This is a genomic window from Vibrio sp. 10N.247.310.98 (genome assembly GCF_041467395.1).
GTDB lineage: Bacteria > Pseudomonadota > Gammaproteobacteria > Enterobacterales > Vibrionaceae > Vibrio > Vibrio crassostreae_C.
Map to the genome: position 1 here is coordinate 1 of NZ_JBFSUL010000038.1, position 46,527 is coordinate 46,527.

At 45.2% G+C, this 46,527-nt stretch carries 42 protein-coding genes and 4 pseudogenes; 21 read left to right on the forward strand and 25 right to left on the reverse strand.

Annotation, left to right across the window (positions count from 1 at the left end):
- Window positions 1–126 precede the first annotated feature (126 nt).
- Both AB6E78_RS14920 and arsB read left to right on the forward strand, forming a co-directional pair.
- Entirely contained in the window at window positions 127–468 is a 342-nt protein-coding gene (locus AB6E78_RS14920) for a helix-turn-helix transcriptional regulator (RefSeq protein ID WP_017064015.1), read from the forward strand.
- Window positions 469–577: 109 nt separating this feature from the next.
- On the forward strand, window positions 578–1,633 hold the full coding sequence (gene arsB, locus AB6E78_RS14925; protein WP_102320692.1) for an ACR3 family arsenite efflux transporter: 1,056 nt from the start codon (window positions 578–580) through the stop codon (window positions 1,631–1,633).
- Window positions 1,634–1,740: 107 nt separating this feature from the next.
- Here the strand turns inward: arsB and AB6E78_RS14930 are convergent, their stop codons facing one another.
- Complete coding sequence (locus AB6E78_RS14930; protein WP_017066099.1) at window positions 1,741–2,631, reverse strand: LysR family transcriptional regulator; 891 nt, start codon at window positions 2,629–2,631, stop codon at window positions 1,741–1,743.
- 130 nt (window positions 2,632–2,761) lie between these two features.
- On the opposite strand from AB6E78_RS14930, the gene AB6E78_RS14935 reads away from it, so the two are divergent.
- From AB6E78_RS14935 to AB6E78_RS14960, 6 genes are all read left to right on the forward strand, one after another.
- Entirely contained in the window at window positions 2,762–3,193 is a 432-nt protein-coding gene (locus AB6E78_RS14935) for a PACE efflux transporter (RefSeq protein WP_372133893.1), read from the forward strand.
- Between the two features lie 448 nt (window positions 3,194–3,641).
- Window positions 3,642–4,496 (forward strand): MIP/aquaporin family protein, encoded by an 855-nt coding sequence (locus AB6E78_RS14940; protein ID WP_004732234.1) that lies wholly within the window; start codon window positions 3,642–3,644, stop codon window positions 4,494–4,496.
- A gap of 59 nt (window positions 4,497–4,555) precedes the next feature.
- A complete protein-coding gene (glpK, locus tag AB6E78_RS14945; protein WP_372133892.1) occupies window positions 4,556–6,076 on the forward strand; it encodes a glycerol kinase GlpK in 1,521 nt (506 codons plus the stop codon).
- A 292-nt stretch (window positions 6,077–6,368) separates the two neighbouring features.
- Window positions 6,369–7,154: a DeoR/GlpR family transcriptional regulator gene (locus tag AB6E78_RS14950; RefSeq protein ID WP_372133891.1), complete on the forward strand. Its 786-nt coding sequence runs from the start codon at window positions 6,369–6,371 to the stop codon at window positions 7,152–7,154.
- Between the two features lie 270 nt (window positions 7,155–7,424).
- Window positions 7,425–8,984, forward strand: a complete 1,560-nt coding sequence (gene glpD, locus AB6E78_RS14955; RefSeq protein WP_372133890.1) for a glycerol-3-phosphate dehydrogenase — start codon at window positions 7,425–7,427, stop codon at window positions 8,982–8,984.
- A 294-nt stretch (window positions 8,985–9,278) separates the two neighbouring features.
- A complete protein-coding gene (locus tag AB6E78_RS14960; RefSeq protein ID WP_372133889.1) occupies window positions 9,279–10,088 on the forward strand; it encodes an SDR family NAD(P)-dependent oxidoreductase in 810 nt (269 codons plus the stop codon).
- 101 nt (window positions 10,089–10,189) lie between these two features.
- Here AB6E78_RS14960 and AB6E78_RS14965 read toward each other — a convergent pair whose 3' ends face one another.
- From AB6E78_RS14965 to AB6E78_RS14995, 7 genes and pseudogenes are all read right to left on the reverse strand, one after another.
- Window positions 10,190–11,086 (reverse strand): LysR family transcriptional regulator, encoded by an 897-nt coding sequence (locus tag AB6E78_RS14965; RefSeq protein WP_102320698.1) that lies wholly within the window; start codon window positions 11,084–11,086, stop codon window positions 10,190–10,192.
- Window positions 11,087–11,279: 193 nt separating this feature from the next.
- Entirely contained in the window at window positions 11,280–11,516 is a 237-nt protein-coding gene (locus tag AB6E78_RS14970) for a YdcH family protein (RefSeq protein ID WP_017067743.1), read from the reverse strand.
- 267 nt (window positions 11,517–11,783) lie between these two features.
- Window positions 11,784–12,657: pseudogene (locus AB6E78_RS14975) on the reverse strand (radical SAM protein).
- A gap of 199 nt (window positions 12,658–12,856) precedes the next feature.
- A complete protein-coding gene (locus AB6E78_RS14980) occupies window positions 12,857–12,979 on the reverse strand; it encodes a hypothetical protein (RefSeq protein ID WP_258182976.1) in 123 nt (40 codons plus the stop codon).
- Window positions 12,980–13,202: 223 nt separating this feature from the next.
- The gene (locus AB6E78_RS14985) at window positions 13,203–13,898 is read right to left on the reverse strand and encodes an aspartate/glutamate racemase family protein (protein ID WP_372133888.1); all 696 of its coding nucleotides are present in this window, start codon (window positions 13,896–13,898) and stop codon (window positions 13,203–13,205) included.
- 206 nt (window positions 13,899–14,104) lie between these two features.
- On the reverse strand, window positions 14,105–15,088 hold the full coding sequence (locus tag AB6E78_RS14990) for an HAD family hydrolase (RefSeq protein ID WP_372133887.1): 984 nt from the start codon (window positions 15,086–15,088) through the stop codon (window positions 14,105–14,107).
- 235 nt (window positions 15,089–15,323) lie between these two features.
- Window positions 15,324–16,567: pseudogene (locus tag AB6E78_RS14995) on the reverse strand (NADH:flavin oxidoreductase/NADH oxidase family protein).
- 279 nt (window positions 16,568–16,846) lie between these two features.
- Here AB6E78_RS14995 and nfsA point away from each other — a divergent pair.
- A pseudogene (gene nfsA, locus AB6E78_RS15000) lies at window positions 16,847–17,568 on the forward strand (oxygen-insensitive NADPH nitroreductase).
- A gap of 128 nt (window positions 17,569–17,696) precedes the next feature.
- On the opposite strand, the gene AB6E78_RS15005 reads toward nfsA, so the two are convergent.
- Window positions 17,697–19,229: a phospholipase D family protein gene (locus AB6E78_RS15005; RefSeq protein ID WP_372133886.1), complete on the reverse strand. Its 1,533-nt coding sequence runs from the start codon at window positions 19,227–19,229 to the stop codon at window positions 17,697–17,699.
- A 494-nt stretch (window positions 19,230–19,723) separates the two neighbouring features.
- Between AB6E78_RS15005 and AB6E78_RS15010 the strand changes: the two genes are divergently transcribed.
- Both AB6E78_RS15010 and AB6E78_RS15015 read left to right on the forward strand, forming a co-directional pair.
- Window positions 19,724–20,221 (forward strand): hypothetical protein, encoded by a 498-nt coding sequence (locus AB6E78_RS15010; RefSeq protein ID WP_108092185.1) that lies wholly within the window; start codon window positions 19,724–19,726, stop codon window positions 20,219–20,221.
- Between the two features lie 207 nt (window positions 20,222–20,428).
- Complete coding sequence (locus tag AB6E78_RS15015) at window positions 20,429–20,719, forward strand: putative quinol monooxygenase (RefSeq protein ID WP_017062386.1); 291 nt, start codon at window positions 20,429–20,431, stop codon at window positions 20,717–20,719.
- 120 nt (window positions 20,720–20,839) lie between these two features.
- On the opposite strand, the gene AB6E78_RS15020 is transcribed toward AB6E78_RS15015, so the two are convergent.
- Window positions 20,840–21,721 carry a LysR family transcriptional regulator gene (locus AB6E78_RS15020; protein ID WP_137002167.1) on the reverse strand — a complete coding sequence of 294 codons (882 nt, stop codon included), beginning with the start codon at window positions 21,719–21,721 and terminating at the stop codon, window positions 20,840–20,842.
- 280 nt (window positions 21,722–22,001) lie between these two features.
- On the opposite strand from AB6E78_RS15020, the gene AB6E78_RS15025 reads away from it, so the two are divergent.
- Complete coding sequence (locus tag AB6E78_RS15025) at window positions 22,002–23,189, forward strand: MFS transporter (protein ID WP_017062388.1); 1,188 nt, start codon at window positions 22,002–22,004, stop codon at window positions 23,187–23,189.
- Window positions 23,190–23,270: 81 nt separating this feature from the next.
- On the opposite strand, the gene AB6E78_RS15030 is transcribed toward AB6E78_RS15025, so the two are convergent.
- The 5 genes from AB6E78_RS15030 to AB6E78_RS15050 all read right to left on the reverse strand — a co-directional run bounded on the left by AB6E78_RS15030 (window position 23,271) and on the right by AB6E78_RS15050 (window position 27,706).
- The gene (locus tag AB6E78_RS15030) at window positions 23,271–23,831 is read right to left on the reverse strand and encodes a sugar O-acetyltransferase (RefSeq protein WP_372133885.1); all 561 of its coding nucleotides are present in this window, start codon (window positions 23,829–23,831) and stop codon (window positions 23,271–23,273) included.
- Window positions 23,832–24,033: 202 nt separating this feature from the next.
- The gene (locus AB6E78_RS15035; protein ID WP_372133884.1) at window positions 24,034–25,032 is read right to left on the reverse strand and encodes a LacI family DNA-binding transcriptional regulator; all 999 of its coding nucleotides are present in this window, start codon (window positions 25,030–25,032) and stop codon (window positions 24,034–24,036) included.
- A 99-nt stretch (window positions 25,033–25,131) separates the two neighbouring features.
- Window positions 25,132–26,571 (reverse strand): 6-phospho-beta-glucosidase, encoded by a 1,440-nt coding sequence (locus AB6E78_RS15040; RefSeq protein WP_136973619.1) that lies wholly within the window; start codon window positions 26,569–26,571, stop codon window positions 25,132–25,134.
- Between the two features lie 169 nt (window positions 26,572–26,740).
- On the reverse strand, window positions 26,741–27,265 hold the full coding sequence (locus AB6E78_RS15045; RefSeq protein WP_136973666.1) for a hypothetical protein: 525 nt from the start codon (window positions 27,263–27,265) through the stop codon (window positions 26,741–26,743).
- A 51-nt stretch (window positions 27,266–27,316) separates the two neighbouring features.
- Entirely contained in the window at window positions 27,317–27,706 is a 390-nt protein-coding gene (locus AB6E78_RS15050) for a VOC family protein (RefSeq protein WP_017064032.1), read from the reverse strand.
- A gap of 197 nt (window positions 27,707–27,903) precedes the next feature.
- Between AB6E78_RS15050 and AB6E78_RS15055 the strand changes: the two genes are divergently transcribed.
- The gene (locus tag AB6E78_RS15055; RefSeq protein WP_017059463.1) at window positions 27,904–28,803 is read left to right on the forward strand and encodes a DMT family transporter; all 900 of its coding nucleotides are present in this window, start codon (window positions 27,904–27,906) and stop codon (window positions 28,801–28,803) included.
- Here the strand turns inward: AB6E78_RS15055 and AB6E78_RS15060 are convergent.
- Window positions 28,800–29,702, reverse strand: coding sequence for a LysR family transcriptional regulator (locus AB6E78_RS15060; protein WP_004732294.1), 903 nt, complete (start codon window positions 29,700–29,702; stop codon window positions 28,800–28,802). The genes AB6E78_RS15055 and AB6E78_RS15060 overlap by 4 nt on opposite strands.
- A 188-nt stretch (window positions 29,703–29,890) precedes the next feature.
- Between AB6E78_RS15060 and AB6E78_RS15065 the strand changes: the two genes are divergently transcribed.
- Entirely contained in the window at window positions 29,891–31,963 is a 2,073-nt protein-coding gene (locus AB6E78_RS15065) for an alkyl/aryl-sulfatase (protein ID WP_372133883.1), read from the forward strand.
- Between the two features lie 127 nt (window positions 31,964–32,090).
- Here AB6E78_RS15065 and AB6E78_RS15070 read toward each other — a convergent pair whose 3' ends face one another.
- A complete protein-coding gene (locus tag AB6E78_RS15070; protein ID WP_017059460.1) occupies window positions 32,091–32,501 on the reverse strand; it encodes a LysR family transcriptional regulator in 411 nt (136 codons plus the stop codon).
- 9 nt (window positions 32,502–32,510) lie between these two features.
- Window positions 32,511–33,884 (reverse strand): MATE family efflux transporter, encoded by a 1,374-nt coding sequence (locus tag AB6E78_RS15075; RefSeq protein ID WP_372133882.1) that lies wholly within the window; start codon window positions 33,882–33,884, stop codon window positions 32,511–32,513.
- A 446-nt stretch (window positions 33,885–34,330) separates the two neighbouring features.
- On the opposite strand from AB6E78_RS15075, the pseudogene AB6E78_RS15080 reads away from it, so the two are divergent.
- From AB6E78_RS15080 to AB6E78_RS15090, 3 genes and pseudogenes are all read left to right on the forward strand, one after another.
- Window positions 34,331–34,489, forward strand: a pseudogene (locus tag AB6E78_RS15080) (enoyl-CoA hydratase/isomerase family protein); the annotation flags it as partial.
- Window positions 34,490–34,699: 210 nt separating this feature from the next.
- On the forward strand, window positions 34,700–35,521 hold the full coding sequence (locus AB6E78_RS15085; RefSeq protein WP_102320416.1) for an SDR family NAD(P)-dependent oxidoreductase: 822 nt from the start codon (window positions 34,700–34,702) through the stop codon (window positions 35,519–35,521).
- Window positions 35,522–35,738: 217 nt separating this feature from the next.
- Window positions 35,739–36,614: a radical SAM protein gene (locus AB6E78_RS15090; protein ID WP_372133881.1), complete on the forward strand. Its 876-nt coding sequence runs from the start codon at window positions 35,739–35,741 to the stop codon at window positions 36,612–36,614.
- Between the two features lie 90 nt (window positions 36,615–36,704).
- Here AB6E78_RS15090 and AB6E78_RS15095 read toward each other — a convergent pair whose 3' ends face one another.
- The 3 genes from AB6E78_RS15095 to ascF all read right to left on the reverse strand — a co-directional run bounded on the left by AB6E78_RS15095 (window position 36,705) and on the right by ascF (window position 40,334).
- Complete coding sequence (locus tag AB6E78_RS15095) at window positions 36,705–37,322, reverse strand: bifunctional 4-hydroxy-2-oxoglutarate aldolase/2-dehydro-3-deoxy-phosphogluconate aldolase (protein WP_065583747.1); 618 nt, start codon at window positions 37,320–37,322, stop codon at window positions 36,705–36,707.
- A gap of 31 nt (window positions 37,323–37,353) precedes the next feature.
- Window positions 37,354–38,784: a 6-phospho-beta-glucosidase gene (gene ascB, locus AB6E78_RS15100; protein ID WP_372133880.1), complete on the reverse strand. Its 1,431-nt coding sequence runs from the start codon at window positions 38,782–38,784 to the stop codon at window positions 37,354–37,356.
- 71 nt (window positions 38,785–38,855) lie between these two features.
- Window positions 38,856–40,334, reverse strand: a complete 1,479-nt coding sequence (gene ascF, locus AB6E78_RS15105) for a PTS cellobiose/arbutin/salicin transporter subunit IIBC (RefSeq protein ID WP_017064040.1) — start codon at window positions 40,332–40,334, stop codon at window positions 38,856–38,858.
- Window positions 40,335–40,576: 242 nt separating this feature from the next.
- Between ascF and AB6E78_RS15110 the strand changes: the two genes are divergently transcribed.
- The gene (locus tag AB6E78_RS15110) at window positions 40,577–41,101 is read left to right on the forward strand and encodes a gluconokinase (RefSeq protein ID WP_372104819.1); all 525 of its coding nucleotides are present in this window, start codon (window positions 40,577–40,579) and stop codon (window positions 41,099–41,101) included.
- Window positions 41,098–42,894 (forward strand): phosphogluconate dehydratase, encoded by a 1,797-nt coding sequence (edd, locus tag AB6E78_RS15115; protein ID WP_372133879.1) that lies wholly within the window; start codon window positions 41,098–41,100, stop codon window positions 42,892–42,894. Before AB6E78_RS15110 ends, edd begins: the two co-directional genes overlap by 4 nt.
- A gap of 73 nt (window positions 42,895–42,967) precedes the next feature.
- Here the strand turns inward: edd and AB6E78_RS15120 are convergent, their stop codons facing one another.
- Together AB6E78_RS15120 and AB6E78_RS15125 are read right to left on the reverse strand one after the other, a co-directional pair.
- The gene (locus AB6E78_RS15120) at window positions 42,968–43,975 is read right to left on the reverse strand and encodes a LacI family DNA-binding transcriptional regulator (RefSeq protein WP_050651076.1); all 1,008 of its coding nucleotides are present in this window, start codon (window positions 43,973–43,975) and stop codon (window positions 42,968–42,970) included.
- A gap of 144 nt (window positions 43,976–44,119) precedes the next feature.
- On the reverse strand, window positions 44,120–44,821 hold the full coding sequence (locus AB6E78_RS15125) for a lipoyl protein ligase domain-containing protein (RefSeq protein WP_017067567.1): 702 nt from the start codon (window positions 44,819–44,821) through the stop codon (window positions 44,120–44,122).
- Window positions 44,822–45,006: 185 nt separating this feature from the next.
- Here AB6E78_RS15125 and AB6E78_RS15130 point away from each other — a divergent pair, with 185 nt between their 5' ends.
- Both AB6E78_RS15130 and AB6E78_RS15135 read left to right on the forward strand, forming a co-directional pair.
- Window positions 45,007–45,291, forward strand: coding sequence for a hypothetical protein (locus tag AB6E78_RS15130; protein ID WP_017059448.1), 285 nt, complete (start codon window positions 45,007–45,009; stop codon window positions 45,289–45,291).
- A complete protein-coding gene (locus AB6E78_RS15135) occupies window positions 45,288–45,566 on the forward strand; it encodes a type II toxin-antitoxin system mRNA interferase toxin, RelE/StbE family (protein ID WP_017064043.1) in 279 nt (92 codons plus the stop codon). The genes AB6E78_RS15130 and AB6E78_RS15135 overlap by 4 nt, the downstream gene beginning before the upstream one ends.
- Before the next feature lie 148 nt (window positions 45,567–45,714).
- Here the strand turns inward: AB6E78_RS15135 and AB6E78_RS15140 are convergent, their stop codons facing one another.
- Together AB6E78_RS15140 and AB6E78_RS15145 are read right to left on the reverse strand one after the other, a co-directional pair.
- On the reverse strand, window positions 45,715–46,002 hold the full coding sequence (locus AB6E78_RS15140; protein WP_017064044.1) for a type II toxin-antitoxin system RelE/ParE family toxin: 288 nt from the start codon (window positions 46,000–46,002) through the stop codon (window positions 45,715–45,717).
- Window positions 45,999–46,280, reverse strand: coding sequence for a type II toxin-antitoxin system Phd/YefM family antitoxin (locus AB6E78_RS15145; protein WP_011080399.1), 282 nt, complete (start codon window positions 46,278–46,280; stop codon window positions 45,999–46,001). The genes AB6E78_RS15140 and AB6E78_RS15145 overlap by 4 nt, the downstream gene beginning before the upstream one ends.
- Between the last annotated feature and the right edge of the window lie 247 nt (window positions 46,281–46,527).

A 46,527-nucleotide genomic window follows, 5' to 3' on the forward strand; every position in this document is an offset into this window, starting at 1 on the left:
AACGCTTACCTTTCGCAAGTCCTTGCAGGGCAAGGGGCTTCGTAATCTTGCCCTGGCATTGACCCCTATTTAAAATAGGCTTATCATTAATCGTCTTTTAACGATTAATGAAAGTGAGACGTCAATATGAACTCAACTTGCTCGACATCTGGTGGCTGTTCTCTGCCCATCGAACACGGTGATGCTAAAGCAGAAAAGCAAATGGCCGCACTGGCGAAAGCACTCGCTCACCCAGCAAGAATACGTATATTGAGTATCCTTTCCACGTTAGAAAAATCGGGCGGCTGCTTGAACAGTGATCTGGTGAGTGAATTGGGTTTAGCTCAATCAACGGTATCAGAGCACTTAAGAATATTGAAAGCCTCAGGTTTTATTACGGCTGAGTCGATTCCGCCGAAGATGTGTTACCGCATCGACCGCGACAATATTCAACGCTTCGAATCGATATTTAACAGCATTTTAAAATAGAAGTTCACGCTTGAATGATCGGCTTTGATAGCCTTTACTTTTAAGCGTGTTTTTTTGCCACAACCAATCGTTTTTCGACGATTTACGATATCAACTAAGAGAGATTATCATGAAACCAAAGTTAGGTTTTCTAGATCGCTACTTAACACTGTGGATTTTTATTGCCATGGGCCTTGGTGTACTACTCGGCACCCTATTCCCACAGATCGAACAGTGGAACGATTCAATGTCTGTTGGCACCACTAACATTCCGCTTGCGGTTGGCCTTATCTTAATGATGTACCCACCTCTGGCTAAGGTTAACTACAACCTGCTAGGCACTGTGGTAAAAGATAAGAAAGCCATTAAGCTCTCTTTGATCATGAACTGGATCGTTGGTCCAATTCTGATGTTTGTATTGGCACTAACTTTCTTGGGAGACCACCCAGGTTACATGGTTGGGGTGATTCTGATTGGTCTTGCTCGTTGTGTGGCGATGGTTCTGGTTTGGAACGACATCGGCGGCGGTAACAAAGAGTACGGCGCGGCATTGGTTGCTCTAAACAGTGCATTCCAAGTGGTGAGCTACAGCTTTATGGCGTGGTTGTTCATCAGCGTTCTTCCACCAGTATTTGGTTACGAAGGCATGTTGGTTGATATCTCGATGATCGACATTGCACACAGTGTACTTATCTACCTAGGTATCCCATTCCTAGCGGGCTTCCTAAGCCGTAAGATCCTTGTGTCGATGAAAGGCGAGCAGTGGTACAACGACGTATTTATTCCACGCATCTCTCCAATCACACTGATTGCACTACTGGCGACTATCGTTCTGATGTTCAGCCTGAAAGGTGAAATGATTGTTGAACTGCCAATGGACGTTCTATTAATTGCGGTTCCACTGACTATCTACTTCACTGCGATGTTCTTCATCAGTTTCTTCATCGGTAAAAAGATGGGCATCGAGTACGACAAGAACGCATCAATTGCATTTACAGCAACAGGTAACAACTTCGAGCTAGCGATTGCCGTGGCTATCTCAGTATTCGGTATCAACTCAGACCAAGCGTTTGCAGGCGTTATCGGTCCACTGATTGAAGTCCCTGTGCTGATTTACCTTGTGAACGTGGCGCTTAAGATGAAAGACAAGTACTACAACGGTCAGACGGTTAAACCTAGCGTATAGCATCTACGTCTACACCTAGAACTAGAACTAGAACTAGAACTAGAACTAACAAAAAGCAGCATCACTTTGAACAGAAAGGCTCACACGTTAAACGGTGAGCCTTTTCTTTATTCAGTTTCGTCTAATAGGCCTTTCAATGCTTGTTCAAGCCAAAGTAATGCAGGACCTTTTGAGCGTGTTTTAGACAGAACAAGATCAACCGGAGGCGACCAAGTTTTATGGTCAAATGACACATTCACCTCTACCAAGCGCTGTTTAATAAGCTCTTCTTCAACAAGGTGTTTCGGTAAGTATGCCCAACCGATATCGCTACCAAGAATCATCTCTTTAATGACGATAAAGCTGTTTGACCACCATACCTTTCCGGCAATCAGCGGAAACTGATCCATCACCTTACCTTTGTCTCCCCTCAACATTAACTGACGATGCGGGAGTAAGTCAGAGAGTTTCGCCACACCTGTTTTTGCGAGCGCATGACTTGGATGACACACAGCAATAAACGGTAAGTGACCGATAAAGCAAGGCTCAGAACCGACATCAAAAGCCAAGTTAGTAAACATTAATCCAATGTCGGCCCTCTCTTCGATAATTAACGGATTGACCTCTGTCGTGGTACACGCAACCAGTTCCACTTCAGTCGCAGGGAATTGTTGACTGAACTGACTAAGGATCTTAGATAGATTCGGGACCAATAGTGAATCATCTAATGCAATTTTGATGAGCCCCTCTTCACCACTGCCCATCGCACTAACCGTCACATTCAGATCTTCAACCTGAAGCACGATCGCTTTCACCTGTTTAAATAACTGCTCGCCCGCTTTGGTTAGTGAAGGCTTTCGAGTCGAACGATCAAAAAGCTCAACATTAAAATCTATTTCAAGATTACTGATGCCTTGGCTCACCGCCGACTGCACCTTCCCCAAATGACGAGCACTGGCAGAAAATGACCCTAATTCAACGGCATACACAAACATTTTCAGTTGTTCAATGTTGTACATTCGGTGTCTCCCAAAACTTACTATCACTATATGTGATGCTAACTATCTTTATATTATCACTTAAGTAGATATTATTTAGCCAAGTCATTAGCCCATCGGCGGCTATTTAATCGTAAAGAGAGTTAGAAAAATGTCACATAAAGAACGCATGTTGCACATGGTGCTATTTGAATTGGTTGCTTTGGTTTTGATGACAGGGCTTGCAACCTATATTACAGGAAACGGCGCAGGTGAAATGGCAGGCTTAGCGCTCGCAATATCATTGATAGCGATGGCTTGGAACTACGTTTACAACTATGGCTACGACAAAATTTACGGAGCAGACCGAAGCAAAAGAACCACGAAAACACGTATCCTGCACGGATTAGGTTTTGAGCTTGGCTTAATGACAGTGACTCTACCTGTCTTGATGTGGGTTCTACAACTCGACTTCCTAACCGTACTGATCATGGACATCGGCCTAGTTATTTTCTTCGTACTTTACGCGATTGCGTTCAACTGGGCGTATGACTCGGTTCGATATCAATTGGTTGCGAAAGGAAAAGTGGCAGCTCTGGTTTAGAGCGGTAAGTTCGTCTCGTATAACAAGAACATACACCCAAATGAAAACTGCCAAACTACAACATAGTTGGCAGTTTATTCATTTATGCATATAAGCTCATTTGTTAACTCCCTTGTTACATAGCAAAAACATCACACAGCCCTCCCTAATTAAGTCTAATAATCCGCCACTCACGAAGTAGTATCACAAATCCAAACATAAACTCCTCGTACCAGTTGCGCATTCATTTACATATAAGTAGTTTGAGCGACTTCGCAACCTATCAATTCGAGCAATGACGTTCATGCGAGCATCTTTTCCGAGCAAAAGTGTTCGGATTAACATTTCAAGTGACTTTAATTAACAATTTTATGCTCAAACGCTCACTTTTGATGTTCGTTTATTTTCGAGTTCGCAAATATATGCACAATACACGTGCTAGATAAGCAAAACTAAAAAGGACTCGAACATGACAACAAACAAACACCCTTCTTTATTTGGGCAATGCTTGGCTGAATTTATCGGCACAGGATTACTCATATTCTTTGGCGTTGGCTGTGTGGCCGCTCTGGTATTAACTGGTGCGACATTCGGACAATGGGAAATCAGCATCATCTGGGGCTTCGGTGTTGCGATTGCAATTTACTGTACTGCCGGCGTTTCAGGCGCACACATCAACCCAGCCGTAACGATTGCACTGGCCATGTTCCATGGCTTCGATAAAGCGAAAGTGGTGCCTTACATCATTTCGCAACTGCTTGGCGCTTTCTGCTCTGCAGCATTGGTTTACAGCCTGTATAGCAACCTATTTACTGACTACGAAATCGCACATAACTTCGTTCGTAGCAGCCAAGACGCACTATCAACTGCTGGTATCTTCTCGACTTACCCACATGCTTCACTTTCTTTCTTCGGCGCTTTTGCTGTGGAATTCGTGATTACTGCAGTGTTGATGTTTGCCATTTTAGCGTTAGGTGATGAGAACAACGGCGCATCTCGCGGTGCAATGAACCCTCTACTGATCGGTATTCTTATCGCGGTTATCGGTGGTTCTTTAGGTCCACTGACTGGCTTTGCAATGAACCCTGCTCGTGACTTCGGACCAAAACTGTTCGCTTACTTTGCAGGTTGGGATTTCGCACTAAGCGGTGCTCGTGATATTCCTTACTTCATCGTTCCAATTCTTGCTCCAATTGCTGGTGCGTGTTTTGGTGGTTGGTTGTACCCTCGTGTTATCGGTGCTTACCTACCAGTAGAAGGCCAAGGCTGCACAATTCCAAACCAATGTGAAACAGAAGAAGAAGCTGAACAAGCTCAAGCTTAATCCCTAAGCGACCTTACATTTACTAAAATATAAATAACGAAAGAAAAAGGATTCTTACCATGACCGAGCAAAAATACATTGTTGCCCTAGACCAAGGCACCACAAGTTCTCGCGCTGTAATCCTCGATCACGATGCAAACATCGTTAGTTCTTCTCAACGAGAATTCACTCAGATTTACCCGAAAGCGGGTTGGGTTGAGCATGATCCAATGGAAATCTGGGCAACTCAAAGCTCTACATTGGTTGAAGCACTTGCTAAAGCAGGTATTCGCAGCGACGAGCTAGCGGGTATTGGTATCACTAACCAACGTGAAACCACCATTGTTTGGAACAAAGAAACTGGCAAACCGGTTTACAACGCAATCGTATGGCAATGTCGTCGTACTGCAGAAATTTGTGAAGAACTTAAAGAACGTGGCCTAGAAGACTACGTACGTGACAATACAGGCTTAGTCCTTGACCCGTATTTCTCAGGTACAAAAGTAAAATGGATTCTAGACAACGTTGAAGGCGCTCGCGAAGACGCTGAAGCTGGCAAACTATTGTTCGGTACCGTTGATACTTGGTTGGTTTGGAAAATGACTCAAGGACGTGTTCACGTTACGGATTACACTAACGCGTCACGTACTATGTTGTTCAACATCAACGACCTATGCTGGGACAGCAAGCTACTAGACGAGATGGGTATTCCAGCATCAATGATGCCTGAAGTGAAGCGTTCTTCTGAAGTTTACGGTCAAACGAACCTTGGTGGTAAAGGCGGTACTCGTATTCCAATCGCGGGTATTGCGGGTGACCAACAAGCTGCACTTTACGGTCAAATGTGTGTAGAAGCAGGCCAAGCTAAGAACACTTACGGCACAGGTTGTTTCCTTCTAATGAACACAGGCCAAGAGAAAGTAACATCAAAGAACGGCCTATTAACGACATTAGCATGTGGTCCTACAGGCGAACCAGCTTATGCACTGGAAGGTGCAGTATTCATGGGCGGCGCATCTATCCAATGGTTACGTGATGAAATGAAGCTACTGGCTGGCGCAGAAGACTCTGAGTACTTCGCAACCAAAGTAGATTCTTCAAACGGCGTTTACGTAGTCCCTGCGTTTACTGGTTTAGGCGCACCATACTGGGATGCTTACGCTCGCGGTACGATTGTTGGCCTGACTCGTGGTGTTAACTCTAACCACATCATCCGTGCAACCTTGGAAGGTATTGCTTACCAAACGCGTGACGTACTAGACGCGATGCAAGCGGACTCTGGCATCAAGCTAGCAAACCTACGTGTTGATGGCGGCGCAGTAGCGAACAACTTCCTAATGCAATTCCAATCAGACGTGCTTGATACTGAGGTTCACCGCCCTGAAGTAACGGAAGTAACGGCTCTTGGTGCCGCTTACCTTGCTGGCCTAGCGGTTGGTTTCTGGGACAGCATTGACGAGCTTCAAGACAAAGCCGTTCTTAACCGCACCTTCATGCCGCACCACGACGAAGAGAAACGTAACCGCCGTTACAAAGGCTGGAAGCGTGCAATCAAGTGTGCACAGGTTTGGTCTGAACTGCACGATGACGACGAAGAGTAATACTGAGTATTCAGCTCATCGTTAATCATTAATCGTTGACCTAGGAACTCGAGCAGCCTCATCGATTAGATTGCTCGAACCTCAGCAAACGAAACTAAAAAGAGCACTATTTTGTGCTCTTTTTTGCGTTTCAGGCTCAAATTCCACTTTTTGACCAGCGTTTTTGCGGTTTAGACATGATTCCTTACCATCATTACTTCTCTCTTTTCATCAATTCGAGCACAATAGCGTGAGTTTATATTTTCGATTTTGACGCGCTAGAGCCCTTTGCGCGCAGGGAGTGGTAAGTTAAGTGAAGCAGATACCAAGACACCAGCAGATTGTAGATCTGGTAAAAACACAAGGATATGTGAGCACCGAAGAGCTCGTTGAAAAGTTCGATGTCAGCCCACAAACCATCAGACGAGACCTCAATGAGCTGGCTGATAGCAACAAAATCCGTCGTTATCACGGTGGTGCAACCATTCCTCTTAGCTCAGAAAACACCTCTTACAACACGCGTAAAGCGCTTAACTTCAATGAAAAAGATGTGATTGCCGATGAGCTGGTTAAACACATTCCAGATGGTGCAACCTTGTTCGTTGATATCGGCACTACACCAGAATCCGTGGCACGCGCGCTGAACAAAAACCACAAACAACTCAGAGTCGTGACTAACAACATCAACGTTGCCAGTATCCTGCTACCAAACCCAGAGATAAAGGTTATCTTGGCAGGTGGCGAAGTGAGAAACCGCGATGGCGGTATTGTTGGCGAAGCGACACTCGACTTTGTAAAGCAGTTCCGCCTCGATTTCGGCATCTTAGGCATCAGCGGCATCGACTTTGATGGCTCACTGCTCGATTTTGATTACCACGAAGTTCGTGTAAAACAAGCCATCATCGAAAACAGTCGCAGCATCTTCTTAGCCATCGACCACAGTAAGTTTGGTCGTAACGCGATGGTTAAGCTCGGCAATATCTCTCAGGCCCACATGGTGTTTACTAATAAGCAGCCACCGGAAGAGATTCTCAACATCCTTAAAGATTCGGCAATACCATTAGAAGTGATCGATACCGCTCGTCCTATGAGCGAATAACTAAACATAAGAGCTCAGTGACGCCACTTTCTTAAATGAATCACCATTCTTTATAGAAAAGTTAATAAAGTAAAACTTGCTCGCTGTCACTGTCGCTTCTATGCTCGAATTAGTCTTATTTGAACCTCTGCTTTCATAAGCAGAGGTTTTTTTATGCCCAAATCACATAAAACGCGCATAAACGAAAATAATAAATGACCGCAAACGAAAGTTCATATAGGATTCAATTATGTTCTAAAATGCTCGTTCGCTCAGAAAGAGGTCAAAACCATGAGTGCTCAACAAACTAATTCAAACAATAGTACATCTTCAACTCTAGACTTAATCGTTATTGGCGGCGGCATCAATGGTGCGGGTATCGCGGCAGACGCTGCTGGTCGTGGTCTAAACGTTGGTTTATACGAAGCAAATGATTTCGCGTCTGCGACGTCTTCTGCTAGCTCAAAGCTTATCCACGGTGGCCTACGCTACCTTGAACATTACGAATTTCGTTTGGTTTCGGAAGCACTCGCTGAACGTGAAGTCTTGTTAAGAAAAGCGCCTCACGTTGCTCAGCCAATGCGTTTCCGTTTACCTCATCGACCATTTTTACGCCCAGCTTGGATGATTCGCTGTGGCCTATTCCTTTACGATAACTTGGGTAAGCGCACCACTCTTCCTGGAAGTAAGACAGTCAACCTAGCAAAATCAGGGCTACTGAAACCAGAAATGAAGACAGGCTTCGAATACTCAGATTGCTGGGTTGATGATGCTCGTATGGTATTGCTCAACGTGTTGGCAGCAAAAGAAAACAACGCAGAAGTACGTAACTACTGCCGTGTTGAAAAAGCGCACCGCGAAGGCGACATTTGGCATGTAACGATTCTTGATGTGATGACAAACCAACGTTTCGAGCGCAAAGCGAAAGCATTGGTCAACGCAGCTGGCCCTTGGGTGAAACAGTTCTTTGATGATGGTTTAGAGCAAACCTCACCACGTAATATTCGCCTAATCAAAGGATCACACATTGTGGTGCCGCGTGTTCATGACGAACCACAAGCGTACATTCTACAAAACAAAGATAACCGCATAGTGTTCATGATCCCTTACCTAGATAAGTTCTCGATCATCGGCACAACCGACCTTGAATACAAAGGCGATCCTCGCGAAGTGGCTATCGACGATGTAGAAGTTGATTACTTAATTGATATCGTTAACCAGCATTTTGTTAAGCAACTAGAGCGTGACGATGTGGTCTGGACATACAGTGGCGTAAGACCGCTTTGTGACGATGAATCTGACTCACCACAAGCTATCACTCGTGACTACACACTGGAGCTGGATGCAGAAATGGATCAAGCACCACTGCTATCTATCTTTGGTGGCAAGTTAACGACTTATCGTAAACTCGGTGAAGCGGCACTGAACAAGCTAGAACCTTACCTGAAACACATGGGCGCACCTTGGACAGCTAACGACACACTACCGGGTGGTAACTTCAGCTGCAGCCGCGAACAGCTTGCAGCAATGATGCACACTAAATACCCTTGGGCACCAGAAGCACTGCTACTTCGTTACGTGACCCAATTTGGTACTTACACATGGGACCTGCTTGAAGGCGCTACATGTGAGGCGGACCTTGGCATCCAGTTCTCAAGCGAAGCACACGGTGTTTACCAAGCTGAGATTGATTACTTGATCAACCAAGAGATGGCAATGACAGACGAAGACATCTTATGGCGCAGAACCAAACTTGGCTTATACATGAGCGAATCTGAGCAACAAGCATTGTCTGATTACTTAAAAGAGAAGCTACAACGTAAAGTGGTAAGCTTTTCTCAAGTAAGCTAATCCATCAGCCAACAAGCACAGTTCAACAACCTGATTAATAAACAAGCTTAGCGTCCCCCGCGCTAAGCTTTTTTTATTATTTGCCTCCACTATTTGCGTTCAACTCCTTGCACTTCAGTAGTTGTCACTCGACCAAATCGCCCTTTTACCCTCTTCTATTTTCAACAAAAGCTAAATAGTGTTTTATCAAATGGGTTAATTATCAACTTGATAAAAGGTTGCTATTCTTTATCTCAACAAAACAATTCATTCAAAACGCTCACGATGTCAGCGCTTTAATAAGGAATCTATTCCATGCAAAAAGTCATTCTGATCACAGGCTCTACCGATGGTATCGGCTTCGAAACAGCAAAAGCACTCGTTCAGCAAGGTCACCACGTTTTATTGCATGGACGTAACCCAAGCAAACTTAAAGACGTTGAGCAGCAACTTATCGCTCTCTCTACGCAAGCGAAGATCCAAAGCTACGTGGCAGACTTGTCTATTCTGGCAGATGTTGATGCGTTGGCTGACAAAGTAATTGCTGAGCGCGATAAGATTGATGTACTGATTAACAACGCAGGTGTGTTCAACACTCCGAACCCAATCACTAAAGACGGTTTAGATGTTCGTTTTGTTGTGAATACCATTTCACCATACCATCTGACTAAACGTCTGCTACCTGTACTAGATGCATCTAGCCGAGTGGTGAACCTGTCTTCAGCCGCGCAAGCAGCAGTGAACATCGAAGCGCTAGAAGGTAAGAAACCAATGTCTGATGGTGACGCTTACGCACAAAGCAAGCTTGCGATCACTATGTGGACTCGTGAGATGGCAAAAGAGTTAGGCTCTACGGGGCCAATGGTGGTTGCTGTCAACCCAGCTTCGTTACTAGGCAGCAAGATGGTGAAAGACGCTTATGGCATTGCAGGCGGCGACCTAAGCATCGGTTCTGATATTCTGGTTCGCGCATCATTGTCTGATGAGTTCGCACAAGCAGGCGGTCAATACTTTGATAACGACAACAACACGTTTGCTAACCCGCACCCAGATGCGATTTACGGCGATAAGTCACAACAAGTTGTCGCTAAAATTGAAGAGATCATCAAAGCAACGCTTTCTTAATGACAGCTATGCTCAAGTGATTTTCTGATTCCAAGAAAAAGCCCTACGTGACTAACGCATAACTTAGTCACGTAGGGCTTTTTCGTTAAATCTATCTGATTCTACTTTTGTTCCCAATACGGTGGATTACCATAATATTCAGAGAAGTAGTCAATGAAGGCTCTCACCTTTGGTGCAAGTAACCTTGTGCTTGGGTACACAGCCCAAATTGCAGGCTCTGATGTTAATGGGTAATCTTCTAATATTTGAACCAGCTGACCGCTTTTCAGTTGTTCATAGGCACACCAATTCGATGTCACCGTGATCCCCATACCACCTGAGGCTGCGTCACGCAGTGCTTCCCCGTTATCTGCCCTGAACGACCCAGATGCCTTAATCGTCTTAGGCCCGCTTTCAGTATTGAAGGTCCAGTTTTCTAAACCAATTAAGCTAATACATTGATGATCGTTAAGATCTCGAGGTTTGGCTGGCTTACCATATTTGATTAAGTAATCAGGCGATGCACACACAATACGCTTGTCTGTCGCAAGTTTTCGGGCAATCAGTGTCGAGTCTTTCAGCTCCGAGATACGAATCGCGATATCAAAGCCACCCTCAACAACATCCACCATCGAATCTGATAGCCTGAGATCGACTTTTAACCCAGAGTAGCGCTCTAAGAATCCAGGTAAGGCAGGAACAAGATGCAAACGTCCAAAAGACGCAGATGCGGTAACTCGCAACGTTCCGGTTGGAGAATCACAACCCACACCGACCGCCGATTTGGCAGCATCCACGCTCGATAACACTTCTTCAGCATGAGGTAAGAATGCTTCCCCCTCTTCGGTTAAAGAGACCTTACGAGTGGTTCGGTGGACCAAGCGAACGCCTAAATTGTCTTCCAGTTTACTGATGTGCGAGCTTGCAACAGCAGGAGACAAACCAAGCTCTTGCCCAGCCATGCTGATGTTATGTGTGGAAGCTAAACGAACAAACAATTTGAGGTGTTCAATATTCATGAGATTACCAATAAAATCTTAAAAATCGTGTACCAGTAACCCTCATTATGCGTCATTCACATAACAACACAACGTATTAACTTAGTTGAATTGTGAAGATGTTATTGTGCCAAAACGAAAAAAACTCCCGAAGGAGTTTTTTTGTCTAAGTCTGCAATTCGCCATTTAGCTAATCAGCAAAATTACTAGCTCACTAGCCAGTTAAACGTGCATGCAGTGCATCTTTCAGTACAGAACGATCATGTTTCAGTTGGTGCATCGAGCCGTCATCAATGGGTGAATCTTTCAGCTCAAGCTTACGAATCTCTTTATCAAGGTTGTCGTACGTCTTCATGTCTGCTGCAAAGCCATCGTCAGTTTTAACAAGCTCAGCAATTTTATCTTTCATTTCAGGAAATTCGTGAACAAGAGAATGATTTTCACCTAGCATAGAAACCTCTTAAGTTGAGTAAAGTGATTGGTATTACGCATTCATTATTAACCTTAGCAAGGGAGTCAAATAACAAATGAGATCCAGTACACAGCATAGAATATAGACAATTCAGATTCACAAATTTACAACATCCACCAAGAAAATGGCTTTGCTGATTTTGAATTGTCTCAGTAACGGAAGTAGGTTTATGGCGATTATCCCGCCTCGAAAACAATACTTCTTTCGATTTTTACTTAGCCTGCAAGTATCGTTTTTAACTAAACGCTACCAAGCAAACGTCTGAATAACACTGTCTTTAGCCATTGGGTTTGATGCTATCGCATGGTTCACCTTAGCCAAAAATTGCTCTCTTGAATCAAGCAGGAAACCTTTCTGAGTCACGATGTTATTACCATGGTCGCCCCAATAGAAAGTATCGATATTGAGGTTTTCGAGTAAGTATTTTTCCTCTTCTAAGATCTGAAGTTGAGTCGGCATGATGAACGTACCGTCATTAACTTGCTGCTCCAAAATCGTTCCTGGTTGTATTGCTAACGCCATTGGCGCTATCTGCTCAGGTTTCATGATATTCAGCAACCTTGTTGTCTCGACAATGTGCTCGCGGGAACGCTCACGACCGCCGAGTCCAAAAATAAACGACAATAGAGTTTCGATACCTGCCTCTTTTGCCAGTGCCATGCCCTCAATCGCTTGTTCTGGTGTCATGCGCTTTTTGATGTTGTCGAGTACAACCGCATCGCCTGACTCCAACCCCGCATAAGCCATAGTGAGACCGGCACTTTTAAGCTCTTTAAGTTCGCTCAAGCTTTTACGACGGAAATCGTTCAAACCACTATAGAGCGATACTTTTCTGCTTTCTGGAAAGGTATGACGAAGCTTATCCAAAATCTTAAGGAGATAATCCGTGGCGGGCGGCCATCACGTTGCCATCGATAAGGAAAATCGATTCAACGTAAGGATAAATCAGGCGAGCTTCTTCGATATCTTTAAACACATCCTCAATATCACAAACCTTGAATCGTTTATCGCTGAACATATTACAGAACGTGCACGTGTTGATACTGCAACCTAAAGTGGTTTGAATCAGAATGCTCTTCGCCTCTGTCCATGGACGATATACTTTTCCCTCGTAATTCATATTGGTTTCTCCGGTCTATAAGCACGAGAGCGTGCTTTAATAAAACAGAGTTTATCAACACCAGTATTCATTGATAATTCGCGATATAGTCGAATCATTTTTTAGATTTTGTATAAAATAAAAGCCTTGTGACAACACAAGGCTTTGTAGGGGTAACTCTCTACCGGAGCTGCTGAAAATGTGTTTCCACAAAAGAAGATTAGCTGCTGCACCCTTGGGTATGAACTCGATTCATGTCGTCACCGACTTGTGCTTCTTGAGACCCCGTCGATTGGCATCCTGCCACGAATAACAGCGTTACAGATAAGATAAGCCATTTCATAATAAATCCTCTTTCGGTCATGACTAAAGCATAGTGCTTAAAAGCGCGGATACCTCAGTCATTAACTAAAACCTTACCTACCGATAAGGCCTTGGTTAATGAACAAAGCATCGCTTCTTTAACTAACGACCTGCTTTTGTACAAAAAACTTTCACTTCAACGAATGAAAATCGTACAAGAGCGAAAATAGGACAGCTATGGAACTAAGAATAAGAACTAGAAGTTAGTCACTCGTCGCCAAACGTACAGCCGCTTCTGCATGAATGGCTGTGGTATCAAACAAGGGAACATCAGTGTGTTGCTGCTGAATCAGGAGGGCGATTTCAGTACAGCCCAGAATAACGGCTTCTGCACCTTGTTGGCCTAGCTTCTCAATGATTTGACGGTATACATCTCGAGATTCTTCTTTTACTTGGCCTCGACACAGCTCTTGATAAATGATGTTGTGGACTTTCTCTCGGTCACTCTCATCAGGAATCACCACATCGATACCGAATTTGTTAGTCAGACGGCCTTTATAGAAATCTTGTTCCATGGTGAAAGCGGTACCGAGTAATCCGACTTTCTTCACGCCTTGTTCCAGCAGCTTCTGCGCCGTGGTATCAGCGATGTGCAAGATAGGGATCGTGATCTTCTCTTCAATCTCAGGAACGACCTTATGCATGGTATTGGTACAGATCAGGATGAAGTCAGCGCCGCCCTTCTCTACCGATAAAGCTGCATCCGATAAGATGTCAGCCGTCTCAGCCCAGCGACCTTGATGTTGAAGCTTTTCTATCTCATCGAAGTTCACGCTGTACATACAAACCTTTGCAGAATTGAGCCCACCAAGGCTCGCTTTAACGCCCTCGTTGATGGACTTGTAGTAACTCACTGTCGACTCCCAACTCATACCGCCGAGCAAACCGATCGTTTTCATTTTTCTATTCCTTTAATTTCTGACTATCCCGATTAAACCGTCACACATTGAAAATTTATAGTACGTTCTTGCTTAAAGCGAGCCCATAACACCTTATTCCTTTCAAACGATTGCTTTCAAACCGTTCATTCCCAAACCTCCGCTCACAAAAAAGCTCGAATTAAAAATCCAAGCCTTTGTGGTTTTGGCCAAGGGTAAACGTGGCGTTAGTACACCTCACACCAATCTGATTTCATGTCGATCAGTGTCCAATCCTCTCTGGAATTCGCCTCATCTAGCGCTTTATCAAGCTTGCCAACGTGAGACTCACGATCGTACTGCCACTCGCGCTCAGCGTCAGTGTGATGAACAATCATCGCCATTGAGTTGGGTTGGCTCGTTGCCCACTGCATCATCGCTTGATCACCGTCTGAGTTACCCACCGCAAGAATAGGTTTCTTACCTATAATATGTTGAATATTGGTGACCTTTCCTGCTTTGTCATCGATGGTCAAAATCGACGAGTCTTTGGTCACCATTGGTTTGCCATCGTTGTAGCTGTAGTTGTATTTAAGCGCACTACCGATGATTTGCTCTGTAGGAATGTTGTAAGCTTGTGGAGCCCACGCCCTCATGAAATCAACGCCTCCGCCCGACACAATATAAGTCTTAAAGTCATGCTCTTGCAGGTAAGTCAGCATCTCTTTCATTGGCTGGTAAGTAAGGTCTGTGTAGGCTTTGTTGAAGCGTTTATCTTTTGCTACCGTCAACCATTGCTCAACGTCTTGCTGGTATTGTTCAACAGTCATACCAGAATGTGTCGCCATGATGATTTTCAATAACCCTTCTTCACCGCTGCCCAAAACGCTCTCAATATCATCTTCAAGCACAAACTTAAACGGTGCTTCTGTTTTCCATTCAGGGTGCTCTGGCGCCATCTCTTTTACACGATCTAGCACAAAGGCTAATTGGAAGTAGTACGGCTTTTCCGACCAAAGCGTACCATCGTTATCAAATACGGCAATGCGATCTTCAATTGCCACAAACGTATCAGATTCAGCTTGGGTGGCTTGCCCAACAAAATCGACAATCGCGGATTTGCTCTCGCTGTCCTTCCAAGAAGGCAGTAATGTAGGGTCACAATCTTTAGCAAAAGATGAGAAAGAGAGGCTAGATAAAATCGCAACGGACAAAAGGGTTATTTTCTTCATAGCACTACCATGTTGTTGAATTAATTACCGGGTTTAATGTAATTCATCCTAGTTGGTCTACTCTGATTTTCCACTTATGAACACTATAACCAATGCTCATGTTGGTATTAGATTAGTACCACAGCTAAGCTGGCTGAGGGTGCTCTGCGATGTATTTATCGAGAACTTAAAAGGAGACAAACAAAAAAGCAGAACTTCAATTCCTCAAAGTTCTGCTTTAACAATCCATGACTGCTTACGCTCTGCGCTTTTTGAAAGCGTGCCAACCAGCGCTGAAAATTGTTTTTAACACCACACCGAGTGCGCTTAGTTTTGGGTCGGCGTTCTTGCCAGAGGCAATGCGCCACATCTGATGTTCATACCAAACCAGCCCGACCATCGCCACTTTGTCTAATGCGGGTTTTCCTGTGGTTGGCACCGTTAGCGGCATGCCGTGGCTAGGGTTTTCAATTAACTTGTTTGGGAAATCAGGATCAACCGCCATTGTGCGCGCAATACCAATAAAATCGGTCGCCGAGGAGTTTAATGCTTCATTCATTGCTTGCGCAGTTCGAAAACCACCCGTGACCACCAGCGGAGTGCTGACGAGTTTTCTCGCCTTCACCATGTAATCCATAAAATACGCTTCACGTTTACCGTGCTGGCCTTGATTGGTTCAGCTTTGCTCTTTGAACCCATCATTGATGGACTTTCATAGGTGCCGCCGGAGATCTCAATCAGGTCGATACCGTTATCACTCAGTGTTTGAACAACCTGCATCGACTCTTCTTCAGTGAAGCCACCTTTCATAAAGTCAGCGCTGTTGAGCTTAATTCCGACAGGGAAATCTTCACCGACCTCTTTTCGAATCGCGCGATAAACCTCAAGCACGAAACGAAGTCTGTTTTCGAGTGAGCCACCCCATTTGTCTTGGCGTTGATTGTGTCTCGAAGACAAAAACTGACTCACGAGATAACCATGAGCACCGTGAATCTGCACGCCAGTAAAGCCTGTTTGTTTTGCAAGCTTTGCACTCAGCGAAAATTTATCAATGATTGCGATTATTTCTTTTTCAGCCAGAGCTCGTGGTGTATTGAAGCCTTTCTCTAATCCACGCTCTAAAGAGATAGCCGAAGGCGCAACCGGGCTATCACATAAGAATTTAGGGATTTGTTTACCTGGGTGGTTCAATTGCATCCATATCTGCGAACCATTTTGTGTTCCAGCCTTCGCCCACTCACGAAATACGCTTAAGTCACTTTGCTCATCCAACACAACGTTTTTAGGTTCACCAAGCGCACCTCTATCGACCATCACGTTGCCCGTCATGGATAGGCCAATTCCTCCTTGAGCCCAACGCTGGTACAGCGTGACTAAACCTTGCTTAGGGTTATGATGTTTATCACCTAGCTGTTCACTCATTGCCGATTTGAACAGGCGATTTTTGATCACTTGGCCATTAGGAAGAGAAAAAGGGTCGTTGAGGCAGATTGGATTCATGCGCGTGGTTACTTTCTTGGGTTTATATATTGAGTCCAGTATGCCCTATTTTATCCGACAGTTTTTATCATTTAGTGCCTATTTCGAAGCAAGTTTCGCTCAAAAAGGAAATGCCAGCGGCATAGCAGCTGGCATTAATCGATTATAAATAGAATCTCAAAAACTGGGCTGACGCTGCTGAAATATGTCAACCAGAAAGGCTCGAACACCCTTTACGCTCATGGTAATTGTCGGTATTGTGATTCTCTACGCCATCATCACAAGGACTGTCTGAGAGTTATGAACAGCACGATTGAAACTATTCTGGGGCACCGCTCCATTCGTCAATATACAAATCAACCGATTGAAAAGCACAACTTGATGTGATTATTCAGGCTGGTCTCGCGGCTTCGTCATCGAGCTTACTGCAGGCTGTTTCTATCGTGAGAGTGACAAACAAAGAGAAGCGCAAACTGTTAGCCGAATACGCAGGCAACCAAGCTTACGTTGAGAACGCGGCTGAGTTTTTAGTGTTCTGTATCGACTATCAGCGCCACGCTCAAATCAACCCTGAAGTGAAAACCGACTTTACTGAACTGACCCTAATTGGCGCTGTCGATTCTGGCATCATGGCGCAAAACTGCATGTTGGCTGCTGAGTCTCTAGGTTTAGGTGGCGTGTACATTGGCGGGCTGCGTAACAGCGCACAACAAGTCGATGAACTGTTAGAACTACCACAACATACCGCCGTGTTGTTCGGGATGTGCTTAGGTCACCCGGCACAACAACCAGAGGTGAAACCTCGCCTCCCTGCTCACGTAGTAATGCACGAAAACCAATACCAACCGCTGAGCCTAGATGAAATTGCCAGCTACGATGATTCGATGCAAAGCTACTACGCAAGCCGTTCAAGCAACCAAAAGCAGAGCAGTTGGTCACAGCAGATCACACAGAAACTCTCTGGTGAATCTCGCCCACATATCCTGCCTTACTTAAACAGCAAGCAGCTGACCAAGCGTTAAGCCGTTAAGCCGTTAAGCCGTTAAGCCGTTAAGCCGTTAAGCGATTAGAGCTAGCAGCAAACAGCAGTACAAACAAAAATGTCAGCGTAATATACGCTGACATTTTTATTTATCCGGAGGCGGCTAGCTTACAGATATTTCTCAATCGGTAACAACTGTAGGAAACCTGATTGCATTCGTTCCCATTGACCAGTGTCAGGTTCGCTGTCCCAACGTTGATCGCCTGAATACCAATACACATCACCGTATTCCAATTCCAAGCGCCAGCTATTATCTTCACTCATTGCTTGCTCAATAGTGTCTGCTAACGTTTCAGAAATCTCTTTATTTTCGATGATCAAAACCGATTCAGTATTGAGGTAGGTAGAGCGCAAGTTGAAGTTAAATGAGCCGATGCTCGCGATGCTGCGGTCGAATACGACTGATTTAGCGTGCAAGCCATAGGCTGTCTCAGGCGCACATTTAGACACGTCTTGAGTCGATGCTTCACACAACTTAGATTCTGGTTTTAGCTCAAACAGATCGATGCCATGCTCCAACATATCGTAACGTCTGCCCGCATAAGCAGAATGATTAGTCACCAGATCATTAGAGGCCATAGAGTTAGTTAGCGCTTTTATCTCAACGCCCTTATTGTTCAACACTTGCCACTCTTCAAGCTGACCATCATCGAATACAAGGTAAGCCGATTCCAATAAGATCTCTTGTTTCGATTCACTCGCTAACTTACCTAGAAGAATCGCGGTCGCTTTCGGTTCATCGGTATTGTCTGAATCATCAGGAACAGGCTGATCGTAAACAAAACGCGCATTCACCCATGCCATCTCACCAATCACCTCTTTCAGCAAACTATCAGCAGCCTTACGATCTAGTGGCAATTCCGGGTAATTTTGATAATGCGGAACGACAATATTATCTATCTTCGAGAGATCAGGTTGCTCGTCATCACCCAGCATATCGACAGGGTAAGACCAACGGCTGTTCCAGTATTCAACAAAACTGGTTTGGATGGTGTTAACTACCGAGCCCATCACCAACACATCGCGGTCTCGGAAATTGATTTCATCAGAAAGGTCGAAGTATTCATCACCAATATTACGTCCACCCACCACAGACAAAGTACCATCTACGGTAAACGACTTATTGTGCATACGGCGATTTAAGCGAGAAAAGTCACCGACAAAGCTCAGCCATTTACTGATGCCACGGCGTGTTGGTGTTGGATTGAAGATACGAATCTCGACGTTCGGGTGCGCATCCAGTGCCGACAGCAACCCTTCACGTTCGTTGAGGTTGATATCATCCAGCATTACGCGCACCTTCACACCACGCTCAGCCGCGGCTAATAAACGGCTAGCGAGATAGCTTCCCGATTCGTCAGAGTTCCAGATGTAGTATTGAATGTCGATGGTGTGCTCGGCACTTTCTACCAGCGCTAATCGCTGTGCCAAAGCATCCCAACCGGACTCTTGCAGACGAACCGCAGTGTTGCCTTGCTCTAAAGCTTCAGGCTGAAATTCATTGGTTAGAACCGATAAAGAGCTAGGTGCAGGAGAGGTTGGCGGTTCTGTTGGATGATCGATGCCTTCAGGAAGTGAAGAACACCCACCTAAAACGGCGATTAAGATTAACGTTAAACTGATGCGTTGGAGCACAGGCATGTATCTGACTTCCTTTTCACGATGACGTCTTTAGAAACTTTCCGTACAGCTTTTCAATGAACAAGCTATTCCGATCTATTCATTGATTATTACTGCTAAAGCCTGAAATTTATAGGTAATTATCCAGTATAAATTTAAAGATCAGTAAATTGACCTACAAATCACCTAAGTTGAGTGAGTGTCAGGCAATATAAACTTAGCGGGTTTTCTACCATTTCGATGGTGAGTCTGTTCGGTCTGGGTGATGCTTCACCATTGTTTGGAGATCTAGTTTCACCGCTTGATTTCACACTAACAGGCGTGTCGACTTACTTATATGAGATCGTGCAAACGCATTACTTACGTAAGCGCTAAAGCTGTTGTTCATCTAAGGGACATGTAAGGATCAACACCGAAAACATTGTTCACACTACATAACGTTTATCGTCCCTACACAAGCCTTCCCTATAGTAGTACCCTTTATTGTCTCTCATTCTTGATGGTAACTGGATATTATGAAGCTTTTGGTCGATCGCACTGGTGAACAGTTTTTAGATATTCTGCAAGAATCGGGAGATACATTGACGGTTCAATTCATTACCAATGAAGGCAATCGAAAGGGTAAGCCGTTCCAAGATAACTTGAGTGGATTGTTCCTCACAGGGTGGAAGCCGCGCACCACTTCAACCGCCATCGGATTAGAACGCTTTAAGCAAGGCAAACTTGAAGATCCCAAAGTGAGTTTCGCATTGCACCAGCTCTATCCACTGGGTCGAGACGTAAAATTACCTTCTGGAGATATCGCCACAATCGCGAGTTACGCCAATACCCATGCCGATGGCTACTATATGTCTGTGCGCCTCAACGATGAATTAACCCGACTCAAGATTACACCCGATTGGGAACTGCAACCTTCCACTCAAAGATTGGCTCTGCCTTATTACCCAGCCCCAAGAACTAAAGAAGAGCTCGACAACATTGACGATTTTGATGCGTGGGCGGGCGGCTTCTAAATACTCCTCACCTACGCCTAGTAGCACATAATACCCAAGTTATTATCAATTATTTTTTGACAATAATTCAAATGTAGCACTGTTTATCGTTTCAAATATTCCCACTATTATTTATCCATCGACACAGACTGCAGCTCAATGAACAAAGAGTGGCACTGTAAACACAGACAAATCACCATTTCGGTGAAAAATAATATAGGTACCAACATGACTCAACTAACTATCGTCGCAAACATCGTCGCTAACGAAGACAAAATTGAATTGGTTAAAGCAGAGCTGCTAAAGCTGATTGATATTACTCGCGCTGAAGAAGGCTGCATCAACTACGACCTTCACCAAGACAATGAAAACCCAGCACATTTCACTTTCTACGAAAACTGGACGTCTCGTGAACTTTGGCAAACACACATGGGTAATACTCACCTCGCCGAATACATGGCAGCAACCGAAGGTAGTGTTACGTCATTTACACTTAACGAGATGACTAAGATCGCTTAAGTACAGTTTCAGTAGTCTGTTACTAGAAAGCACACTGACAAGCTATCGAGTTCAATTTGAAAGCCCCGCTACACGTCAGCGGGGCTTTTTCATTTATGCGGATATCGTCAGCCGCCTTAGTTAGAGCTTCAAACGGGGCTGAATAAAATCGATAAACGCCGAGATACGTTTAGAGACAGAGGACGACTTGTAGTAAACCGCATTCACTCGCTCTCGGTCTGTGTTGGCAAGTTTGTCTTGTTCCAGAATAGGGATTAGACGCCCTGCTGCCATATCTTCCTGCACCATAAACCCCGATAAACAAGCAATCCCATTTCCAGCTAGTGCCAGTTGACGCACGGTTTCACCATTACTGGCTGTCACAGTAGGCGCGACATCACTTTGGTTTGGTAAAGGCCAATGGTTAAGCACTTTGTTACCCGCAAACCCCACAATTTGATGCGAACTCAAATCTTCAGGTTTGGTGGGCACCCCACGCTTAGCGAGATAATCAGGTGACGCAACAATATGGAGTAAACTTTTTCCTAACGGGCGAGCGTGCAGTGTTGAATCGGACAACTTACCGATTCGAATCGCAACATCAGTTCTCTTTTCGAGAAGATCAACGAAGCCTTCGTTGGAAGTGAGTTCCAACTCAATGTCTGGGTAAGCCTCTTTGAATGACTGCACCAACGGCACTAGTTGGTGAAATACGAATGGACTGGCGGCATCGACTCTTAAACGACCTTTTGGCAACTCACCGCGCGACACGATTTCTTCTTCCGCGCTCTGAATCATCTGTAATCCCACCCTGACTGAATCGACAAACTGCCGTCCTTCCTCCGTCAATTCCACGCGTCTCGTTGTTCGGTTGAATATTGAGACGCCGAGTTGTAACTCAACCTTACTCACCGAGCGAGACACCTTGGCGACCTGCACATCCAGCGCCTCTGCCGCCGCAGAAAAACCACCAGCATCGACAACGGTGAGTACCATTTCTAAATCATCTGAACGGGTTAACATGAGGCTCCTTCGCTATCTTCATTTTGTTTAATGTCATCTCGCTTGTGCTCATCACAGCTCAAATCACGGTGTCTTTTCGATCTCATCAGCTTAATCCAATGATCGGCTAACCCTCCAATTATTGCAAATATCACAAAGGTTATTTGTTAATGATGGCATTTTTCACAAATATATTTTGCTAGATAATCCTCGCCATCAAACGAAGCGCTCCTATTGCAGTCACAAGCTGCCCCATTTTATCGCGCTCGGTACTTAACAAAGAACAGTAAGAGAGATGATTATGCCACTAGCATTACTTGCATTGACGCTCAGCGCCTTTGCCATCGGAACCACAGAATTTGTCATCGTAGGCTTGATTCCTACCATGGCGAGCGACTTGAATGTATCTCTGCCATCAGCAGGCCTATTAGTCAGTTTATACGCGCTTGGCGTTGCTATTGGCGCACCAGTCTTAACGGCATTAACCGGCAAATGGAATCGTAAAGCGGTGTTGCTGACCGTGATGGCATTGTTTGTCATTGGTAACTTATTGGCGTGGCAAGCTCCGGGTTATAACACGCTGATCGCCGCACGAATTTTGACTGGCCTTGCCCATGGCGTGTTCTTCTCGATTGGATCGACCATCGCGACAGGTTTGGTTTCAAAAGATAAAGCAGCCAGTGCCATTGCGATCATGTTTACAGGTTTAACGGTTGCATTGGTAACCGGCGTACCACTGGGCACTTATATCGGGCAAACCTTTGGCTGGCAAGCGACCTTCTTGATCGTGGCTCTGCTTGGTCTTATTGCTCTTATCGGTAGCGCTATCTTGGTTCCAAGCAACCTTAAGCAACCACCAGCGGCGAAGATTTCGGCACAACTAAAGGTTCTAACTCAACCACGCTTACTGTTGGTTTACGCTATCACAGCACTAGGTTATGGCGGCACATTCACAGCGTTTACGTTCCTTGCTCCAATACTGGAAAATGTATCAGGATTTGATTCGAGCTCAATCAGCTTAATCATGTTGGTTTACGGTGTGTCAGTGGCGGTCGGTAACATCTGGGGCGGAAAAATGGCCGACAAGATGGGCCCAATTAAAGCACTGACCGTTATCTTCTCTGGTTTAGCCGCAGTACTGGTGGTATTCAACTTTACCGCAGTAAACCCTTACGCAGCTGTTGCTACCATTTTGGTTTGGGGTGCATTCGCATTCGGTAACGTTCCAGGACTACAAGTGTATGTTGTGAAACTGGCTGAGAAATACACACCAGACGCCGTCGATGTCGCTTCTGGATTGAACATTGCAGCCTTCAACGTCGGTATTGCATTAGGCTCATGGGGCGGTGGTTTGATTGTCGCGAAATCTGGATTAATGAACACCCCTTGGGTAGGTGCTGTGATCGTTTTGATCGCTCTTGTTCTGACTCGATTCAGTGGTGCGTTAGATAAAAAGCAAGCACAACAAGCTGTTCCATCTAGCATCTAGCATCTAGCATCTAGCATCTAGCAAGAATAGAAAAAACAAAGCCCGAACCTAGGTTCGGGCTTTATCAATTCAATCTGATTATTACTCGTTATCGATCGCTTTCAGCACTTTACATGGATTACCGACTGCAACCACATTGGCTGGGATGTCTTTGGTTACGACACTGCCCGCGCCAATCACGCTGTTTTCGCCAATGGTGACACCGGGGCAGATGATTACACCACCGCCAAGCCAAACATTGTCGCCAACATTAATCGGTGTGCCAAACTCAACGCCTTCTTCTACACGGCCTTTCACATCGAGAGGGTGACCTGCAGTCAGGATTTGAACGTTCGGACCAAGCAGCACATTGTCGCCAATAGTCACTTCAGCCACATCCAAAATCACGCAGTTAAAGTTAGCGTAGAAGTTCTTGCCTAGCTTGATGTTCGAGCCGTAGTCACAACGAAATGGAGGTTCTAAATGCGCATTTTCACAGTCCGGAATGAGCTCTTGCGTTGCTGCTTCCCATTCAGATGTGCCAGGAATACTGTTATTGAGTTTTTGAAGCACCTTGCGACATTCGATACGAGCTGCATAAAGCTCTTTATCCCAAGCCTGATAAGGTTCACCTGCTAGCATTTTTTGTTTTTCTGTTTTCACGTTACTTACCTGTTCTCACATCAATTAGCTATTTTCATATTACTTATCTAGCTCCACATTACTTAACTAATGGTGGTCAATTCATCGACCAAAAACGCAATATCGCACATCTAAATAACAGTGAATAAGGAGTGTTTGAGCTTGGTTTAAGAGATGCGCAGCTCGTCACTTTTTGTAGGTAAAATATGAAATTCGAACAGTGCTAATTTAGCTTCGCTATCGAATCACGTAACACCAAACTACCAGTGGTATTGATGGTGGTCGCTTGCTCTGTTTCACCGACAATTTGCAGGATCGCCTTTTGCGTCATTTGCTCTAATGGCACACTCACAGACGTTAAGCTTGGCGTTAAAAACGCCCCCACTTTGCTGTTATCAAAGCCGGCGATCGAAACATCTTGAGGCAATGAGTACCCAAGTTCGGTTAACGCCTTAATCGCACCAATCGCCATATCATCGTTTTCAGACAAGATAGCAGTGAATGTGGTTCTGCTTTTTGCCAAAGCCTGAGCCGCGTGATAACCGCTCTCCATCGTCCAATCACCTTGAACAACGTTGGACTCATCCAATGCAACACCATGTTTAGTTAACACATCTTGATAGGCTTGGTAACGCAGCTCATCGGTCGAAGAACCGGCTTTACCACGAATCACTGCAATATCGGTATGACCCTGCTCGATGATGTGTTCAACCATCAAACAAGCGCTCTGATAATGGTCGGTGGTAATAGCATGATTGGGCTTCGACGGCATTTCTCGGTTGAGTACCAGAATCGGAGTGTCAGTGCTTTCGATGATCTGAGCTATCTCGCTTTCGGTTAAACATTGCGGATAGATGATGATGCCCGCGCACTTCATATCCAGCAGGAAATTGATCGCCTTTCTTTCGTCTTCAGCGCTGTGTTTGCCATCGGTGATCACCAATTGGTGATTCGACTTTTCGCTATAAGAAGCCGCGTGATACATCAAGGAAGAGAAGTAAGGGCCATTGAACAACTCATTGGTAATTACAAAGCCGATGAAATTGGTCTTCTTGGTCGCCAATTGCTGAGCCAACAAGTTCGGTCGATAACCTGTTTCTTGAATCGCATCAAATACCTTTTTCACCACATCTGGGCGCACGATGTTCTTGCCATTTAAGACACGAGAAACGGTCGATTTAGATACGCCTGCGCGGTTTGCGACATCAAGCATGGTTACCATTCGCTTCTTTTCCTTTATAAAAAATTAGCCGACATAGGCCGACTAATTCATTGCAAAATGACAGCTCACAGTTCACATAACTGCGCTGGGGAATGCATTCTAAATAGTGGCACCGTTAGATGCAATCACACCTTTATACCACTCGAAAGACTTCTTGCGCTTGCGTTCTAGTGAGCCAGATTGATCGTTGTGCTTATCTACGTAAATGAATCCGTAGCGTTTTTTCATCTCGCCCGTGGTGAACGAAACTAAATCGATACAGCCCCAAGGGGTATAGCCCATCAAATCAACACCATCAATCGAAACGGCTTTTTTCATCTCTTTGATGTGGTCGCCAAGGTAAGCAATGCGGTAATCGTCATTAATGCTGCCATCTTCTTCAATGGTATCAACCGCGCCAAAACCGTTCTCAACGATGAACAATGGCACTTCATAACGTTCATACAGAGACGCTAAACAGAAACGCAAACCCGTCGGATCAATTGGCCAGCCCCAATCGCTAGACTGGATAAACGGGTTATCGACCGAATTTTCATGACCGCCGTCCATCGCTTCTTCTGTAGATTGGTGAGAAGAAGAATCCAAGGTATTCGACATGTAGTAGCTAAAGCCTAAGTAATCAGCCTTACCTTCTTTTAGGATCTGCTCATCTTCAGGCTGCATCTCAATGTTGAAGCCTTTGATTGCCCAGTCACGCGTAGCGTAATTTGGGTAATGACCGCGAACCATCACATCTGAGAAGAAGTAACGGTCACGCATCGCTTGTTGTGCCACCATAATGTCTTCCGGTTTAGAAGAACGAGGATAGAAAGGCACCATCGCACACATTGCGCCGATTTGAAGATCTGGATTGATCTCGTGACCTTTCTTAACCACCAAAGCACTTGCAACAAACTGATGGTGAACCGCTTGATACATCGCCTCTTGCGGCTTTTCGCATTGTGGAAACTTCACGCCTGAGCATAACCAACCGAAAATATCTGCCGAGGTGTTCATCTGGTTGTTGATCTCGTTAAACGTCATCCAGTATTTCACTTTGTGTTGGTATCGTTCCATCACTGCAGTTGAATACTTAACGAAGAAGTCGATCACTTTGCGGTTCATCCAGCCGCCATATTCCTTAGCTAGATGGTAAGGCATTTCAAAGTGGCTCAGTGTTACCACAGGCTGAATGTCGTATTTCAACAGCTCGTCAAACAGATCATCGTAAAACGCTAAACCCGCTTCACACGGTTCAGCTTCATCGCCATTTGGGAAGATACGCGTCCACGCGATACTGGTACGGAAACACTTAAAGCCCATCTCAGCGAATAACTTAATGTCTTCTTTGTAGCGATGGTAGAAATCCACTGCGACTTGGTTAGGATAGTTTTCGCCATCAATCACGCCATCGGTGATTCGACGTTGTACACCATGAGCGCCCGCTGTTAATACATCAACAACACTGACACCTTTACCATTCGCATCCCAGCCGCCTTCTAGTTGATGTGCAGCAACCGCACCACCCCATAAAAAATCGTTCGGAAATTCGTTGTTCATACCGTTACTCGCTACAAGTTATTCGTGAAAAAGATCAGGATTAGAGAGCTCATTGCAACTCTGAAACCGATTTCAATAAAAGAAAAGATACAGGTTGAAACCGGTTTCAGCAATAGTTAAAAGATCTTTTTTGATCGAACTACAGACTAATCAACAGTCAGCATTACGATCAATGCTGTTCAAAATACTGATCATGCTGAGATTTGCCGGATAGGTCTTGAGTTCCCGGGTAGAACTGGACGAGTGTCTGATCGGCTAAAGTGAGGTGAATCCAACCCTCTTTGACTTTCAGCCAATTGGTACCGTTGGTCTCATAGACGGCAGGAAACTTGCCCCAGCCAGACTCTGATACCTGCAGCTCTTGAAATAGGTTAATCGGGGCTAGCTTATTGCTGTCGAAGTTTGCGTCGGCATAGACAGATAAAGGCTCGATGGCATCGTTTGGCTTAAACGTATAACAGCTCACAGAGGCTGAAGTGCGATCAAACCACTGGTAAGGTTGTGCACCGATTAAATCGTAGACCGTGCAATCATTGAATTGAATCGCCCACTCTTGGTGAGCTTTAAAACCGAGGTAACCTATGGGTTGTGATGGTTCAGGCTTTGAGTCCGCCTCCTGCTCATACACCGGTTCTGAGGTAGCACATCCCATAAGCCCAAGACTAAAAAGGAAAGTCACAGCAAGCTTCATCATTGTCATACCTCAGTTCCGTTAGTAGATGAGTAACTCAATTAAGTCTCTACATTAAACGGTAAGTTCCAAACGATTACCATCCGGATCGAGTACACAGCTCTCATAATAGCCATCGCCTGTTCTTCTTGGGCCATCTAAGCGCTCATAGCCGTCTTCGACCAAGTGTTGAGTCAGTTGATCGACCGCCTGTTCCGAACCTAATGATATCGCCATGTGAATGAAGCCTGTGAACTGGTCATAGATGTCGTCTTTCGATTCAGGCACCGAGTCCATTTCCATAATCTCTAAACGACTTCCCGTATCAAACGAGAGGAAGTATGAAGAAAACCCTTTAGTTGGGTTGTGATATTTTGAGTTCAATGTCGCGCCGAAATAATCTTCATAAAATCGCTTCAGTACTTCGAGTTGTTTGGTCCAAATTGCGATGTGTTCAATCTTCATTTTGTTTGCCTAAGTTTGATGTCTAACGCTAGATTACTCATCAAATAAGGAACAATAAACAGAACGAAATTCATCGAAATTGTTCCTGATTAACGGGCTCGATTTTATGTCCATAACTGCACAGTATTGGCATCTATGTTTGTGTAATAGTTATCTTTCCTCCATAGTCAGGTTTTACACAATCTGAGATTCAAACTGTGAGCTTTTTAAAACTGATACTACTTGCGGCTATATGGGGGGGCTCGTTTCTTTTCATGAGAATGGCCGCCAATCCATTAGGGCCCGCAGTCTTAATTGAAGCGCGAGTTCTGTTTGCAGCACTTACTCTGCTTTTAGTTTCTTTCTATTTAAAAAAGAAGCTCTCTTTTCATGATCACGCAAAACACTTCTTCATTCTCGGCCTGTTTAACACCACACTTCCTTTTTTGCTTTTCGCTTATGCCGCGCAGACACTTAACGCCTCGACACTCGCCATCTTGAACTCTACCGCGCCAATATGGGCGGCAATCATTGGTGCAATATGGACCAAAACAGCACTCGAGGCGAAAGTTCTATTGGGACTTGGGATTGGGGTAACAGGAGTTGGCGTGTTAGTCGGTTGGGATGCGATGAACATTGGCCGTGAGGCTATGCTTCCTATCTTTGCAGCAGTGATGGCGGCCTTTAGCTACGGAATAGCGTCAAACTATACCAAACAAGCCCCTAAAGTTGAGGCATTCAACAATGCTCATGGCAGCATGTGGGCTGCGGTATTGCTGGTTTTGCCGTTTGTATTCTTTATTCCGATGAGAGAAACACCCGACGTTACGATCACTACATCGGTTGTCTTATTAGGCGCGGTATGTACTGGGTTAGCGTATCTACTTTACTTCAATCTCGTCTCTGAACTCGGCGCACCTTCAGCCCTGTCCGTGACCTTCATCATTCCGGTATTTGGTATTCTATGGGGTAACTTATTCTTAGATGAAGCAATTGGCATCAATACGATTGTTGGTTCAATTCTGGTTATCACCGGCACCATGTTGGTGACAGGAATGACGCCTTCTAAGATGATAGAGAGCGCCAAACAGAAACGAGCAGCAAGAGCGGCTCGTTAATCAGCCATATATTGCTGAATCTTGTTTCTCAACCACTGATGAGCAGGGTTCGGTTCCGTTCTCTTATGCCAAATCATGTATTGCTGCACAGGCAACACCTCAAACGGCTGATCAAGAACTTGAAGCTGGAATCGCTCGGCAAATTGATTAGCAAAACTACGAGAAGTACTGCCGACACAATCAGAGCCTGACACCAGAACACACATCATCATCAATGAGTCACATTCTGAGCTAACTTTTCTTTGTTTGATGGCCTTCTTAGCGAAATAATCGGCCGTATAAAGACGAGAACGACGCATTCTAAAAGTGATGTGCTTTTCATCGTAATACTGCTCTTCGGTCACGACGCCATCAATTCTTGGGTGCCCTTTACGAGCAATCAATACCAACTTATCCTCAAGCACTTGCTGGTTCATATAACCATTGACCTGCGGGTAGTGAATATCGATGGCGAGATCCGCTTGCTGCATGCTCAAACTCTGCAGGAGTTCTTCTTCGTTATTCGGAACCATATTGAATTCGATTGAGATATTTCCCAGCGTTTCATCTTGCTCGACAAGCGGCTGAAGCTTGGTTAAACCTATCTCATTAACCAGAAGTCGGAATACATGATGCTGCTGATTATCGAATTGCTTCAAGGTACTGACAGCGCTGGTGATTCCTTCGAGTGCAGGTTCCACTCGGCTTGCTAGTTGCACCGCAGCATTGGTTGGAATGATCCCTCGCCCTTCACGAATAAACAGGTCAGTATCAAGCTGAGATTGGAGTCGCTTCAAGGCTCCACTCACCCCGGGCTGAGTCATACCAAGCGATTCTGATGCAAGCGTGATCGACTTTAATCGATACACTTCTAAGAACACGCTCAATAGATTTAAATCCAACTTTTCCACGTCGCTCACCGTTACTCTCCCTGTCAATGTGGTCTTAATCAATCATAGGTCAGGATTCGTCTTCGTCCCCCAACCATTGCATGATTCAATACATAGCCAATCGTGATGTATTAAATAAAGCTTACTTTATTTTTTGCTATATGTCTTATTCCTATAATCGCCTCAACGAAACAAAATTCTGAAATGAAGAGGCTCTTATGACAACTTCTCGCACGTTCAAAAATGCATCACTGTTCCTAGCTATCTCGCTGGCATTCCCTGCGATTGCAGCTAACCATGACCACGCACACTTCAGCGAAATTGGCGACCAAGGTGGCAAAAGCGCAACCGAGATGACGACCAAAGCAAACCAAGAGTTCGCAAAAACACTTAACTTTGCCGACACTCGTGCTTTCGACAATAACAACAAAGGTCTGATTGCTAGCTTTGATCAAGAGACGGGCGACATCATTCGTAATAGCTTTAACTTCATCGATCCAAGTGTAACGAATGCAGACCAAGCACCAGATTCAGTAAACCCTTCACTGTGGCGCCAAGCGGTATTGAACCAAGCAGCAGAAGGTTTATATGAAGTTGTTCCGGGTAAAGTTTACCAAGTTCGAGGCGCGGATTTAGCGTCTATCTCTTTCATTCGTAGTGACAACGGTTGGATCGCCTACGACGTTCTTCTTACCAAAGAATCAGCCGCCAAATCACTCGAATTCTTCAAGAACAACGTGCCTGATGGCGGTGAACTGCCCGTCGTTGCAATGATTTACTCTCACTCGCACGCTGATCACTTTGGTGGCGCAAGAGCAATCAAAGACGCGTATCCAGATGTAAAAGTGTACGGTTCGAAAAACATCACCAAAGAAATCGTCGACGAAAACGTACTGGCGGGTAACGCAATGTCTCGTCGTACCGCCTATCAATATGGCGCAACCCTGAACCGACACGAACACGGTATTGTGGATGCGGCACTGTCGAAAGGCCTATCAACCGGTAGCATTACTTACGTATTGCCAGACTACGAGCTGAACCATAACGAAGAGATTGAAACTCTGGTTATCGACGGCCTAGAAATGCAATTCATGGATGCTTCAGGTACCGAAGCGGCATCTGAAATGGTGACGTATATTCCGAGCATGAAAGCACTCTGGACTGGCGAACTGACCTACCAAGGTATGCACAACCTGTACACGCTTCGTGGCGCAAAAGTACGTGATGGTTTGAAATGGTCTAAGAAGATCAACGAAATGTTAGTCACTTGGGGCGAAGAAACAGAGGTGTTGTTTGCGTCTCACTCAGCCCCAATCTGGGGTGAACAAGAGATTTCTGATTACCTAAAAATGCAGCGTGATGCTTACGGTTTTACTCATAACCAAACGCTTCGTTTAGCCAATAACGGTGTGGTTCTACAAGACATCGGTGACGAGATTTACAAGGTAATGCCAGACAGCATTCAACAGTCTTGGCACACCAATGGTTACCACGGTACCTACTCTCACAACGCTCGCGCTGTGTACAACATGTACCTTGGTTACTTCGACATGAACCCAGCTAACCTTAATCCATTACCAATCGAGCCAGAATCGGGGAAGTTTGTTGAGTACATGGGCGGCAGCGATGCTGTGATTGAAAAAGCACAACAAGACTTCCAAGAAGGTGAATACCGCTTCGTTGCAACAGCACTGAATAAGGTGATTCAAGCTGAGCCAGAGAACAAAGTTGCACGTGGCTTATTGGCAGATACATACGAGCAATTGGGTTATCAATCAGAAGGTGCAGGTTGGAGAAACATCTACCTAACTGGCGCTCAAGAGCTTCGTATTGGCACACAACCGGGCGCACCGAAAACTGCATCTCCGGATGTGTTAGCGAACATGACGATTGAAAACCTACTCGATTACTTAGCCGTAAAAGTGGATTCGCTAAAAGCACAAGAAACACCATTTACATTGAATATTCAGTTGCCTGATGTAAAAGAGTTCTACTACGTTGAGATGTCTAACGGCAACCTGAACAACATCCAAGTATCAGAGCTGCAAGATGCGGATACGACACTGATCATCAATAAGTCTGACGTGTCTGACATCGTGCTTAAGAAAACAAGCCTTGGAAAACTGTTAGAAGACGGACAAGCAGGCGTGAAAGGTGATAAGACATCACTTAACAAACTGCTGTCTTCACTGACAGAAGCTGACACCTCTTTTGAGATTGTACCGCGCCCAAGTAAAGGCGAAGAAGTTGATGCAGAGCTATACCAAGATTCAGCGGTACACGCTCATTAAACGCCGGATACACTAAATAAAAACAACAGCAGTTAGCTAGAAAAACGTTCTATAAAGAACATAAAAACAAGCCCCTCCCTTTTGGTTGGGGCTTTCTTATTTGTTCTCAATATATGCTTCTGAATCGCTATTGAGTTTGCCCGTTTACGTCGCAATCCCAATAAGAAGGTGAACCATAATATTGAACAAAGTAATCGATAAATACGCGCACCTTTGGTGCAAGTAACTGAGCACTCGGGTATACCGCCCAGATAGCCGCCTCATCCTTTAAAGGGTAATCCGGCAACACCTCAACCAGCGAACCTTCCGCGAGCTGCTTGTATGCTATCCAACTCGCGCACATGGCAATGCCCAAGCCATCGACACATACATCCCTTACCGCTTCACCGTGATCGACGCGGATAGCACCTAGGCTCTCTTCGAGTTTTCCGATATGAATACTGGCTACCGGAGGTGACAACCCAAGCTCTTGTCCTGCTTGACCTATATTGTGCGTAGACGCGAGTCGCACAAACAATTTTAGATGTTCAATGTTCATCAATAATGGCTAGCCTGCGCTGAGTACACGCTGCTTATTGGCCGCAGCGGCACGGGGAATAATGTGAGTTTTAATATAGGCATTAAGCTTAAACCATGCAAAAGCGCCCGCTAAAACATTGGCGACTGTCGCAGCAATAACCGCATTGACCATGTCTCCGGTTATCGAGCCGATCCATAAAGCGGGAATGTAGAAAACAAACAAGCGTAGGAAAGAGACATTCAAAGCTTTACGCGGCACACCCAAGGCATTAAAGACCGACGCAACCAACATGCAAAGCCCAAGCGGCCCATAGCTGAACGGTATAAATAACAAGGTCACTTCAAACCAGCTGCGTATGCTTTGTTCTTCCGAGATAACAGGAATAATCCAGCCACTAAACAGCGCCAACAATGTTGCCATCACGGTGTGGAAAACCAATAAGAACTTCGCTGTTGTATTCAATAGCTCAGGGATTTTGCATCGCTGCTGCGCCCCTAGGTAACGACCAATCATAGGCGGGATAGACATCGTCAGAGCAAGAGAAAACACCAGCATAAAACTTTCAACACGGGCGAGTAAGCTCCAAAAAGCCATCTCATCGGTTCCGATTCTCGCAATCAATAGCATTGAGAAGAACGCGCTGACCGCAGGTAATATCTGATTCGCAGTGGTTGGCATTACCGTCTTAAATAACTCAAAACTGTAGCCTTTGATTCGGTTACTGCACGCGCCATTGAAGCCAAACCAACCTTTGCCGCGAGACTTGATTAGCATGTAGATTGCGCCGAAAGCGTAGCCAAGGCTCGATGCGATCGCCGCCCCTGCGATGCCCATATCCAATCCAAAGATCAGAATAGGGTCGAGAATTAGGTTAATCACGCTAGCAGCCAAGAACATGCTTCCGGTTGTTTTGGTATCGCCATTGGCACGATAAACGCAGGTGGCAAGATAAAGCACCGCCACCATCAATGCACTGAACAACCACAGTGGCCAGTACACATTAAAAATAGACAGCATGGATTGGTATTGAGCGTCAGAGACATCATTCACAAACGACGCAAAAACAGAATCGCTAAAAACAATCAGCCCTATGCAGATCAAAGCAATCACCAACACTCCAAATCCAACCGACAGCGTCGCAATTGAAGTAGATTTACGTTGTTCTTTTGCCCCTACCGCTTGAGAAATAATGGACGTTGCCGCCACACCGATGCCCACTTGAACACCGGTAAACGCTGCTTGAAATGGCAAGGTGATACCGTGAACCGCCAATTCATTCACCCCTAGCTGACCAATAAAGATCGAATCGACCAATTGAACCATCATGATCGCAAACACACCCAGCGTCAGTGGCAGCGTTTTCTCAATAATGGTTTTCAAAGTCGCGGATCTCATCTGCATAAGTCGGTTCACTCTTGTCTGTACCTTGGGGCTAATTACCTAGTTGAGCAGTATACGAAGCTAAATGAAAAGGATAAGAGCGCCAGACAAGGAATGAGTTTTTAGATTTCGTTGACAATCGAATTAGCAAGATACCTTCAACGTTAAAATATCCATCTAAGACACTGAATAAATTGAAATTATCAAACGCGCCAACACTCTTAATAATTCGTTAATAGTGTTTCGTTTAATGGTTAATTGTTGGTTCGAACATTCCTCGCTAGCCTGAATTTAGGTCGCATTCACACTGAATAGGCTGAAATGAAATCTCTCAGAAGGAATATGGAAATGGTATATCAAGGTTATACAACGTTTAAAGCTCAAGCCGAGGATGGAATTCTTACCGTCACTTTTGACTTCGGTACTGTGAATGTTCAAGGGCAAGAGACTTTGATGCTGACGAAGCCGAAGCACTCAAAGCGGAAGCTTATTGGTTGTATCAAGCTACGAGCAAAACCCCTGCGGTTAAGCGCTTCCAAATTGCCGATGAGCAAGGCCTAGAGCACGATATGGAAAACCAACGTAACTGGGAAACTCTGGTTATGAACGTTCAAGACATCAAATAACTCGGTCACTTCTCTTAATTTGGGTCAGTCACAAACTGACCCATTGTCTTACTTAATCGTTAAACGCCAACGGTTAACCACCAAGTGTTAAAATGGTCATTATTTGCCCCATAGACTCACATTTGAGTCTTCAGCTTGTGAGCCAAATGCAACTATGTGTCATTAATCTTTGTTATAACGTTGTTCAAACTATTTTTTGAAGGACGGAATATGCAAAAAATAATTCTGATCACAGGTGCCACGGATGGCATTGGTTTAGAGACCGCAAAAGCACTAACGCAGCAAGGGCACCATGTTCTGATTCATGGCCGCAACCCAGCTAAGGTCAATAAAGTCGTGACCGCTCTGTCTCGCCTGTCTAAGAATGCAATCATCGAAAGCTACATCGCAGACCTATCGACGCTCTCTGAAGTTGAGGCGCTCGCAACCCAAATCAAAAGCGATCACAAACGACTCGATATACTCATTAACAACGCAGGTGTGTATAAAGTGTCGGACATCACCACTCCAGACAATCTTGATGTGCGTTTTGTCGTAAACACCATTGCGCCGTATCTACTGACACAAAAGCTGCTTCCTCTTTTTGATGCGACAGGTCGTATCGTCAACCTATCTTCAGCAGCCCAAGCACCCGTAGATCTAGATGCATTAATCAGTCCGAATGCGGGCGAACTTGATGGTCCGGTTTACGCGCAAAGTAAGCTGGCGCTAACGATGTGGTCCATCGAATTAGCCAATACTCTTTTAGACAAAGGCACCGCAATTATCCCTGTAAACCCAGCTTCTTTCCTTGGTAGTAAATTAGTGAAAGATGCTTATGGCGTTGATGGCAACGACCTTGCGATTGGAGCCGATATTCTTTGTCGTGCTGCGCTCAGTGATGAGTTTGCCAACGCTTCTGGTCAATATTTTGATAATGATTCTGGGTTGTTCAAAGACCCGCACGCCGACGCATTAGACAACACTAAGAACCACAAGCTGGTGACAGTGCTTAATCAATTACTCGAAGAAAAGCTGTGCGTTACGCACTGATCATTCATTAGTAAAAAACGACCACTAACACTCCCCCCCACCACCACACACACAATCCAAGCCGCAGTTCTATCTATACAGACAAAGAACTGCGCGCTCTTTCGATTATTAAGATTTCTTTAATACTGATTCCCCGCTTTGCCCAATTATCACCCAAGATGCAGATTGCTAAACTTGCCCCCGTCGAAACAACACAGGCTACGGCCGAGGAGCATTTATGCGTTTTGAAGGTAAAGTTTATCGTCCTTGGATGGAAGCAGAGAGCGTACTCATCCAGACAACATTGGGGTGCAGTAATAACCAGTGTACCTTCTGCACGATGTTTGATGATAAGCGTTTCAAAGTAAGAGACATCAAAGACATCTTTGAAGATATTGATGCGGCGAGAAAAATCTACCCGCATGTTGAATCTATCTTTTTGGTCGATGGTAATGTGATGGCGATTAGAACCGAGATGCTGATTTCGATTCTGGATTACATCAAGATCACCTTCCCAGAGATCAAGAACATCTCTCTGTATTCAGGGTTCAATGACTTCCGTCGTAAGAGCTTGTCTGAATTAAAAGAGATTAAGTCGGCAGGTTTAAGCATGGCCTATTCAGGCTTGGAGTCCGGTGACCCAATTTTGCTTGAACGCATTCAAAAGCGCATGACGCGTGAGCATGCAATTGAAGGTATGAACCTAGCCCGTGAAGCAGACATCAAGGTGCTGGCTTCATTTATCTTTGGCCTTGGCGGCAAAGAGCGTTCTATAGAGCATGCGATTAATACCACCAGCTTGCTGAACATCATGCAGCCGGATGCGATTGCACCAATGGCTTTAGCCGTTCAACCGGGATCGGTATTGGAAAAAGAAGTAAACCGTGGCGAGTTTGTTTTACCAACGCCATTGCAGATTCTGGAAGAAGAAAAATACTTGCTCGAAAACCTAGAAAATTTCGATTGCTACTACTGGGGTGACCACGGCAATAACATCTCACCAATGCGTGGCATGTTGCCTCAGGCTCGTAAGCCGTTTCTTGATAAGATTAATCAAGACATCGCTCACAACCCAATCACTAAGCAAAACGTCATTAAAACCTTTGCTTGGTAACGAGTAACCTCTACATCGTTTGAAGCAGCCACAAAAAGGGCCAGTATCAGCTGGCCCTTTCATTTTCTAGTTATGTCGCTCTCTATCGAACTACCTGGAGCCGACCGCTCGGACTAATTCTGCGATTCCATCCCAATCACCCTTGTCCATTTTGTCTGTCGGTACCATCCAAGTTCCACCGCAGGCAACGACTGATTTCAGTGCTAAGTAAGACTCAACGTTCGCTGGGCTTACACCGCCTGTAGGCATAAAGTTAACCGGGTAAACAGCCGTCAACGCTTTCAACATTGCGACACCGCCAGATGGCTCGGCAGGGAAGAACTTTAGTGTCTTAAGCCCCATTTCCATTGCTTGTTCAACCAAGCTTGGGTTACTCACTCCAGGAACAATCGTAACCCCTCTTTGCTGACAGTATTTGACTGTGGTTGGATTCAAACCTGGGCTGACAATGAAATCAACACCCGCATTAATGGCAGTATCCACCTGCTCTGTAGTCAGCACAGTACCTGCGCCAATCAGTAACTCAGGGTAGGCTTCACGCATCAAACGAATCGACTCTGCTGCCGCTTCTGTACGAAATGTCACTTCAGCACAAGGCAAACCATTCTCAACCAATACTTTCGCAAGCGGCACAGCCTGAGCAACGTCATTAATGGCGATCACCGGAACGATGCGAATATCTCTGAGTCGCTGTTCAATTGTTTTCATTGTTCATTTCTCTCATTATCAAACAGACAAATTAAGCCAAGTCGCTGCCGTTGCTTGCGATCACTTTTTTGTACCAGTGGAATGACTTTTTAGGAATACGATTTAACGTACCATTGCCTAGGTTGCCTCTGTCCACGTAGATAAACCCATAGCGCTTGCTCATCTCTCCGGTCGACGCCGCAACAAGATCGATACAACCCCAAGGTGTGTAACCCATCAATGGTACACCGTCTTCCATTGCTTCATGCATCGCAACAATGTGCTGACGAAGGTAATCAATGCGGTAATCATCGTTCACTTCTCCATTGTCATCCAAGGTATCACGAGCACCTAAGCCATTTTCTACCAAGAAAAGTGGTTTCTGGTAACGGTCATAGAGTGTGTTCATCGTAATTCGAAGACCTGTAGGGTCAATGACCCAGCCCCAATCACTTGCTGGAAGATGAGGGTTTTTGATGGACTTAACGACGTTCGCTGCACTCGTATTTCCTGCATTCATATCAGCGGAAGCACAGCGTGAAGCGTAATAACTGAAAGAAATGAAATCGACGGTGTTCTTTAGAATCTCGAAATCTTCATCTTGTGTTTCAAGCACCACACCTTTGTTATCAAACACTTTTTGAGCATAAGATGGGTAGTAACCACGCGATTGAACATCGATAAAGAACAGGTTCTCGCGGTCTTTTTCCATAGCCATCAGCACATCTTCTGGCTTACATGAATATGGATAGAAGTTACCGCCCGCCAGCATACAACCCACTTGGTTTTGCTCATCAACTTCATGGGCAATCTTGGTTACCAAAGCGCTTGCTACTAGCTCATGGTGAGCTGCTTGGTACTTCACTTGATCGTGATTTTCGCCTTCCTGAAACAACAATCCAGCACCAGAAAACGGGCTCGCTAGTAAAATATTGATTTCGTTGAAAGTTAACCAGTATTTCACCAAGCCTTTGTAGTTTTCGAAACAGGTTCTCGCGTAACGGCTAAAGAACTCAATCATCTTACGATTACGCCACGAACCATACTCGTTGACCAAGTGCATAGGCACATCGAAATGGCACAAGGTAACGAGCGGCTCAATACCGTATTTCTTACACTCTTCAAAAACATCACGGTAAAAATCTAAGCCAGCTTGGTTCGGCTCTAGCTCGTCACCTTTTGGAAAGATTCGGCTCCAAGCGATGGATACGCGGAAGACTTTAAATCCCATCTCTGCCAGCAAGGCGATGTCTTCTTTGTAACGGTGATAAAAGTCTATCGCGGTATGGCTTGGGTAGAACTCGTCTTCGCTGAGCGTCACCTTATCAACCTGACCAAGCTTAATTGGCATGCGGTTCTCACCATAAGGGATCATATCTACGGTTGTTAGGCCTTTACCACCCGCTAAGTGAGCGCCTTCAGACTGGTTTGCAGCAATAGCGCCGCCCCATAAGAAATCTTCGGGAAATTGAATGTTTGACATCGAATACCTCGGAAACAATAAAAGTCACCTTACGCTGAAGTAAGGTGACTGAATAAATTAATCAATTCTAATTAAGACGCGGACACTACTGTCGGCTTGTCTTCTGCCTTACCAGCTTCTTTGTTTGCTGACTCTGAAGTTGCTTTCTCATCGGCATCATCTTCTGGAACATCTTCAAAGCCTAAAACTAGGGTTAGAACAAATGACAGAACAATAGACAATGCGATCAGACCGAACACCCAAACGATACTCATTGGGTCATTCACATCGAAGAACTGAACACTCGTAAACAAGCTTGGTGCTGCCATCGAATGACTCGCAAGGCCACCCATGCCCGCTAATGCACCTACGATAAAACCAGTAATCATTGTTGCGATAAGTGGACGTTTCAGACGAACAAGCACGCCGTACAATGCAGGCTCAGAGATACCGGCGAAGATAGCTGAAGCACCTGCGGCTAATGATGTCTGCTTTAGTGCGCTGTTTTTGGTTTTGTAAGCAACAGCCAGACACGCACCACCCATACCGAGGTTGGCACCGATTTCTGAAGGCATAACCATACCTTCACGACCCGTCTCAGCAATGGTTTGAATAATCGTTGGAGTAAATACACGGTGCATACCAGTAAGAACAAGTAGAGGCCACAGTGCGCCCATGATAGCAACCGACAACCAACCTAATGTGTCATGAATTGTGTAAACAAGCGCTGAAAGTGCAGTACCAACCCAAATACCAAATGGACCGATAAGTACGATAGCAACCGGAGCTGCAATCAATACGATAAGCATAGGTTTCAGGAAGTTTTTAGTCACAGCAGGGGTAATGCTATCTACCCAACGTTCTATGTAAGAAAGAGCCCAAGTCATCACAAGTACAGGAATAACCGTGTAGGTGTATTTCACTGACGTGATTGGGATACCGAAGAAATCAACGTGCTTGCCTTCTGCTGCTTGCGCCATCAATTCCATAAAGTTCGGGTGGATTAAGACACCGGCAATCGCAATGGAAAGAGACATATTGGTCTTGAATTTGATCGATGCGGAAGCGGCAACCATAACCGGTAGGAAGAAGAAGGCGCCATCGCCAATCGCTTTCAAGATAATCAAGGTAGGTGCATTTGGCTCAACCCAGCCCAGCATCTCAAGTACCATGGCGAGCAGTTTGACCATTGAAGCGCCAATGATTGCTGGGATAAGAGGCGACATGGTACCAACCAGTGCGTCCAACATTTTCGCACCAATTGACTTAGCCGTTAGCTTCTCTTTTTTAGCAGGAACCTCTGACTCAGATACAGTGGATAGCTCACAAAGCGCCATCACTTCTTTGTATGCATACGATACCTCGTTACCAATGATAACTTGTACTTTGTCTCCATTATCAACAACACCCATCACACCTTTCAGTGCTTTTAGCTTGTTAATATCGACGCCATCTTGGCTGTGTAAAACGAATCGTAGTCGAGTCATGCAGTGTGTTAGGGCAGCCACATTTGTCTTGCCCCCAAGATGCTCAACAACAGATTTCGCAATTGCGCGGTAATCGTTGGCCATTTTATCCCCCAAAGATCTCTTTCCAGTGATTTTTAAACGCGAATATAGTGAGATGTGACTAATTTTCCGTCAGTAGGATGCAAAAACAATCACAATTGTTGTGAATTGTTGTTTTGTGTCCTTCATCACACTTCCTTAAGTTACCGGTAACATGTTACCGGTAACGCTTATAAGATAAAGCCATATTTACAAGCGATGTTCAAAATTGAGATCACGCGCAAATTTGTTAAGAGGATTGAGTTATGGCTGGTAGTAGTGTCATCGTCATGGGTGTCAGTGCTTGTGGGAAAAGCACGATAGGCGAGCAGTTGGCAAAAAAACTTGGGCGTAAGTTCATTGATGGTGACGACCTTCATCCTCGAGCAAACATTCAAAAAATGGCGTCAGGCCAACCTCTTAATGATGATGATCGCGTTCCATGGCTGGAACGCGTTCGTGATGCAGCGTACAGCCTAGAAAGTAAAAATGAGCACGGCATTATTGTGTGTTCTGCGTTGAAGAAGAAGTACCGCGACCAAATTCGCGAAGGGAACAAAAACCTCACCTTTCTCTTTTTAGATGGCAACATTGACCTGATCTTGCATCGAATGCGTCAGCGCCAAGGCCACTTCATGAAAGAGAACATGATTAAAAGCCAGTTCGAAACATTAGAAAGACCCGATCACGAGCCAGATACGGTTGTCATCAGCATTGATGGCGATATTGATGACGTTGTGGACTGTGCTGCGATTGTGCTTTCAATGACTGATGAGGCAGAAACAGCATGACCCTTCCAACCATCCAAGCGGTGACTCAACGATTAATTGAACGAAGCAAAGAGACTCATGAAGCGTTTCTAAACCGAACCCAACACCAAGCCTCTGCTGGCAAAGGTGGTAAAGGGCTTTCTTGCGGCAACTTGGCTCATGCTGTCGCAGCTTCTTGCTCCGATGAGAAACGCTCGATTCTTGATCTCACTAAATCCAATGTGGCGTTAATCAGCTCTTACAACGATATGTTAAGCGCTCACCAGCCGTATCAACACTATCCAGATCAGATCAAAAAGGCGTTAGCTAAGTTCGGCCACACCTCTCAAGTAGCGGGCTGTGTTCCCGCGATGTGCGATGGGGTAACTCAAGGCCAACCAGGCATGGATATGTCTTTGTTTTCAAGGGACTTGATTGCTCAATCGACCGCTCTTTCACTGAGTCACAACGTGTTTGATTCAACCCTATTGCTTGGCATTTGCGACAAGATAGCTCCAGGACAACTGATGGGCGCGCTCTCTTTTGCGCATCTACCCACCGCTTTTGTTCCGGCAGGCTTGATGGCAACGGGCATCAGCAATGATGAGAAAGTACACATTCGCCAAGAGTACGCGGCTGGCAAGGTAGGAAAAAGTGCCTTGCTGGAAATGGAGTGCAACGCTTATCACTCAGCGGGCACCTGCACTTTTTACGGCACAGCCAATACCAATCAGCTGGTATTTGAGGCGATGGGGCTGATGCTTCCGGGCTCAGCGTTTATTCACCCTGACTCTGAATTGCGCGCATCACTCACTCAGCATGCCGCCATTGAAATTGCTTCAATGACACCACAAGCCGCAAACTTCCGCCCACTTTCTGAAGTCTTTACCGCTAAAAGCTTAATCAATGGCATTGTTGCCCTACTCGCATCAGGTGGCAGTACCAACCACAGCATTCACATGGTCGCGGTAGCACGCGCAGCAGGATTTATTCTGACTTGGCAAGACATCAGCGATCTATCCGATGTAGTGCCTTTACTTGCTCGAGTTTATCCCAACGGCCCAGCAGATATGAATGCGTTCCAAGCGGCAGGAGGAGTTCCCGCGCTGTTACGCCGTTTAGATCAAGCCAACTTACTGCACCGAGATGTCACACCTACCTTTGGCTCGTTTGATGATCAAATGAGTATCCCAGAGCTTGAAAATGGAAAGCTAACGTGGAAAAAGTGCAAACAGTCGGCAGATGCAGAGGTAATTGCAGGCCAAGAACAGGTATTCCAAAGCACAGGCGGAACGCGAGTCCTTTCAGGGAACCTTGGCAACGCAGTGATTAAGGTGTCAGCGGTTGCAGAAGAGCAACGTGTAATAGAAGCACCTGCGGCAGTTTTTGATTGCCAACATAAGGTAGAAGCTGCGTATCAACGAGGTGAACTCAACAAAGATTGCATTGTTGTGGTAATAAACAATGGCCCAGCTGCGAACGGTATGCCTGAACTGCACAAGCTTATGCCGATTCTAGGTAATGTTCAGAAACAAGGGTTTAAAGTGGCTCTGGTTACTGATGGGCGCCTTTCTGGAGCCTCAGGAAAGATCCCATCCGCGATTCATGTCTCACCAGAGGCCATTCGAGGAGGAACTATTGGGCTTGTTCGCGAAGGCGATATCCTGCGCTTAGATTGCGCGAGTGGCGAACTCAATAACCTCAACGACATGCAGTCTCGCCAAGCGAAGGTGTTTGAGGCAGACGCCAACCAGCAAACCATGGGGCGCAACCTATTTAGCGTGATGCGCCAAAGCGTTTCGAGTGCAGAACAAGGGGCGAGTTTTATCGTCTAGCTGTGTCATTACTTAAATGTAAAAGCAAAAGGGGCATCATTTCGATGCCCCTTTCAGTTTCCACGATACTTGGTTAAACGCTTTCGCCATCCGTGATGCGATAGCCCATATCCACTACCGTTTCCGTGACTGGCTCACCTTTCAATCGGGCAAGCAGTAGCTCGGCACTTTTCTTACCTATTTCATAACGTGGCGTATCCACGCTAGTCAGTTTTGGGCGTATGGTTTGACCGATATCTAACGCGTTATAACCCACCACAGATAGCTGTTGCGGCACTTGGATTCCACGTTGCTGGGCAATGAGCAAGGTACCTATCGCGATGTCATCATTGGTGCAGAACACGCCATCTAGATCTGGGTAATCCGCAAGAGCGCGATCAAGCAGATCTTCAGCCAAAGAGAAGTTAGAGTGCTGCTCAGTCAACACATGCTTAGGCTCTAATCCAGCCTCATGCATCGCTTTGTCATAACCTTGCAAACGCAGCTTAGTTCGCGCATCCAATCGAGCGCCAAAGTAAGCAATAGAGCGTTTACCAGCTTCAATCATTCGCTTCACCACATGGTAAGAAGCATCGATATGGTCCAAGCCAACAACCATGTCGATCGGATTGGTTGGGAGTTCCATCGTTTCAACAACAGAAACACCTGAATTCTTGATCATCTGTAACGTGCGGGGGGTGTGGTGGCTTTCCGTCAATATCAACCCATCAACTTGATACGAAAGCAGCGAAGCAATCTTTTCCTCTTCTTCCACAGCATCATAGCTAAAGTGAGCAAGCAACGTCTCGTAGCCATTCTCTTTAGTAACCGTTTCGATACCTTGAACAAACGCGGCAAAGATTTGGTTTGATAACGAAGGGAGCAAGATACCGATCGCTTTACTCGACGATTTAGAGAGCATAGCTGGCGCTTTGTTTTCGATGTATCCCATCTCTTCAATAACCGCTGCAATTTTAACGCGAGTTTTGGCTGCGACTGAATCGGGATTGCGCATGTAACGAGAGACGGTCATCTTTGTGACCCCCACTTTGTCTGCAACATCTTGAAGTGTGGTTCGAGTTTTCTTCTGCTGTTCTGTCATAACTATTTGAACTCTTTATTATGTTACAAGTAACATTATAAAGTTCTCACCGCCTCAAGTTCAACCCATTCGTTCTCATCGACACATAGTATTGAAATCGTTCTACCATCGGCAAATTAGTTTGGCGTTAACGAAAGGTTGGTATCACGCATGCTTGATGAAAGCTTGGCTTAACTGCTGAAAGAGTGAGTCTACATTGGGTAGAGTTGTCAGATGTGCGGACAACGGAGTATGAACTTGCGCGTCCACCACGGTTGGATTGCCACAAACTTGATTATAAAAATTTACGGGTGCAACGATGTTCTCTAAGTCGACATCCAACAAGATACAGGCTTGCGAAAGTACAATTTGGCCGCCCCCTTGTTTAAGCAAAACACGCTGCGCCGTGCCCACTATTTTTTGTTTATTGATATTGAGGTTGTAGTCACCATCACAATAAGAACCGGGAGTCGCGTGTACATCCACATCGATGCCCAGTTCTTTAAAAAACAGGGTTAAGACATTGCACAGATGTAGATACGCTTTTTGGATGTTGTAGGCTTCATCACGAGGCCAATGGTAAATGTGCGATAAGTTAATGATCCCCGGCAGTTGAGGAACGGGAGCACCACCCGTTTTACGTGAGGTGAGTTGCCAGCCTTGTGCCGCGAGTTGCTTTCTAGACTCGACCGTCACTGGCCACTTCTTACCTGCGGGCAAAACGAGTGTCGGCGTTTTTGCTTGCCACAGCATTAAGGCTTGTCCAATCTCACCCGCCTGAATTTGCTGCAATAATTCAGCTTCTTTTTCAAACGCACGATCAACATCAATGTGCGGGTAACGTACGAGTTTATTGGTTAACTTCAATGCACTTTCCTCTACAGATAGTGGTGACCTACCATTTAACGTTCTGCAATGGTTGATGAGATATGGGACTATGTGCGATGAAACATAGCACCAAAAGTTAGTTATTGGCGCCATAGTAGCTTGTCAGTTGCCCATCTCAAAGGTGAGTGCTAACATTTGTACACACACTAATAAAGGAATACATCATGGACACTAGAATTCAATTTCGTGTTGATGAAGAAACAAAACGCCTAGCTCAACAGATGGCTGAGAGCCAAGGTCGCACACTGAGTGGTGCTTGCCGTGAGCTTACTGAGCAACTCGCTGAGCAACAAAGACAAACATTATCTCACGATGCATGGCTAACTGAACAAGTAAACCTAGCATTTGAGAAGTTTGACTCAGGAGAATCCGTTTTCGTTGAACACCAAACTGCTAAATCTCGAATGGAAGAACGCAAAGCCAGAATACGTAATCGAGGTAAGCAATGATTTTATGGGAAGAAGAATCACTCAATGATCGTGAAAGGATCTTTGAGTTTATCTATGACTTCAACCCTGATGCGGCAGAAAACGCTGACAACCTCATTGAAACAAAAGTAGAAAACTTGCTTGAGCAGCCTCTAATGGGTGTACAGAGAGACGGCATTCGTGGGCAATTACTTATAATTCCTGAGATTTCAATGATCGTCTCCTATTGGATCGAAGGCGACATTATCCGAATTATGCGCGTACTCCACCAGAAACAAAAGTTCCCAATGGATTGATTACTTCCTCTGGGCAACTAGCCCAATTAAGGGGTGAACAACGCCTCCACCCAACCTAAAGCATTGTGCCATAAACACTAAATTTGAAGTAGAAGAAAAATGCCAAGCGTTGTGAATCCCTCTTAAATTGCTTGTTATGACACAATTGCTACACGTCACTTTCCGTTAGTATCTGACGACAATTTCGTACTGTGAGGACGCGAATTTCATGGCTAAGGCTATATATGATGCGATAGTGACCAAACAAAATTTCACGGTAATTGGTATGAGGCAGCTCAGGAACCATTCGCCCCATGTCAGGCATACTTGAGAGTAAATCAGTTTTATCAAAAACCTCATTAACCCAGTTTTCTGCCGCCACTGGATTATCCAGTGAAATAAACTCGGCTGCATCACCTAACTTTTGTAATGCTAGTGGTGACCAGACTACTTTCATTTCTTAATGCGCCCCAATACTTGAGCACGAGCGTCTTCATTGGAAACACCTAAACCTGAAGCTAATTGTGCTTCAGCAGTACGCATTTCTTCCAGTAACTCGATCTTCTCTTGCATTGCTTCATATTCTGCAACATCAAGGACAACCGCAACACCCTTACCACGTTGTGTGATAACTAGTGGTCTGCGAGTTTCGTTAATCTGTTTAATAAATGACGTCACGCCAGCACGAAATTCAGACAAAGGCTGAATATCTTGATCAAAATGGATGCGGCTCATGTTGAACTCCCTATGGTACAATTTAATGTACAAATAATAGTTCAAATAGCAATTTTGAGCAATAGCCTGATTTTGTGTTATAGCCCTGTTAAGGTGTGAGCAACGCAATACCGATGCTACCGTATACCGCCTTAAACACTGAACGCAACGCATAATAAAAATGCCACGCGTTGCGAATCACTCTTAAACAGTTTGTATGGATAATAAGCACTCCAATCGGGTAATGTGAGACCCAGGCTTTAGCTGC

Excerpts from the sequence above, each read along its gene's own strand:
- arsB (WP_102320692.1), top strand. The coding sequence starts at position 578 with ATGAAACCAAAGTTAGGTTTTCTAGATCGCTACTTAACACTGTGGATT.
- glpD (WP_372133890.1), top strand. The coding sequence starts at position 7,425 with ATGAGTGCTCAACAAACTAATTCAAACAATAGTACATCTTCAACTCTA.
- AB6E78_RS15145 (WP_011080399.1), bottom strand. The coding sequence starts at position 46,280 with ATGAGCCGCATCCATTTTGATCAAGATATTCAGCCTTTGTCTGAATTT.
- AB6E78_RS15090 (WP_372133881.1), top strand. The coding sequence starts at position 35,739 with ATGCGTTTTGAAGGTAAAGTTTATCGTCCTTGGATGGAAGCAGAGAGC.
- AB6E78_RS15070 (WP_017059460.1), bottom strand. The coding sequence starts at position 32,501 with ATGAACATTGAACATCTAAAATTGTTTGTGCGACTCGCGTCTACGCAC.
- AB6E78_RS15120 (WP_050651076.1), bottom strand. The coding sequence starts at position 43,975 with ATGACAGAACAGCAGAAGAAAACTCGAACCACACTTCAAGATGTTGCA.
- AB6E78_RS15040 (WP_136973619.1), bottom strand. The coding sequence starts at position 26,571 with ATGAACAACGAATTTCCGAACGATTTTTTATGGGGTGGTGCGGTTGCT.
- AB6E78_RS15095 (WP_065583747.1), bottom strand. The coding sequence starts at position 37,322 with ATGAAAACAATTGAACAGCGACTCAGAGATATTCGCATCGTTCCGGTG.
- AB6E78_RS15015 (WP_017062386.1), top strand. The coding sequence starts at position 20,429 with ATGACTCAACTAACTATCGTCGCAAACATCGTCGCTAACGAAGACAAA.
- AB6E78_RS15050 (WP_017064032.1), bottom strand. The coding sequence starts at position 27,706 with ATGAAGATTGAACACATCGCAATTTGGACCAAACAACTCGAAGTACTG.
- AB6E78_RS15130 (WP_017059448.1), top strand. The coding sequence starts at position 45,007 with ATGGACACTAGAATTCAATTTCGTGTTGATGAAGAAACAAAACGCCTA.
- AB6E78_RS14970 (WP_017067743.1), bottom strand. The coding sequence starts at position 11,516 with ATGCTAGGTGAAAATCATTCTCTTGTTCACGAATTTCCTGAAATGAAA.
- AB6E78_RS15110 (WP_372104819.1), top strand. The coding sequence starts at position 40,577 with ATGGCTGGTAGTAGTGTCATCGTCATGGGTGTCAGTGCTTGTGGGAAA.
- AB6E78_RS15075 (WP_372133882.1), bottom strand. The coding sequence starts at position 33,884 with ATGCAGATGAGATCCGCGACTTTGAAAACCATTATTGAGAAAACGCTG.
- AB6E78_RS14985 (WP_372133888.1), bottom strand. The coding sequence starts at position 13,898 with ATGAAAACGATCGGTTTGCTCGGCGGTATGAGTTGGGAGTCGACAGTG.
- AB6E78_RS15065 (WP_372133883.1), top strand. The coding sequence starts at position 29,891 with ATGACAACTTCTCGCACGTTCAAAAATGCATCACTGTTCCTAGCTATC.
- AB6E78_RS15005 (WP_372133886.1), bottom strand. The coding sequence starts at position 19,229 with ATGCCTGTGCTCCAACGCATCAGTTTAACGTTAATCTTAATCGCCGTT.
- AB6E78_RS15135 (WP_017064043.1), top strand. The coding sequence starts at position 45,288 with ATGATTTTATGGGAAGAAGAATCACTCAATGATCGTGAAAGGATCTTT.
- AB6E78_RS15035 (WP_372133884.1), bottom strand. The coding sequence starts at position 25,032 with ATGGTAACCATGCTTGATGTCGCAAACCGCGCAGGCGTATCTAAATCG.
- ascF (WP_017064040.1), bottom strand. The coding sequence starts at position 40,334 with ATGGCCAACGATTACCGCGCAATTGCGAAATCTGTTGTTGAGCATCTT.
- AB6E78_RS15020 (WP_137002167.1), bottom strand. The coding sequence starts at position 21,721 with ATGTTAACCCGTTCAGATGATTTAGAAATGGTACTCACCGTTGTCGAT.
- AB6E78_RS14920 (WP_017064015.1), top strand. The coding sequence starts at position 127 with ATGAACTCAACTTGCTCGACATCTGGTGGCTGTTCTCTGCCCATCGAA.
- AB6E78_RS15025 (WP_017062388.1), top strand. The coding sequence starts at position 22,002 with ATGCCACTAGCATTACTTGCATTGACGCTCAGCGCCTTTGCCATCGGA.
- AB6E78_RS15045 (WP_136973666.1), bottom strand. The coding sequence starts at position 27,265 with ATGATGAAGCTTGCTGTGACTTTCCTTTTTAGTCTTGGGCTTATGGGA.
- AB6E78_RS15010 (WP_108092185.1), top strand. The coding sequence starts at position 19,724 with ATGAAGCTTTTGGTCGATCGCACTGGTGAACAGTTTTTAGATATTCTG.
- ascB (WP_372133880.1), bottom strand. The coding sequence starts at position 38,784 with ATGTCAAACATTCAATTTCCCGAAGATTTCTTATGGGGCGGCGCTATT.
- glpK (WP_372133892.1), top strand. The coding sequence starts at position 4,556 with ATGACCGAGCAAAAATACATTGTTGCCCTAGACCAAGGCACCACAAGT.
- AB6E78_RS14990 (WP_372133887.1), bottom strand. The coding sequence starts at position 15,088 with ATGAAGAAAATAACCCTTTTGTCCGTTGCGATTTTATCTAGCCTCTCT.
- AB6E78_RS15085 (WP_102320416.1), top strand. The coding sequence starts at position 34,700 with ATGCAAAAAATAATTCTGATCACAGGTGCCACGGATGGCATTGGTTTA.
- AB6E78_RS14965 (WP_102320698.1), bottom strand. The coding sequence starts at position 11,086 with ATGAATATTGAACACCTCAAATTGTTTGTTCGTTTAGCTTCCACACAT.
- AB6E78_RS14960 (WP_372133889.1), top strand. The coding sequence starts at position 9,279 with ATGCAAAAAGTCATTCTGATCACAGGCTCTACCGATGGTATCGGCTTC.
- AB6E78_RS14940 (WP_004732234.1), top strand. The coding sequence starts at position 3,642 with ATGACAACAAACAAACACCCTTCTTTATTTGGGCAATGCTTGGCTGAA.
- AB6E78_RS14930 (WP_017066099.1), bottom strand. The coding sequence starts at position 2,631 with ATGTACAACATTGAACAACTGAAAATGTTTGTGTATGCCGTTGAATTA.
- AB6E78_RS14935 (WP_372133893.1), top strand. The coding sequence starts at position 2,762 with ATGTCACATAAAGAACGCATGTTGCACATGGTGCTATTTGAATTGGTT.
- edd (WP_372133879.1), top strand. The coding sequence starts at position 41,098 with ATGACCCTTCCAACCATCCAAGCGGTGACTCAACGATTAATTGAACGA.
- AB6E78_RS15140 (WP_017064044.1), bottom strand. The coding sequence starts at position 46,002 with ATGAAAGTAGTCTGGTCACCACTAGCATTACAAAAGTTAGGTGATGCA.
- AB6E78_RS14980 (WP_258182976.1), bottom strand. The coding sequence starts at position 12,979 with ATGAAATGGCTTATCTTATCTGTAACGCTGTTATTCGTGGCAGGATGC.